Source organism: Chryseobacterium sp. CFS2 (assembly GCF_036543225.1).
Lineage (GTDB): Bacteria > Bacteroidota > Bacteroidia > Flavobacteriales > Weeksellaceae > Chryseobacterium > Chryseobacterium culicis_A.
In genome coordinates this window covers 230,686-288,356 of sequence record NZ_JAZHQU010000005.1, presented here as the reverse complement: position 1 = coordinate 288,356, position 57,671 = coordinate 230,686, and the positions used below count along the sequence as shown (strand labels likewise).

Annotated in this window: 52 protein-coding genes and 1 tRNA gene (1 of these 53 running past the window's edge); 19 read left to right on the top strand and 34 right to left on the bottom strand. The window is 35.8% G+C overall.

Going from position 1 to position 57,671, the window contains the following annotated elements; all coding sequences use genetic code 11:
* The first annotated feature begins 105 nt into the window (after nt 1-105).
* The 9 genes from ODR02_RS14105 to gwsS all read left to right on the top strand — a co-directional run bounded on the left by ODR02_RS14105 (nt 106) and on the right by gwsS (nt 7,497).
* A complete protein-coding gene (locus tag ODR02_RS14105) occupies nt 106-999 on the top strand; it encodes a helix-turn-helix transcriptional regulator (protein ID WP_209785831.1) in 894 nt (297 codons plus the stop codon).
* Between the two features lie 247 nt (nt 1,000-1,246).
* Complete coding sequence (locus ODR02_RS14100; RefSeq protein WP_209785832.1) at nt 1,247-1,441, top strand: grasp-with-spasm system A modified peptide; 195 nt, start codon at nt 1,247-1,249, stop codon at nt 1,439-1,441.
* A gap of 240 nt (nt 1,442-1,681) precedes the next feature.
* Nucleotides 1,682-2,452 carry a hypothetical protein gene (locus tag ODR02_RS14095; RefSeq protein WP_209785833.1) on the top strand — a complete coding sequence of 257 codons (771 nt, stop codon included), beginning with the start codon at nt 1,682-1,684 and terminating at the stop codon, nt 2,450-2,452.
* A complete protein-coding gene (gene gwsG / locus ODR02_RS14090; protein ID WP_209785834.1) occupies nt 2,449-3,351 on the top strand; it encodes a grasp-with-spasm system ATP-grasp peptide maturase in 903 nt (300 codons plus the stop codon). Before ODR02_RS14095 ends, gwsG (ODR02_RS14090) begins: the two co-directional genes overlap by 4 nt.
* Nucleotides 3,352-3,526: 175 nt before the next feature.
* Nucleotides 3,527-4,423, top strand: coding sequence for a hypothetical protein (locus tag ODR02_RS14085; RefSeq protein WP_245169773.1), 897 nt, complete (start codon nt 3,527-3,529; stop codon nt 4,421-4,423).
* A complete protein-coding gene (gwsG, locus tag ODR02_RS14080) occupies nt 4,420-5,325 on the top strand; it encodes a grasp-with-spasm system ATP-grasp peptide maturase (protein ID WP_209785835.1) in 906 nt (301 codons plus the stop codon). Before ODR02_RS14085 ends, gwsG (ODR02_RS14080) begins: the two co-directional genes overlap by 4 nt.
* Entirely contained in the window at nt 5,322-5,501 is a 180-nt protein-coding gene (locus ODR02_RS14075; RefSeq protein WP_209785836.1) for a hypothetical protein, read from the top strand. The genes gwsG (ODR02_RS14080) and ODR02_RS14075 overlap by 4 nt, the downstream gene beginning before the upstream one ends.
* Nucleotides 5,502-5,647: 146 nt before the next feature.
* Nucleotides 5,648-6,385, top strand: a complete 738-nt coding sequence (locus ODR02_RS14070) for a hypothetical protein (protein ID WP_245169774.1) — start codon at nt 5,648-5,650, stop codon at nt 6,383-6,385.
* Nucleotides 6,386-6,429: 44 nt separating this feature from the next.
* Entirely contained in the window at nt 6,430-7,497 is a 1,068-nt protein-coding gene (gene gwsS / locus ODR02_RS14065) for a grasp-with-spasm system SPASM domain peptide maturase (protein ID WP_209785838.1), read from the top strand.
* Nucleotides 7,498-7,584: 87 nt separating this feature from the next.
* Here gwsS and ODR02_RS14060 read toward each other — a convergent pair whose 3' ends face one another.
* From ODR02_RS14060 to ODR02_RS14050, 3 genes are all read right to left on the bottom strand, one after another.
* On the bottom strand, nt 7,585-7,962 hold the full coding sequence (locus tag ODR02_RS14060) for a hypothetical protein (protein ID WP_209785839.1): 378 nt from the start codon (nt 7,960-7,962) through the stop codon (nt 7,585-7,587).
* A gap of 69 nt (nt 7,963-8,031) precedes the next feature.
* Entirely contained in the window at nt 8,032-8,502 is a 471-nt protein-coding gene (locus ODR02_RS14055) for an Lrp/AsnC family transcriptional regulator (RefSeq protein ID WP_034696982.1), read from the bottom strand.
* A gap of 134 nt (nt 8,503-8,636) precedes the next feature.
* Nucleotides 8,637-13,427 carry a translocation/assembly module TamB domain-containing protein gene (locus ODR02_RS14050; RefSeq protein WP_309513353.1) on the bottom strand — a complete coding sequence of 1,597 codons (4,791 nt, stop codon included), beginning with the start codon at nt 13,425-13,427 and terminating at the stop codon, nt 8,637-8,639.
* A 4-nt stretch (nt 13,428-13,431) separates the two neighbouring features.
* Between ODR02_RS14050 and tsaD the strand changes: the two genes are divergently transcribed.
* Genes tsaD through ODR02_RS14035 form a run of 3 tightly spaced genes read left to right on the top strand, consistent with a single transcriptional unit; the run spans nt 13,432 to nt 15,532 of the window.
* The gene (gene tsaD / locus ODR02_RS14045; RefSeq protein ID WP_105684531.1) at nt 13,432-14,448 is read left to right on the top strand and encodes a tRNA (adenosine(37)-N6)-threonylcarbamoyltransferase complex transferase subunit TsaD; all 1,017 of its coding nucleotides are present in this window, start codon (nt 13,432-13,434) and stop codon (nt 14,446-14,448) included.
* Nucleotides 14,445-14,840 (top strand): hypothetical protein, encoded by a 396-nt coding sequence (locus tag ODR02_RS14040; RefSeq protein ID WP_209785841.1) that lies wholly within the window; start codon nt 14,445-14,447, stop codon nt 14,838-14,840. The genes tsaD and ODR02_RS14040 overlap by 4 nt, the downstream gene beginning before the upstream one ends.
* On the top strand, nt 14,837-15,532 hold the full coding sequence (locus ODR02_RS14035; RefSeq protein ID WP_309513352.1) for an RsmE family RNA methyltransferase: 696 nt from the start codon (nt 14,837-14,839) through the stop codon (nt 15,530-15,532). The genes ODR02_RS14040 and ODR02_RS14035 overlap by 4 nt, the downstream gene beginning before the upstream one ends.
* 49 nt (nt 15,533-15,581) lie before the next feature.
* On the opposite strand, the gene ODR02_RS14030 is transcribed toward ODR02_RS14035, so the two are convergent.
* The gene (locus ODR02_RS14030; protein ID WP_105684534.1) at nt 15,582-16,262 is read right to left on the bottom strand and encodes a TrmH family RNA methyltransferase; all 681 of its coding nucleotides are present in this window, start codon (nt 16,260-16,262) and stop codon (nt 15,582-15,584) included.
* A 162-nt stretch (nt 16,263-16,424) separates the two neighbouring features.
* Between ODR02_RS14030 and ODR02_RS14025 the strand changes: the two genes are divergently transcribed.
* The 3 genes from ODR02_RS14025 to ODR02_RS14015 all read left to right on the top strand — a co-directional run bounded on the left by ODR02_RS14025 (nt 16,425) and on the right by ODR02_RS14015 (nt 18,184).
* Nucleotides 16,425-17,441: an asparaginase gene (locus tag ODR02_RS14025; protein ID WP_105684535.1), complete on the top strand. Its 1,017-nt coding sequence runs from the start codon at nt 16,425-16,427 to the stop codon at nt 17,439-17,441.
* A gap of 55 nt (nt 17,442-17,496) precedes the next feature.
* A tRNA-Ser gene (locus ODR02_RS14020) sits at nt 17,497-17,583 on the top strand.
* 187 nt (nt 17,584-17,770) lie between these two features.
* Entirely contained in the window at nt 17,771-18,184 is a 414-nt protein-coding gene (locus tag ODR02_RS14015) for a hypothetical protein (RefSeq protein WP_209785843.1), read from the top strand.
* Between the two features lie 113 nt (nt 18,185-18,297).
* Here ODR02_RS14015 and ODR02_RS14010 read toward each other — a convergent pair whose 3' ends face one another.
* Nucleotides 18,298-19,032 carry a hypothetical protein gene (locus ODR02_RS14010; RefSeq protein WP_209785844.1) on the bottom strand — a complete coding sequence of 245 codons (735 nt, stop codon included), beginning with the start codon at nt 19,030-19,032 and terminating at the stop codon, nt 18,298-18,300.
* 382 nt (nt 19,033-19,414) lie between these two features.
* Nucleotides 19,415-20,149, bottom strand: a complete 735-nt coding sequence (locus tag ODR02_RS14005; RefSeq protein ID WP_209785845.1) for a hypothetical protein — start codon at nt 20,147-20,149, stop codon at nt 19,415-19,417.
* 491 nt (nt 20,150-20,640) lie between these two features.
* Between ODR02_RS14005 and ODR02_RS14000 the strand changes: the two genes are divergently transcribed.
* Nucleotides 20,641-21,432 carry a DUF2490 domain-containing protein gene (locus ODR02_RS14000; protein WP_209785846.1) on the top strand — a complete coding sequence of 264 codons (792 nt, stop codon included), beginning with the start codon at nt 20,641-20,643 and terminating at the stop codon, nt 21,430-21,432.
* Nucleotides 21,433-21,552: 120 nt separating this feature from the next.
* On the opposite strand, the gene ODR02_RS13995 is transcribed toward ODR02_RS14000, so the two are convergent.
* Nucleotides 21,553-22,248, bottom strand: coding sequence for a hypothetical protein (locus ODR02_RS13995; protein ID WP_309513351.1), 696 nt, complete (start codon nt 22,246-22,248; stop codon nt 21,553-21,555).
* A gap of 360 nt (nt 22,249-22,608) precedes the next feature.
* Entirely contained in the window at nt 22,609-24,141 is a 1,533-nt protein-coding gene (locus tag ODR02_RS13990) for a M20/M25/M40 family metallo-hydrolase (protein ID WP_309513350.1), read from the bottom strand.
* 241 nt (nt 24,142-24,382) lie between these two features.
* Here ODR02_RS13990 and ODR02_RS13985 point away from each other — a divergent pair, with 241 nt between their 5' ends.
* Nucleotides 24,383-24,970, top strand: coding sequence for an FMN-dependent NADH-azoreductase (locus ODR02_RS13985; RefSeq protein WP_309513349.1), 588 nt, complete (start codon nt 24,383-24,385; stop codon nt 24,968-24,970).
* A gap of 263 nt (nt 24,971-25,233) precedes the next feature.
* Here ODR02_RS13985 and map read toward each other — a convergent pair whose 3' ends face one another.
* The 19 genes from map to ODR02_RS13890 all read right to left on the bottom strand — a co-directional run bounded on the left by map (nt 25,234) and on the right by ODR02_RS13890 (nt 49,188).
* The gene (gene map, locus ODR02_RS13980) at nt 25,234-25,998 is read right to left on the bottom strand and encodes a type I methionyl aminopeptidase (protein ID WP_309513348.1); all 765 of its coding nucleotides are present in this window, start codon (nt 25,996-25,998) and stop codon (nt 25,234-25,236) included.
* Nucleotides 25,999-26,814: 816 nt separating this feature from the next.
* Complete coding sequence (locus ODR02_RS13975) at nt 26,815-27,261, bottom strand: hypothetical protein (protein ID WP_309513347.1); 447 nt, start codon at nt 27,259-27,261, stop codon at nt 26,815-26,817.
* Nucleotides 27,242-27,511, bottom strand: coding sequence for a hypothetical protein (locus ODR02_RS13970; RefSeq protein ID WP_309513346.1), 270 nt, complete (start codon nt 27,509-27,511; stop codon nt 27,242-27,244). Before ODR02_RS13970 ends, ODR02_RS13975 begins: the two co-directional genes overlap by 20 nt.
* Before the next feature lie 185 nt (nt 27,512-27,696).
* The gene (locus tag ODR02_RS13965) at nt 27,697-28,188 is read right to left on the bottom strand and encodes a hypothetical protein (protein WP_209785853.1); all 492 of its coding nucleotides are present in this window, start codon (nt 28,186-28,188) and stop codon (nt 27,697-27,699) included.
* 6 nt (nt 28,189-28,194) lie between these two features.
* The gene (locus ODR02_RS13960) at nt 28,195-28,602 is read right to left on the bottom strand and encodes a hypothetical protein (protein WP_309513345.1); all 408 of its coding nucleotides are present in this window, start codon (nt 28,600-28,602) and stop codon (nt 28,195-28,197) included.
* A gap of 53 nt (nt 28,603-28,655) precedes the next feature.
* Nucleotides 28,656-29,189, bottom strand: coding sequence for an RHS repeat-associated core domain-containing protein (locus tag ODR02_RS13955; protein WP_309513421.1), 534 nt, complete (start codon nt 29,187-29,189; stop codon nt 28,656-28,658).
* Between the two features lie 419 nt (nt 29,190-29,608).
* A complete protein-coding gene (locus tag ODR02_RS13950) occupies nt 29,609-30,661 on the bottom strand; it encodes an RHS repeat-associated core domain-containing protein (protein ID WP_309513344.1) in 1,053 nt (350 codons plus the stop codon).
* A gap of 70 nt (nt 30,662-30,731) precedes the next feature.
* Complete coding sequence (locus tag ODR02_RS13945; protein ID WP_309513343.1) at nt 30,732-31,223, bottom strand: hypothetical protein; 492 nt, start codon at nt 31,221-31,223, stop codon at nt 30,732-30,734.
* A gap of 1 nt (nt 31,224) precedes the next feature.
* Nucleotides 31,225-32,184 carry an RHS repeat-associated core domain-containing protein gene (locus ODR02_RS13940; protein WP_309513420.1) on the bottom strand — a complete coding sequence of 320 codons (960 nt, stop codon included), beginning with the start codon at nt 32,182-32,184 and terminating at the stop codon, nt 31,225-31,227.
* Between the two features lie 186 nt (nt 32,185-32,370).
* Nucleotides 32,371-32,829: a hypothetical protein gene (locus tag ODR02_RS13935; protein ID WP_209785858.1), complete on the bottom strand. Its 459-nt coding sequence runs from the start codon at nt 32,827-32,829 to the stop codon at nt 32,371-32,373.
* Nucleotides 32,819-33,760, bottom strand: a complete 942-nt coding sequence (locus tag ODR02_RS23595) for an RHS repeat-associated core domain-containing protein (RefSeq protein ID WP_408916038.1) — start codon at nt 33,758-33,760, stop codon at nt 32,819-32,821. The genes ODR02_RS13935 and ODR02_RS23595 overlap by 11 nt, the downstream gene beginning before the upstream one ends.
* 227 nt (nt 33,761-33,987) lie before the next feature.
* Nucleotides 33,988-34,434 carry a DUF6896 domain-containing protein gene (locus ODR02_RS13925; protein ID WP_309513342.1) on the bottom strand — a complete coding sequence of 149 codons (447 nt, stop codon included), beginning with the start codon at nt 34,432-34,434 and terminating at the stop codon, nt 33,988-33,990.
* Complete coding sequence (locus tag ODR02_RS13920; RefSeq protein WP_309513341.1) at nt 34,418-37,858, bottom strand: DUF6443 domain-containing protein; 3,441 nt, start codon at nt 37,856-37,858, stop codon at nt 34,418-34,420. Before ODR02_RS13920 ends, ODR02_RS13925 begins: the two co-directional genes overlap by 17 nt.
* A 5-nt stretch (nt 37,859-37,863) precedes the next feature.
* The gene (locus ODR02_RS13915) at nt 37,864-41,025 is read right to left on the bottom strand and encodes a hypothetical protein (RefSeq protein ID WP_309513340.1); all 3,162 of its coding nucleotides are present in this window, start codon (nt 41,023-41,025) and stop codon (nt 37,864-37,866) included.
* A gap of 7 nt (nt 41,026-41,032) precedes the next feature.
* On the bottom strand, nt 41,033-42,655 hold the full coding sequence (locus ODR02_RS13910) for a T9SS type A sorting domain-containing protein (RefSeq protein WP_331835654.1): 1,623 nt from the start codon (nt 42,653-42,655) through the stop codon (nt 41,033-41,035).
* Nucleotides 42,656-42,926: 271 nt separating this feature from the next.
* Nucleotides 42,927-44,384: a TolC family protein gene (locus ODR02_RS13905; protein ID WP_209785859.1), complete on the bottom strand. Its 1,458-nt coding sequence runs from the start codon at nt 44,382-44,384 to the stop codon at nt 42,927-42,929.
* The gene (locus ODR02_RS13900) at nt 44,356-47,547 is read right to left on the bottom strand and encodes an efflux RND transporter permease subunit (protein ID WP_309513053.1); all 3,192 of its coding nucleotides are present in this window, start codon (nt 47,545-47,547) and stop codon (nt 44,356-44,358) included. Before ODR02_RS13900 ends, ODR02_RS13905 begins: the two co-directional genes overlap by 29 nt.
* Before the next feature lie 21 nt (nt 47,548-47,568).
* On the bottom strand, nt 47,569-48,651 hold the full coding sequence (locus tag ODR02_RS13895) for an efflux RND transporter periplasmic adaptor subunit (protein ID WP_408915858.1): 1,083 nt from the start codon (nt 48,649-48,651) through the stop codon (nt 47,569-47,571).
* A 150-nt stretch (nt 48,652-48,801) separates the two neighbouring features.
* The gene (locus ODR02_RS13890; protein ID WP_309513054.1) at nt 48,802-49,188 is read right to left on the bottom strand and encodes a hypothetical protein; all 387 of its coding nucleotides are present in this window, start codon (nt 49,186-49,188) and stop codon (nt 48,802-48,804) included.
* A gap of 659 nt (nt 49,189-49,847) precedes the next feature.
* On the opposite strand from ODR02_RS13890, the gene ODR02_RS13885 reads away from it, so the two are divergent.
* Both ODR02_RS13885 and ODR02_RS13880 read left to right on the top strand, forming a co-directional pair.
* Nucleotides 49,848-50,240, top strand: coding sequence for a multicopper oxidase domain-containing protein (locus ODR02_RS13885; RefSeq protein ID WP_309513055.1), 393 nt, complete (start codon nt 49,848-49,850; stop codon nt 50,238-50,240).
* 36 nt (nt 50,241-50,276) lie between these two features.
* Nucleotides 50,277-50,711 (top strand): META domain-containing protein, encoded by a 435-nt coding sequence (locus ODR02_RS13880; RefSeq protein WP_209785862.1) that lies wholly within the window; start codon nt 50,277-50,279, stop codon nt 50,709-50,711.
* Between the two features lie 63 nt (nt 50,712-50,774).
* On the opposite strand, the gene ODR02_RS13875 is transcribed toward ODR02_RS13880, so the two are convergent.
* From ODR02_RS13875 to glmS, 7 genes are all read right to left on the bottom strand, one after another.
* Nucleotides 50,775-51,038 (bottom strand): SemiSWEET transporter, encoded by a 264-nt coding sequence (locus tag ODR02_RS13875; protein ID WP_209785863.1) that lies wholly within the window; start codon nt 51,036-51,038, stop codon nt 50,775-50,777.
* A 36-nt stretch (nt 51,039-51,074) separates the two neighbouring features.
* A complete protein-coding gene (locus ODR02_RS13870; protein WP_309513056.1) occupies nt 51,075-52,109 on the bottom strand; it encodes an NAD(P)/FAD-dependent oxidoreductase in 1,035 nt (344 codons plus the stop codon).
* Between the two features lie 54 nt (nt 52,110-52,163).
* Nucleotides 52,164-53,102 carry a type IX secretion system ring protein PorN/GldN gene (porN, locus tag ODR02_RS13865; RefSeq protein WP_105684727.1) on the bottom strand — a complete coding sequence of 313 codons (939 nt, stop codon included), beginning with the start codon at nt 53,100-53,102 and terminating at the stop codon, nt 52,164-52,166.
* 20 nt (nt 53,103-53,122) lie between these two features.
* Nucleotides 53,123-54,715, bottom strand: coding sequence for a type IX secretion system motor protein PorM/GldM (porM, locus tag ODR02_RS13860; RefSeq protein ID WP_209785866.1), 1,593 nt, complete (start codon nt 54,713-54,715; stop codon nt 53,123-53,125).
* Between the two features lie 52 nt (nt 54,716-54,767).
* A complete protein-coding gene (gene porL / locus ODR02_RS13855; protein WP_105684725.1) occupies nt 54,768-55,466 on the bottom strand; it encodes a type IX secretion system motor protein PorL/GldL in 699 nt (232 codons plus the stop codon).
* A gap of 60 nt (nt 55,467-55,526) precedes the next feature.
* Complete coding sequence (gene porK, locus ODR02_RS13850; RefSeq protein ID WP_105684724.1) at nt 55,527-56,948, bottom strand: type IX secretion system lipoprotein PorK/GldK; 1,422 nt, start codon at nt 56,946-56,948, stop codon at nt 55,527-55,529.
* 108 nt (nt 56,949-57,056) lie between these two features.
* Nucleotides 57,057-57,671: the 3' end of a glutamine--fructose-6-phosphate transaminase (isomerizing) gene (glmS, locus tag ODR02_RS13845; protein ID WP_209785867.1), read on the bottom strand. 1,239 nt of this gene lie beyond the right edge of the window; the window shows 615 of its 1,854 coding nt (coding positions 1,240-1,854); its start codon lies off the right edge, out of view; its stop codon occupies nt 57,057-57,059.

Genomic DNA, 57,671 nt, shown 5'->3' with positions numbered 1-57,671 from the left:
GGCCGTTGATATATTATGTCAGGCGTTTACTGATATTCTTATCCCCAACTCTATAAACTTTGGTGTGAAGAATGTTGTATTAATTTTTAAAACAAATTTAAAATTATGTTTGTTTTTGGGGTTCATCTAAGCACAATTATCTATGTTTTAATACTTCTGATTCTTATAGTTATAGCTGCAACTAATTTACTTATTAAGTTAAATCAGAAAGATAAAGCATATTATATTAGATTTCTTCTGTTGTTAATAGCAGGTCTAATTTACAATATTGTTGAAGAATTATTTCCGGATAAAAATTCTCCACTTGATTTAATTACACAGTATATTATTTCTTATACATCAGGATTGGCATCTGCGATTTATTTTGTCTTTTATTTAATAAGAGAATATGAAGTTACATTGGTCAGAAGAGTCGATTTATTTATGCTAGGAGCAATTATTTTTTTCATTTTTATTTGTTCTTTTATTATTCCACTTACTCTCACTAAATCAATAAATATTTCTAGATATATCTTCTTATCGATCGTTTTAATCATATTATTAGTAAACATTATATCAATTCTAAAAAATCAATATTTAAAGTTTAAATCAAATAAGGAAATTTTTTCAAAAGTCCATTCAATTAATGGTGCTGTTGGATTTATAAGTATTGTATTATTTGTATTTACAATTCTTGCTTCATCTGGAAATCAATTTATAGTTCAAACTTTTTATACTTTGGGATTCTTTATTGTTTCCATAGATTATTTTCTATACCCTATTCGTAAGAAGGAAATTAAAAAGAGTATACCATTTGAAAAACTTTCAGTAAGAGAAGCTGAAGTTTTAATGATACTTTTAGAGAACCCGAATTTGAAATATCCAGAAATAAGTCAAAGATTGAATATCTCTGAAAAAACATTATCGACTCATTTATCAAATATTTATAAGAAAACTGAAATCAAAGGTAAAAAAGAAATACAGGAAATGAGTAAAGTATATAAGTATTCATCAACCTGAATATTTTTTTTAAAAATCTAATAATCAGCATATTAACAACCCTTATTTTGTACCCTTAGTAATTTAAGTAAAAGTTTAAGGGTAAAAAATGAAAGTTTTAATAGTTGTTCACTCTATGTTTACAGAAGAAAACACAAGTGATGTTTTTTGTTGATGCGCACAACAAAAAATAAAAGCTGATCAGCAAAAACCCATGTCAGGGATTATATGACAAAATTAAATTTCAAAATTTCAAAAAATTACAAACATGAAAAAATTAAATGGAATGAAGAGAGACTTCTCTTCTTTGGAAAACAAGAAACTAAATGATTTATCAAAAATCAACGGAGGTCTAATGATGGCTGAAACAACCATGCAATGGACACATGAAACTGGAAGCGGTTCTGATACAGGTGTATACAGAGACAATAAATTAGTAGCTGTTATCACAGAGCCTGCCTAAGCATTAAATTTAAACTATTAGGAGCTAAAGAGAGAATTTCTCTTTAGTTCTTTTGATTTTATACGAAATTAGAGTATCAATTAAAAATTTTTCAAAATGTATAATTGTACAAAAAAATACTTTAAAATTAGTAGCGTTTTCCTTGTTGCCAGTTACCTTATTTTAACTTCGTGTCGAAATAATAAGCTTGATTACATTGCATATTACAACCGTGTAAATTCAATTGATAGTATCTACAGAATGAAAAATGATACTCTTACTGCTATAAAAAAATTTAAAAGAGTATTCCGAAATTTTGAGCCACGAAATGATGAAAGAATGGAAGAATACGAAAACTATATTAAGTTTTCAGATAAATACAATAAAAATTTTGGAGGAAAAAAAAGCCTATATAAACTTATACCCTTAGTTGCTCCCTATTGGAAGTTCAAACGAGAAGATACAGATTTTTTTAAACTATATAAAAAATATGGTATTGATAGTATTACAGTAGAGCAGAAGGTCCTTGAATGGAAAAATTCGTTAAACAAGCAACTTATTGATTCTTTTAGGATCGCATTTATCAGAGATCAGGCGAAGGATTCAATGACGGGTCAACAATCACTAAATAATTTTAGAAAAAATGCTGCATTGCTAAAGTGGACATTAGCAAACTATGGCTACCCATCAATGCAAAAAATAGGACTTGAAACAGAGGATGGCGTTTTTATGCCAATGTTGATTTACTTAAATCATATGGCGCAAATAGAAGACTATACATATTTCAAAACCAAACTATTAGACTATGTGAAATCTGGTGATCTACCCCCAAGAGATTATGTAGAAATGATAGAAAGACATGTTCAGGTTAATCATTTAAAACCTGTATATGGTGTAAAAAGTACTGATGAAGAAATTATAAAAGATTCTGTGAATATTAATTACAATAGAAAACTTATCGGGCTGCAAAGTCTCAAAGCTAGGAGAAAAATAACAAAAGAATTTTTAAAGAATAATTCAAAGAAAAAATGATATTAATAATTTCTGATAATAATGATATTTCAACTACAGAAGTTATCAAATGGCTTTTGGTAATGGAGAAAAAATTTATCCGAGTACATGAGGACGAAATATTTGAAATCAAAATTCGGAATAAATCTTTTTTTTTAGAAAGTGCCCGTAGCCTTTTTTTTCTTGATGATATTCATAGTGTCTGGTATAGAAGGGGAGGTTTGAATTTTAAACGTCTTCGATATAAAAATAAGGCTATAAATATCAACATGAATGAAACACAACACTGGCTAGAAGATTATGTGAAGAAAAAACTTGAATCTGTAAAGCATATCAATAAAGAAAGCAATAGTTTGGTAAATAAACTTTTGGTATTAGAAGAAGCTGAAAAAGTAGGGTTAGATGTTCCGCCATACTTTATATCTGAAAATACTGATGATGTTATTTTGGGAAAAACAATAGTAAAAACCATAGCAGGAAACCCTATGTTAGAATTTTTCTATAAAAATTCAAATGGGATGATGTTTACTTCAGTAGTTGAAGAATATGAAAAAGAAAACTTCTTTCCTACTTTCTTTCAGGAAAAAATTGAAAAGGATTTTGAGGTAAGGACTTTCTATTTAAATGGGAAATGTTGGTCCATAGGTATTTTTTCACAAAATGACGAGCAGACAAAAGTTGATTTTAGAAATTACAACTATAAAAAGCGTAATAGAAATATAAGATATAATCTTCCACTCGAGATCGAAGAAAAAGTTCATCAGCTGATGGAGCTTCTTGATCTGAATTGTGGTTCTTTGGATTTTATGAAAAGTGGAGATAAGTTTTATTTTTTAGAGGTAAATCCAATAGGGCAATTTGGATATTTATCAAATATATGTAATTACTCATTAGAAAAAGAAATAGCAGAATACTTATGAGAAATAGATTTGGAGAAAAGCATAAACTCCCATTAACATTTAAAAATATTACGAAATTTGGTAGTAAAGCTAATGCAAAACTTACCAGTAATACTGTATATTTTCTGGAATCTAAAAAATACAACTCTGATTTTTACATTCGTGAAAAACCCTTTAAACCACTTACAAGGCTACTATGAGATATTTTAATATAAAAACACAAAACAAAGACATTAATTTAACGTATATAGTTTTCCCTATTCTTTGTCTATTTATTTCTGCCTGCAAAAATCGAAACTATATTTTATATTACAATAAGGTAAATGAAATTGACAGTATTTACCGCACAACACATCAACCGGAAGAAACTATAAAACAGTACCGAAAATTATTCCGAAAATACCACCCAAAAAATCAGGAAAGAATTAAAGAATATGAGACCTATATCAAGCTGGCAGATCAGCATCATAAGAATTTCGGAGGAAAGAAAGGTCTATATAAGCTTGTCCCTTTAATTGCTCCTTATGAAGGATCATATGGAAGTTATTTCGGGTTGTTTCAAAGGTATGGTATAGATAGCACCGAGGTAAAACAGAGAATTGCAGATTGGAAAAAAGGTTTAAATAAGATACTCGTAGACTCCTTCAGTATTGCTTTCACGCGTGATCAGGCTGAAGGTAGAAGAAACTTTCAACTCATGAAAAAAAATGACAGGATAAATGCACAGTTGTTAAAATGGACCTTTGAAAACTATGGTTACCCTTCGGTACAAAAAATCGGTCTCATTGGAAATGATGGTGTATTTATGCCCATGCATCCCTTATTCAGTCATATGGCAGGTGAAAAAGAATATCCCTATTTCAAAGCAAAAATGCTGGAATATATAAAATCCGGAGACTGTATCCCAAAAGACTACGCTAATATGGTAGACCGGCACAATCTGCAAATCAGCAAGGAGGGAATCTTATATGGTATGTACCTAACCTATGATGCTATTGTGGATACTATAAAAGCCAATCAGGAAAGAAAAAAAATAGGCATACCCAGTATTCAACATTCTTCTAAAATCACAAAAGATTACTTTAAAAAATGATCCTTATTATTTCCAATAACAACGAAAGAACCACTAATAAAATTATAAAATGGCTCCTTCAAATGAACAAGAAATTTATCCGTATACATGAGGACGAAATTTTTGAAATTAAAACGGAGAACAAGAAAATATTCTTAAAAAGCGACAGAAATACTTTTTTTCTGGACGAAATCAATAGTGTATGGTACAGAAGAGGTGGATTAAACATTAAACGCCTCAGCTATACAAACCCTTCCGTAAACGCTCATATGAATGAAGTGCAGCATTGGCTGGAAGATTATGTAAGGGCAACACTTGAGTCCAAAAAGCATATTAATAAAGAAAGCAACAGTGATGTTAATAAACTTCTAGTGCTCGAAAAGGCTAAAAAAGTTGGGCTGGAAATTCCTGAATATTTTCTGGCAGATAATACGGATTTGGTCTCTTTAGATAAAACCATTGTGAAAACCATTGGTGGAAATCCCATCTTAGATAATATTGATGAAGATTTAAATGGTATAATGTATACTTCAACAATACAAAAAAGAGAAAAAGGAAAGTTCTTCACTACATTCTTTCAGAATAAGATTGATAAGGAATTTGAAATCAGAGTATTTTACCTTAATGGAAAGTGCTATTCAATGGCGATTTTTTCTCAAAATGACGAGCTGACCAAGACAGATTTCAGAAAATATAATTTAGAAAAACCTAACAGAAATATCCCTTACACACTTAGCATTGACATTGAGGAAAAAATTCATCTTCTGATGCAGACATTAGATCTTAATAGTGGTTCACTGGATTTCATCAAAGGAAAAGATGGTACTTTTTATTTCTTAGAGGTTAACACTATCGGACAGTTTTTAGGATTATCTCATGTATGCAACTATTCGATCGACAAAGAAATTGCCAATTACTTATGAAAATTAAAGTTAAAGAAAAAAACAAGCTTCCGCTTACCTTCAAGCATATTGAGCCTTTCAATGATCAGAAACTTAAAAAGCCTAATGATGTAATCTACATTTTAGAATGTGAAAAATATCAGACCAATTTCTATATCAGAGAAAGACCCATCAAATCACTGAATCGGTTATTATGAAACATTTTAATATAAAACCCCAAAAACCAGATATTAATTTTAAGTATATAACTTATTTGATTCTTTGTCTATTTCTTTATGCCTGTAAAAACCGAAATTACCTCTTATACTATAACAAGGTAAACGAGATTGACAGTATTTACCGAATGGCTAATAAACCTGAAAAAGCCATAAAAAAATTCAAAAAACTATTTCAGAAGTATGAACCAAAAAACCAAGAGCTTACTGAAGAATACAAAACTTATATTAAACTTGCTGATCAGTACCATAAAAACTTTGGCGGGAAAAAGAGCCTATACAAGCTTATTACACTAATAGCTCCCTATGGTAATGAATATAAAAAACTTTATCCTCTCTGCAAGAAATATGGAATAGACAGTCTGGAAATCAACCAAAAAGTAGCCGACTGGAAAAAAAAACTGAATAAAAGGCTTGTGGACTCCTTTACTATAGCGATGATCCGTGACCAGGAAGGGCGGCCTAAGAATATCCCCCTTGTATATAAGAACATTGAAAAAAATGCAGATCTTTTTTTCTGGACATTTGGACATTACGGATTTCCTGATGGACAAAAAATAGGTAGATTAGGAAACAATGACGTTTTCATTGCTATGCCCACATTATTAAGCCATATGATTGGTTCAAAAAAATACCCTGAATTCAGAAAAAAATTATTCGAATATGTAAAATCAGGTCATTGTTCTCCACAGGAATATGCCTTAATGTCTGATACCTATGATTACTATAGAAATACTGCTGTACGATACAGTTTACGGAACAATAATCAGGATTCTGTCCGGATTAACCGCAACCGTAAAAGTATTGGCCTACCCAGTATTAAACATTCATCTAAAATCAGAAAAGATAAAATTAAGAAAAATTGACAACCCACATGTATCAAAATAATGAAAAAAACTTTACCTAACTTATGAATTATTTCAACTTATTCTCAACCATCCTCATCACCAAAGGCGCCACCAGAATTCTTATTTCAGATCTCCAAAGGAATATATCAGAATTGTATCCACTGGAGCTGCATGAGGTTATTATGGAACTGAAAAAATATTCCATTGAAGATTTGTTGAAGAATTATGATGAGGAGTCCAGAGAAATCGTTCAGGAATATCTCAGCCTTTTGTTAGAAAAAGAGTATGGATTTATAACAGAAAATGATTGGGACAGGAATTTCCCTCCTCTCTCCTATGAATATCATGAACCTAGTACAATAACCAATCTTTTCCTGGAGATGGAAGATATTAAGATCCTAAAAAAAATAAAATCATCGGTAGAAAACCTGGGAATTAGACATTTGGTTATTTATAGTCCGAAACCTTTAACCTCAAAGGATTTTATAGAAATTGATAAAACTTTTACCACCTCAGTCTTATCAGGAATAGAAATTTTTTCTCCGTTTCATCAGAAAATTAACCTATCTTTTATACAGGCTCTCCAAAAAAATACAGTCAGAATATACAGTCTCATTTTCTACAATTGTTCGAAACCTCCTTTCAAAGCTAAAGATGAATACAGATTCTCGCTGCATTTTCTGAAAGATGATCTGCAACTCTCTGCCTGTGGAAAAGTGGAACTGAAGTACTTCAATACCAATATTCCTAAAGTTATTGAAGCGATTAACCATAATTCCTGCCTGTATAAAAAGATGGGTATTGATCGAAACGGCAATATCAAAAACTGTCCTCTTATGAAAGAAAGCTTTGGAAACATCAATACACAGAGTCTTGAAGAGGCAGTCAATCAACATGATTTCAAAAAATACTGGAACCTCACTAAAGACAGTATTGAAATCTGTAAAGACTGTGAGTTCCGTTATGTCTGCACAGACTGCCGGGCTTATACCGAAAATGCTCTAAAAAACAAAAAAGGCATCAATGTATCAAAACCTCTCAAATGTGGCTATAATCCCTATACAGGAGAATGGGAGGATTGGAACAGTAATCCTTTAAAGCAAGAAATTTTCCATTCATTGGGATCGTAGATAATGTTTTTTCCTCTTGTTAATCAAAAACCGCTTTTAAATTTGATTTAAAAGCGGTTTGTTATCTTGTTGTATTTGATTTAATCCTTATTTAAAAAACTTCCATTTCGGGATAATGGCAAGCATTCCGAATCCTGTAAACAGGAAAAGATTGGTTACATCTGTATACAGGAATGTAGACAGGTAATAATTGTGCATAAAGAAATGCAGCACCAGTAAAGCGGGGAACATAAAAATTCCTGCTTTTCTGTAGAAGAACATCAGCACCAGCCCGATTACCATCAGTACATCAATAGAAAATATCACATAAAAGTACCACCTCGGAATCTCCAGATATTCGTGCTGCAGATATTCATCCACATCTATTCCAAGTCCCATTACGGTAAACAACATCAAGGCAGCAAATGCCAGTATGAATCCCCATCCTTTCTTCGGGTCTTCGTCAAAATAGCTGTATTCTTCCATACCTACAAAAATAAAGAACTTATGAGAGATTTCATAAGTTCTTTTATAATTATTCGTTTAAAATTTGACTTACACAGAGATTGCGTTGATCAGTCTGTTTTTGTCACTTAAGAATTCCTCCATAGAGATCATACTTTCAGTTCTCATTACATCCTGAATGTCATCGATCTGGTAAATAATTCTTTTAGCATCATCCGTATTCTTAGCTCTTACTTTACAGAAAATATTATATTTCCCGGAAATAACGCTAGCTTCGATTACGTTAGGTAAAGTTGACAATTCTTTCAATACTTCCTGAGTACGGTTTGATTTTGTCAAAAGGATACCTATGAAAGCTGTAAAGTGATAATCCAGCTTACCATAATCGATGTTAAGAGATGATCCCAAAATAATACCTGCATCTTCCATCTTTTTCACTCTTACGTGAATTGTTCCAGCAGAAACATCCATCTGCTTTGCAATTTCAGTAAAAGGCATTCTTGTGTTTTCTACTAAGAAATCAAGAATCTTCTTGTCTATTTCGTCCAGTTGATAGTTCATATTAGTTAAATTACAATTTCTTTAAAAAATCTATGTATTTTTTGCAAATTTACGAAAAATAATTTAACTAAAAAATATATATCAAATATTAACAATAATTAACACAGATGATAAAAATCATTAAAATATTCTAATTATTTAGCATTTGATTTTATAGAATCTGTTTTTATTTCACCTTTTGCGTCTGAAGTTTTTTTGTCTTTTTTCTTCTTTTTAAACAAAGAATTGAAGCTTTTACTCCACACTACCCCTCCTCCATAGGCTTGATTAGCAGAACCGTTTGTACTCACCATTCCGATGTTTGTAGGCTTGGAATAAGCGCGTATAACTAAAGAACCATCATTTTTCTTAGACAAATCATATTCTACAGACCCTTCGGTGGATAGATAATTGTTTTGGGCACCATCTGTTTTTGATAAAGGAATACCTAGCCCGGTCTTGATATTAACTCTTGGGGAAAGGGCTACACTTACTCCTGCATTGGCCCTGTCTCCAAAATTGGAGTTCTGGTCTCCTTTTACATAATTAAGGTCGATCTGGAATTCATTACTCATGGTATTAAGAACAGATCCCAGCTGTTTCAGAAGCATATTATATCCCGAAGATTCCGCAACATTTCCTACGTTCACATCAAATCCACCAGAGTTCGAGACGTTGAAGGTACTCAATAGGAGTACAGATCCGAACTGAAGAACTTTTTCTCCTTCCTGGCTCATTTTCGCAGCTAAGGTCTCTCTTACCTGACTGGATACATCCATTGCCGTCACATTAAGATCAATCTGAGGATCTACCAACGACTGGGTAATATGGGCCTGCAGCAAGATACTGATAGGCTGTAGTTTCCCCATACTAAGATATTCTCCGGCATTGGAAACCATTCTTATATAATTGGCATTAATATCTAATGCAGGCTTCATAGCATCCCCATCCCATCTGATGCTGCTGTTTCTTTCAATCTGGAATGTTTTGTTAAGGATGGCTTTAGAAACAAATGTTCCGTTATCCACTTTATAGGTGCCGCTCATGGCAATATTCCCCTGTCTGTTCATGTGAAACCTCAAAGGATCAGCTGATCCTTTTACGGTAATATTACCTACATCATCTCCTACCAATACATTCACAGTAGTTCCTTTATCTACAGCCAGATTGAAATCAATATTCATGTTGGCCCCAGTTTTTTTCTTCTCTTCCAGTGTAATCAGACCGTCTTTCCCTTCTTTCAGGAACCTCAGCATTTTAAATTCTTCAACATTGGAAGTAGAACTGGAGTTAAAGGTAAAGGTACTTCCATTAAGAGCCTTCATATTAGGAGTCGTTATACTCAATCCTGAAACAGGTCCGTCTACGTACAGATCTCCCTGTCCATACACTCTTCCCCAGAACAGGTCAAAATCTTTTTGTGTGGTATTCAGCATCAATAGGTTATCCGCTCTCATTACGAGAGATACCCCCATTGAAGAAAGGGTTTCAAACTGGATTGCACCGGAAATATTCCCTTTAGAATTGGTTCTTCCGTCGTGTACTTCAATATTATTGAGAATCGCAAGTCCTTTGGTCAGCTGAATTACTGTATCATCAAATGAATAATCTACCCCGGTAAACAGAAGTTTCAATCCAAAATCTTTTAATGCAATATCTCCACTATAATCAAGGTTGCTCAGCTTTCCGTTAATTTTAAGATCTCCTGTCGCTTTCCCACGTAAATTTCCGAAAATAGTCTGCACAAACTGCTGCGTAAATGAAAGATCAAAATCACGCATTTCTGCTGTAAGATCAATGATCGGAGAAGAAGTATTATTATTAACGGTTCCTGTAAGATTAAGACTGTTATTTCCCAGTACTCCTGCAGAATGAACTTTTACATCAATATCATACACATTCAGTGAGAACCCATTGGTAGCAGAGATAGAGATATCTCCCATATCATTGCCATTCATCTTGATATCATCAATATTAAGATCTACCAGTGGCTGAAGGGTACTTTTATCCATTTTGATCTTAACACTTCCGTTGGCAAGACCTTTAATATCCATTGTATTTCCTCCGGACTGCATATCCAGAAGCTTTTCTACAGCAAAATCATTGATATCAGCGTCTACGTAAAAATCTTTTGCGGATTTAAACTGTGCTTCTTTAATAAACAAAGCACTCTTATCAGAATACACTCTTAAATTCCGGATATCAAAGTCTCCGGTTTTCTTCCTGTAAGTAATGGAATGATTCAGTTCAGGACTTGTATCTATAGCCCAGGTAACTTCATTGAATTTCACTTCCGTAGGTTCAAACCTAAATACATAATCACCTGCAGCATCGGTAGACTGATCTACGTTAATGGCATATTCTTTAAGCTTTTCATTCAATTCATCATCAGGACTTCCATGTTTGAATACAGTTACTAAATGAAGGGTATTCCCATTCTCATTATTTCCTTTAAGCTCAAAATCTTTGATCACATTTTTATTATAGAGGACTCTGTTGATTTTAGCGTACAATTGCTGATTAAGATCTGCCGTGTTAATTCTCACCTTAACACTATCCACCATAGCACTGTCTCTGTTGATATTCTTCCTGTCATTCACTTTGTAATCAGGACTGGAAGCAGCCAGTGCATTATCGGCATCTGTAATTTCTTCCTCCTTCGTCATCATATATTTTAAAGAAGCCGCATCAAGATTCAGGATCAGGTTATTTGAGTTTCCGTCATATTCGCCTTCCACAAGAGCTCCCTGTGGCAATCTCAATTCAGGTAGGAAATAATTAACCAATCCTTGCTGGACATCAAATTTCAGCGCAAAATTCTGTCCACGGTATAATTTTCTTGGCGGTGGCCCCACTAATATTTTCCCTAGTCCGTTTTCTACCATTCCGGCAAGATCTGCAAGACTATATTTTCCTGAAATTTTACCTGTAGCAGCTCCCGGAGCATCTACATCAATCACACGGCTGCCTGCTTCTACAAATGTTTTTAGCTTGGCATTCGGAATATTATATTTTTGGGTAGCTGTAGCAAAATAAAGATTATTAGCATTCACATCCAGCGTAAGGTCATTAATGGATGACATGGCCATCTTTCCATCCACCTGTCCACTGACCACCTGAGTACCAGGTTTATTGGTGAAATAATTCATATTCAGGTACGTGACATCTGCATTCACGTCCATTGCTATTCTTGGAGTACTGAAATCTATTAATCCTTTGATGGTAGCTTTCGCCTGTTCATCATTAACAGTAATCAGTCCGTTATATTTTTTATGATCCAATAATCCGTCCAGATACAGATTATTGATCGTTTTATCCATAATTTCAATACTTGCAATCTGGGATTTCGTTGTCAGACGCATGGTATTCACATCAAAGCTTTGCCCGTTAAGATCAAATTTACCGGAAATTAAACCTACCGTTTTATTCTTTGTGATCACAGAAGTATTAAGATCTTTCACATCAAGATACCCGGAATATTTTGGCATGGCAGTACTGTACCCCGTTAAGGTAAGTTTGGAAATTTTCGCCTGCCCAATTCCGGTCATTAAGTTTCCACTGTCTACATAGATCTGATCAGGATTTACTTTTGCCGTTCCATTGTATTTCAGTTTTCCAAAATCATCGGCAAAATTTTTCATCTTTTTGGAGATAAAAGAAGGCATCATTGCTTTTAAATCCTTGTAAGTAAAATCCGTGGAAAGTTCTTTCGTTTCAATAGCAAAATGTCCTTTCAGCAGGTTATCAACCTTCATTGTTTTGGTAGCAATATTGACATCAGGATTTCTGATCAGGAAGTTTTCCAGATGAAATTTGTTTAAAGGTCCTGTCATTATCCCCGAAAGATTGAACGGTTTGATATTATCCCAATTGGTTACAAAATAACTGATATCATAACCACTTAACTGACTTCCCTGTTTGATATTCATATCCCATCGTACCCTGTCAGCAAAATCTGCCCAGGATCCGTCGTGAAGGTTGAATTTAATATCTCCCTGAAGTAAAGTATGATCTGTATTAAGGGTAAGATCTTTTAATGATAAAAACTGCTTCGTTAAAGACAGTTCGGTTGAAAATGTATCTACGATATGGGCTTTTCCCCATCTTGAAGTTACAAAAGACATATTATTAATCAATGCCGAAACATTCGGGCCATTGACTTTTACATTCGGGGCTTTTAAGTTGAATTTTGTAGCAGTAAGCCATTTTCCCTGTTCACCGGGAGAATTTTCATTAACAATAGAAACTTTGGAATCAATAATCTGGATTCTGGAATTCAGCTGAAAAGGAGGTTTTTTCGGATCTCTTTTCTTTCCGTTATCAAAAAGGTCTACGAATCTTACAAAATTGGAAATACTGTCGCCTTTATAAGTAATTACCTTCACATCGGCATTAACAAGAGCAAGAGAATTGAAACTTAAAGAATTGCTGCTTCCTGAAATGGCATTTACTGCCAGAGATATCCAGTCGGAATCTGCACGAAACTCACGGGCTGTGATAAAATTAAAACCTTTGTAATCTTTTACCTTTAACCCTTTTATGGTTACATCTCCGAAATAGTTTACATCTACACTTTCAGTAGAAAAATCGGATTTAAAATCATTATTAACCAGTTTCAATGCTTGATCAGCTGCCCATTTCTTTGTCACAGGAAGATTGATCGCAATCAGTACTCCTCCAACGAGAACAATGCCCAGCCAAAAGAGAATCAAGAGCAGTTTTGCCCACCAGGTATAGCTGGTAACATCTTTCACAGCCTGCTTCCCAAACTCTTCAGCGGTTTCCACAGGATGATGCAGGGCATCTGAAGCCAGCTCAGATGCTTCCTTCACTGTCTCCCGAACTTTTCCCTCTACATTTTCGACAGTTTTCTGTACCTGATCACCTAGGTTTTCAGCTACTGATTTTTTATTCTCATTCTCGTTATTATTCTCTAACTTTGCCATTATTATGAGCGACTCTATAATTTTAGGTATTGAATCGTCCTGCGACGACACCTCAGCAGCTATCATCAAGGGAAATTCTATTCTTTCAAACATTGCCGCGAATCAGGCCATCCACAAAGAATATGGTGGTGTTGTTCCTGAATTGGCTTCACGGGCCCATCAGCAAAATATTATCCCCGTTGTTGAAAAATCTTTTTCCAAAGCAAATATACAACAAAATGCTATCTCAGCTATAGGATTTACACGCGGACCCGGACTTTTAGGATCTCTTCTTGTAGGAACATCATTTGCTAAGTCTTTGGCTATGAGCTTAAACGTTCCATTAATTGAAGTAAATCACCTTCAAGCCCACATTTTGGCCCATTTCATCGAAGATGCAAATCCTGTGCCGCCTGCCTTTCCTTTCTTATGTCTTACTGTAAGTGGCGGACATACCATGATTGTATTGGTGAAAGACTATTTCGACATGGAAATCATTGGAAAAACCATTGATGATGCCGCAGGAGAAGCTTTTGATAAAATAGGAAAAATCTTTGACCTTGATTACCCGGCAGGGCCTATCATCGACAGACTTGCCAAGGAGGGAAATCCTGATGCTTTTAAATTCAACAAACCAAAGCTGGAGAATTACGATTATTCTTTCAGCGGAATTAAAACTTCTGTGTTATACTTCATCCAGAAGGAAGTCAGAAAAAATCCGGATTTCATCAAAGAAAATCTGAATGACCTTTGTGCTTCCGTACAGAAATCTATTATTGAAATCTTAATGAATAAGCTTGAAAAAGCGGCCAAAGATCTTAAGGTGAATGAAGTGGCCATTGCAGGTGGTGTTTCTGCCAATTCTGCTCTGAGAAAAACAATGGAAGACAATAAAGAAAGACTGGGCTGGAATATCTACATTCCCAAATTTGAATATACAACAGACAATGCTGCTATGATTGCCATGGTAGCGAAGTTGAAATTTGAACGTGGAGAATTTACAGATTTAAGGACTTCTGCAACGGCAAAATACGATTTATGAAAATACTCTTAGAAGAAAAAGTACTGGGAACACATTCTAAAAAGAATTCGAAATATTACTGGATACTGGAAACAATTACAGGAAAAAATGACAACCCGGAGAATTCTTTAGATGATTTCCCATCAAGTTCTGAGACGGGATATATTCAGGACATAAAAGATGAAGTTTTAAAATTAATCAATTCTGAACATCTTTTCAGTTTCCCATACACTCCAAAGGAAGGAGATTATTTATCAATCAAAAACAATTTGAGAAAACAGGAATACCTGAATTTGATTTTCATTAATAATACCTGGATTGAAGAAATATACATGTGTTCTTACCGGGAATGTGATACAGATATTTATACAACCATCAAAACAGGAGTTGCCTTTATAAGTCAGGATATATGAAATTATTTTACGGAGAAATAACGGATCAAAAAGTTGTCATCAATGATGATGAACAGCAGCATATCGTGAAAGTTCTGCGAATGAGGGATGGCGAAGATATTCATGTGACAGACGGAAAAGGAAAGCTGGCATCCGGAAAACTGATTATAGAAGGGAAGAAAGCTGGTATTGAAGTTTCTGAGATCAAAGAAAACCTGCCGCAATTCAATCCTAAACTTCATATTGCGATTGCGCCTACTAAAAATATTGACCGAATTGAATTCTTTGTGGAAAAAGCCGTGGAGATGGGGACTTCAGAAATAAGCATTATCATCACAGAGAAAACAGAACGTAAAAACATCAATATTGATAAAATCAGAAAACAGGCTATTGCCGCATCAAAGCAAAGTTTGAGATTCCATTTTCCGGTGATTAATGACGCGGTAAAACTTACTGACTTTCTGAAAAACACTGATCCGGAACATACTTTTGTAGCCCACTGCCATGAAAATCTGGAAAGAATAGATCTTAAAAATATTCCTCAGCTGGAACAGCTTACCTTTCTCATAGGTCCGGAAGGCGATTTTTCTGAAAAGGAGATTGCATTTCTGGCAGAAAACAAAGTAAAGGCAGTATCCCTTGGAAACCAAAGACTCAGAACAGAAACTGCCGGAGTTTTTGTCGCTGCATGGAATTATTATAATATGATATAAATAACAAAAAGAGAAGCTTAAAAACTTCTCTTTTTTTATTTCCGATTCATTACTTCCAGTCAATATTATTCTCTCTCAGATATTTTTCAAAAATCTGCTGCCCGCTTCTCATAGAATTTACAGCCCAAAGGATTTTCATCCTTAAAAGCTTTTCTTCATTTAATTTATAATCAATATCAGATTTTATCAGCTTTTGTTTCAGTTCATACATACAAATTGAAGCCGCTACAGAAACATTAAAGCTTCTTGTAAATCCATACATCGGAATAGCCAGTGTTTCATCCGCAAAATCTAAAATTTCCTGGGAAACACCTTCCATCTCCGTTCCAAAAACCAAAGCAATGGGTTCTGTAATTTCATATTCAGGAAGCATTTTAGCATTGTTTTCCAACGAAACCACTACAATTTTATATCCTCTGTCTTTAATATTCTGAAAGGATTCCATATTTCTGGGAAGTTTTTCAACCTCAACCCATGTATCCGCCCCTTTGGTTACGCGAAGATTCGGTTCAAAACTATATTCTTCCTGCAAAGCCACCACTTTATGAAAGCCACAAGCCTCTACAGAGCGTACAATAGCAGCTGCATTTCTAAACTGATAGACATCTTCCACTACCGGAAGCACAAAGTCTGAACTCTCCTGAGAGAAATGTTCAATTTTCGCCAATCTTTCTTCGGTTAAAAACTGTTTTAAATATTCATAAGTCTGTGCTAAATCACTCATCTGCATTTCGTTATTTATTTCAATAGCCTGATGAAATTCCCATGATAATCCTCTTATTTTCATAAAATTTTACCCTAAGCGTTTCATTCATTTTCAAATCTTTGCAAATTAACGTAATTTTGACCTATGAACCCTCATCGGGCTCCAATTCTTAATTAAAATTAGTACATGAAGCGAAAAGTCCTGCTCATCTATACCGGTGGAACCATCGGAATGGAAAAAGATTATGAAACCGGAAGTCTCCGTGCCTTTGATTTTGGAAATATATTTGAAAAGATGCCTGAAATGAGACTCATGGAATGTGAAGTCTTTGTTCATCCTTTTGCCAAACCACTGGATTCTTCGGATATGGGACCTGAAGAATGGAGAGTAATCGCCAATTATATTCACAAAAATTATGATGATTATGACGGTTTCCTGATTCTTCACGGAACAGACACCATGTCTTACACCGCATCAGCATTAAGCTTCATGCTAAAAGGATTAAGAAAACCGGTCATCATGACGGGTTCTCAGCTTCCCATTGGTGACCTGAGAACGGATGCCAAGGAAAATCTTCTGACAAGCCTTTATTACGCAAGCCTTTATGAAAATGATGAAGCAGTGATTCAGGAGGTTGCCATTTATTTTGAATACAAATTATTAAGAGGAAACAGAACATTGAAATATTCTGCAGAGTATTTTGATGCCTATTCAAGTCCGAATTACCCAATCCTTGGACAGTCCGGAGTTCATTTAAATATTCTTAAAGACAACTTATTCCGTTGTGACCCGAAAGTAGAATTTCATGTGGATGAACATATTTCTGAAGATATTTTATTCTGGAGAATTTTTCCGGGAATGCATCTGAGCCACTTCAGAGAAATCCCTAAAATGAAGGTTCTTATTCTTCAGGTTTTCGGCTCAGGAACTATTTTCAGCAGTGCAAAAACCCAGGAAACGCTTCAGGAAATCAGAGATAACGGAACGGAAATTGTGGTGGTAAGCCAGTGTATTTCAGGAGGCATCTCATTTGGAAAATATGAAAACAGTAATATCTTCTCCAGAATCGGAGCCATCAGCGGAAGGGATATGACGGCAGAAACAGCCATTACCAAAGCCATGCATCTTATTGATAACCCAAGCTACACCGGAAGCTTTGCCGATAATTTCACCAGAAGCCTTTGTGGAGAAATTACAGATTAATTTGTAAGAATAATTTGGATATTCCAGAAAATACACTATTTTTGCAATCTCAAAAAGAAAGGTGTCCGAGTGGTTGAAGGAGCTACCCTGGAAAGGTAGTATACGGGTAACTGTATCGAGGGTTCGAATCCCTTCCTTTCTGCAAGAAATTAAAGCCTGTGCTAATGATTAGCACAGGCTTTTTTGTAATTCATATTCTATGATTATTTACCTATATTCACGATAGGTATTTCTACCCAGTCTGATAATTGGTCATTTATACGTTACCTTATGTGCTTTGCCCTTCGTTACTTTGAAGTATAATCTAATCACCTAAAAACCAAACTAATATGACATCAACAAGTGTAAATGCAAATTCTTCCGGTCAGGTAATACTTGGAAACGGAGCACAGTTCTGGGTATATCTTTCCCCACAAAATGACACCTCTAAAATGATCTCTACATGGCGAGTAACTTTTTCCCAGGGAAACTGGAGCGATACCATTTCCAGTGAAAATCCTACCCAACAGATCCAGACTCCTCATCTTTCCGGAATCTTTGAAATCAAGGTAGAATTATTAAGCGGATCTACCGGTACATGGCGTCAGATTCCTCCTCAACAAGGGAGTCATAATGAAATAGGCTGCAATTCCAACTGTGCTTCTATGGTAGGAATTGTTGCAGACAGTATAAATCCTCCTATCGGAGCTATTAATGCCCATTTCTGGACAACATGGGATGCTATGTGTAAAACAGGAGTATAACCTCAAGAGCCTTAACAAATTTATACCATTCTATTACTGCAGTATTTGCGGCTGGCAGATGAAACCCATTATTTGCCAGCCGCAAAAGATACTGTAGTATTTATTAATAAAATCTAGTTTTTCTCATATACATAAATATGTACATTTCCTGGTAAAAAAAACAGGTCACTCGTTCCATTCGGGCCTACATGAGCTAATCTTTTGGCATATATTCCTACATTAAAATTCCCGACAGGTACATTTCTAAAGACAAAAGATCTGAAATTACCTTGTCTGGCATTAGAAAAATTACTTCCATCTAATGCTAGAACTCCAGAATCAATAACACCAAATTCTCCCGATGGAATTACGATATTGGCCAAAAAGGAATAGGATATTGAAGATGTAGAGGAAAACACAGTACAATAACTATCTATATCAATATATACTACCACAATATTATTGGGGTTACTTACCGTTATTCCACTTTTAACACCCAGTACAAGAGAAGCGCCATTTTCATTACTTACATTCATTAGAACTTGATTCGTTACAAGTTCATTAAATGACCTCAATGTACTGCTGGGTCCTACTATATCTCCCAGATTTTTCCAGACCGCCGGGTTTCCGGTACCCTGTGACACTAAAATCTGATTACTGAGTCCGGATGATCCGGCTGTACTTGCAGTCCCTCCAAGGTTAATTTCCCTAGTCACCTGAAGTGATCCGTTAACATGCAGCGTCTTTTGAGGGGTTGGTGTGCTAATCCCAACATTACCAGCCTGCGAAAAGGCCGACCCGGAACAAAGCGTCAAACCTATCAACAGTAAATGTCTGATATTTCTGTAAGTAAATTTTTTTTCTTTCATCGTAAATCTTGTTAGAAGGTTAATATTCGATATTACCTTACAAAATTAATCATGACCCTTAGTTTTATTATAAAATTACATACATCTGATATACAGCATAATAAAATTTACATACACCTCATGTACATCATTTTAAAAAACATCAACTTAAAAACATCAAATGAAGCAAACAATACCACAATATCATCCATTATATGGCTTTATCACAACCCAAAAGACTATATACCATTTTTTATTTCATCATATCCTGAGTTTATTTTTTTCTAATATGGGAGTGAGTGACATTCATAAAGTATGGGAAGATTTTCAGTTAAGAAACACCACCAGGAGATACATTTACTATTTTTCAAAATACATCTATATCTTTCAATATTTTAGAATATTAGTTAGACTCATACAAATAAACATGTATATTTCCAGGTATAAACTCTAAATTCTTACTTGCATTTGGTCCTGCAGAATTTTGTCTATTACCAAAAAGATTAACATTGTAAGTCCCTACCGGCAGATTTTTGTATACAAATGATTTAAAATTAGGATTTCTACTATCAGCAAAAAGCGTTCCACTTAATATTAAAAGCTGGGAACTTTGCACGGATATTTCCGTAGCACCTTGTGTTATACTCGTTTTAAGAAAATAAGCTATAGCAGATTGATCGTAAAGCTGATAAGAGTAGGCATCTACATCCAAGTAAACAACAACAGTATTAACTGGTTTAGAGATGGTCACCCCAGCCACTGTTCCTAAAAGGACACTTACATTAACTTGACTTGAAGTCAAATAATTGTAAGTGGTTACAGCATCCTTAAATAATTTCAACGTATAAGTGTTAGATGGTATTAAATCACTCACATTCTTCCATATGACTGGATTTCCTGCTCCTTGAGATACCAAAACCTGATTAGTGAGTCCGGGTGATCCGGCTGTGCTAGCTGTACCTCCCAGATTAAATTCATTGGTCACCTGAAGTGATCCGTTAACATGCAGCGTCTTTTGAGGGGTTGGTGTATTAATTCCAACATTACCAGCCTGCGAAAAGGCAAATCCGGAACAAAACGTTAAACCTATCGACAATAAATGTCTGATACTTTTGTAAGTAAATTTTTTTTCTTTCATGGTAAATCTTGTTAGAAGGTTAATATTCTATATTACCTTACAAAATTAATCATGACCCTTAGTTTCATTATAAAACTACATACATCTGATATACAGCATAATAAAATTTGCATACATCTCATATACATCATTTTTAAAAAAATCAACTTAAAAATACCAAGTAAAGCAAACAATACCACAATTCATCCGTTATACGATTTTATCTCAACTTCAATAGCCATATAACATTCTTTCTTTCAACTTATTCTGATTGTATTTTTTTCTAATATGGGCTTTCCTTTACTTCATTCCCAAATCTATCCTAAATCAAGTGTTTATTTTGTCTTGTTTTTAAACAGTATTACAAGATTTTGAATAAACATCCTATGAATAAAGCCTCTAATTTTGTGACCACGAAGTATTCTCTCTGCGTATCAACGGTATTCATTTCCATCTTATGGTTTCGCAGTCATTTGAAATTAACAGGAAAACAGTTATCCACACTATTGAGCATGAAGAAATTTTTTGCAGGATTATTTTTATTGGGATGTATAGGAACATCGGTTAAAGCACAGATCAGTCCACCTGGACTGGGAGATGCCAACAATGCATTCTGGGGAGCTTTTGGAGTGAAGCAACAGCTTGATTCTCTGGGCAAGAAGCAGGCTTTGAGCTATGTTGCCATCGGGAGAAAAAGCAATCCGGATGATCATCATTTATTTTCAAAACAAGCGATCATTGTGTTGAATCATGAAGCCTACCATTCCTTTGCTCCCCACCAGCAGTATAGTTATGCTTTGAGCTACCGCAGGCAGCCCCAGTATGAAAGTACAGCCCCTTATGATAAAGAAAATACGGAACAGGAATTCAGAGTTTACGGAAGATATGCCTACACTTTTGATCTTGGAAAAAAATGGAAGCTAAAGAATACAGTACGACAGGAATTCAGAAAGTTTTATGACGCAGGCTTTCATAAAGTAGAAGAAGATTTTCAGTTGAGAACCCGTATTAAGAGTCAGCTTACCTATAATTTATCTCCTAAAAACAATCAGAAGCTGGCTTTGAGTGCAGAAGCATTGTTTTCCATAAGCCATCTCAATGAGCCGGATGCTGAGTGGAGCTCATTTGGATATCGTGAAATGCGTATTGCCGCTTATTATATGTTTACGATTCCTAATTCTCCTTTTACCGTAGATATAGGATATATGGATGATCTGATCAGGGACAGCAGAAGTATTCATCACGGAGGTGTTCACTATCTGGCAGCAGACCTGATCTGGAATATTCCTTACAGAAAAAGATAACAAAAAGAGTCATCCCACCTCTTCAGATACAAAATCCCAGTCATCACTGACTGGGATTTTTGATTGAAAAACATAAGTTTTTCCGCAATATAATTAAGTATGAATGTTTGGTGTAAAGTTTTAGTTGCACAACGTCAAAAACTGGCGGCTCATCTGTACGCTGAATTTTGCTTCTGCTCTTGAGCGTGCATAAATCGTATTTTTAAAAGCATGTACTGTTTTCAGTTTCCGGTCTATGAATTCTGCAATTTGCACCACAGAAAAAAGAAAATCTCTGTATACCGCCATATTCACGGTCTGACCATAATAGGGAAGATATGCCTTTAAAAAAGGAATTGCTTTCTGATGGCGGTTGTAGCTGATACAATACCCCACTCCTTCCATTGAGGTAATAATCGTATAGTTATTAATATAATCCTGAATATTTTTGCTGCCATCCAGTGCCTGAGCATTTTTTGAACAAAACTTATTGATCTTATCCAGAATATGCTGGGCATACTCCATCATGGAAATATTTTTAAATTCAAAGACCTGGTTTATTCCGTTGGACGGTGGAGTTCCGTTTTCACAATCAATGCAGAAAGAAATCCCTATTTTTTCATGGTAGGGGAAAAAGCAGTCTTTCACTTCAATGGAAGCATCCGGCTTCAGCCTGTTATCTCCAAAACTGTAATAGACATACGGACTGTAAAGATCTGCTAGGGCGTTCAGATAATCTGTTTCGCTGGTATTATGATATTCTTCAAACCATTTTTCAAGGGTATCATAATAGTTGCTTTCAAAGTCGTTAAAGTTTAAGTAAAATGGCAATTCCATAGCTCTGTAATTTTGATATGACAAAGCTATATTCGTAAAGCGACAAAACTTGACGCAATATATTTTTTTGTGAAAAAGATTGGGAGGTGGTTAAGTCAATGGTCAATTTTTACTTCGCAAAGTCAATCGTCAATCATTATTAACGCTAAGCTTCGCAAGGTTTGTTAGCAACGTTTTATATTTTGTTCGCAAAGGCACTTCGTTCAGCCAGGACCTCAGTTTACACATTGCTGAGTGAAACGCCTCTGCGATCGAAAGAAATTAAACATCATAAAAAACTTTGTGAACGCTGCGTTTAATAATATGCTAACTTATATTAAAATTTACAATCGAAGCAAATTCATCAGTCACTATTGACATTTATTTGTCATAATTCTTCATCAGATACTCAAAGTAGTGGATCATTTTCAGATAATTTTCAATGCTAAGGTACTCATTGGTACTGTGAATACTTTGCTGTTCAGCGCTGTTGATTTTAATGGGCATAAATCTGTAGACATTCTTGCTTACAATCTCATATTTGGCAGCATCCGTCCCTGCCATGGTAAGATAAGGGGTAACAATCGCTCCGGGATGAATTTCTTTAACTCCCGCTTCTATCATTTTAAAAGCTTTTGTATTGGTGGAAGAAATAGCCGAAGCTTCTCTTGTATTGTCAATTTCTTCTACCTCAACATCAAAGCCTTCAGTCGCTTTAGCAATATGGTCACGGACATCTTTTATGGAATTTCCGGGAAGCAGTCTGAAGTTCACCACAAATTCCACTTCAGGAGAAAGTACGTTGGTACCGTCACTTCCTTTCATCATGGTTAATGCAGTAGTTGTTCTTACCAAAGCATTGGTTGTATTGTTTTTGGTGAGCTGTGAAATCAATACAGGTTTTAACAGCCATTGATTAGCGAGTGCCATTCTTGTGGTAAAAGGCATTTCACCGCCAATATTATTAAAGAATTCTTTGATTAAGGGCGTGATAACAGGTTTCATCTGATGATCTTCCAGACGCTGCATGATAACCGCTGCTTTTCCAATGGCACTTTCCATAGGAGGCATTGAGGAATGCCCGCCCAGTCCTTTTACTTTTATTTTTGCCGAAAGAAATCCTTTTTCTGCACAGCCTACCACAGCCACATCAGTATCTATTCCTGCGACATTTCCTTTTCTCATAATCAGTCCGCCCTCGTCGTAAACAGCATCGAATTTCAGTCCTTTCTTCTTAAAATAATCTGCAATCTGTATCGCTCCTTTTTGTCCGCCTACTTCTTCATCAAAACCAAAAGCCAGGTAAATATCACGTTGTGGAATCTGTTTATTTTTAATCATAGAATTCATGGATTCCATTAAGGAGAACAGCATTCCTTTCATATCTATGGCACCTCTTCCATAGATTCTTCCGTTGGCAACAGCACCTGAGAAAGGTGCAAAATCCCAATCTTCCGCAACCTTTGAAACAGGCTCCAACGGTTTGTCATTGGGACGGAATATATTTTCTTCATTATTTTTAATGTCTGCATCTCCGGGAGGCACCACATCCATATGGGAAAGGAATAAAATAGGTTCCAACGCAGGATTGCTTCCTGTAAGCCTGAATATCAATCCATATTGGTTGACTTCAACATTTTCCGTATTCTGATATACTAATGGGTAAGAGGCTTTTAAATAGGTTTTGAACTGATCAAACGGTGCATAATCAAATTCTCCCAAACTGCCTGTAGAAACGGTTGGAACTTTTATTCCTCCGGAAAGCCTCATGACTGCAGAATCATTTTTTAGAGGTTTCCATCCATCACCTGTTCCGAGATTATTTTTCTTAAACGGGTAAGTATAGGTTTTGATCAATACAACAGCAGCCAAAACAACAATGATTCCCAAAAGGATTAAAAGAAATTTTTTCATAGCAGATAGTTTGTGAAGTGATTTTATTCTATAAATATAGCAAAGTATTTGGTCTTTAACAATTTTACCCAAGATACCTCCCTTCTGTGTGAAACTAAAAAGACCGTCTCTGAAGAAACGGTCCTGATCATGTCATCAAACATTTATTCATCAATCCAGAATTATTAAAAAAACTCCTCTTCAACAATTTTTTTGTCCCCTTAAAGAAGGGATGATCGTCATGAAGACAAAATAGTTTATTATGAAAAATATTCTGCACATTATTTCCAGCGCAAGAGGAGATTTATCTTACAGCAACAGGTTGAGTTCAGCCCTTCTGGAAAAGCTTTTACAAAGGAACAAAATCAATAAAGTTGTTGTACGGGACTTGGTGAAGGATCAGCCACCGTTTGCTGATGAAGTGTCTATCCATGAGTTTTATAAACATCCAGAATTATATGATGAACACAGTAAACAGCTCCTTTCGTATGCCAATACAATTGTGGACGAAATCCGTGAAGCCGACATCATTGTCATTGGGACACCTATGTTTAATCTTGGAATTTCAACTCCCTTGAAAGCATGGCTGGATCAGCTGATCCGGGCCGGAGTTACTTATGTTTTTGATGAGCAGTGGACTCGTGTGGGACAGTTTAAAGACAAAAAAGTGTATCTAGCAATTGCTTCCGGCGGAAGAAGTGTTGAAGGGGCTCCGGATTATATTTCTGATTATCTCAAAGATGTCTTCAGAAGTTATACGGGAATTACGGATGTTGAAACGTACCGCATGGAAGGAACTATGGAGCATGGTTTTATAGCGAATTATGAAAGTGTTCTGAAAGATTTTTGATAACCGACTGTCTTAATTATTGTAAACGCAAAGTTTTTAATTATTAAATCCTGATAATAAGGGAGCGAAGAAGGAATCAACAAGTTGATCAGATGAAGCTTGGGGTTGAATGGTGCTTATGGTTTTGTTTTTAACGCAAGGGCGCAAAGATTTTTATTCTGATGTATCTTGTAAGGCGCAAGAAAATCAAAGATTTTCAGCAAGGAAATTAAGATAAAATCTTGGCGCCTTTGCAATTTATCAACGATGCAATGAGCAACCTTTTAATTCAGTATCTCGTTCATTTGGGTTAAGATGATGGGTTTTCCATCGGTGACTACAATGGTATGCTCGTGCTGAGCCATATAGCCGCCCTTGTTCCCTACCATGGTCCATCCATCCTTTAATTCTACCGCAAGATGGGAAGAGGTTGCGATAAATGTTTCAATAGCAACGACAGAGTTTTTCTTAAAACGTCTCGTGTCATAACGGTTCCTGTAGTTCAGCAATTCGTCAGGCTGCTCATGTAAGCTTCGTCCTACTCCATGGCCGCCAAGATTCTTAATCACTTTTAGCCCTCGTTTCTTGGCTTCCGTCTCCATTAAATGCCCTATATCTGCTATTTTCACACCGCCTTTGATATTATCGATGGCTTTTCTCAGAATATCTTTAGAGGCCTCTACCAGCTTCTGATGTCCGTGAATATCTTTTCCAATCACAAAAGAACCTCCGTTATCAGCCCAATATCCATCCAGTTCTGCAGAAACGTCAATATTAATCAGGTCACCTTCCTGCAAAACCCTCTGATCCGTAGGTATACCATGGCAGAATTCATGATCCACACTGATACACGTCCAACCCGGGAATCCATACGTAATATAAGGCGCTGATTTTGCTCCGAAACCCTCCAGTATTCCCGCTCCATACTCATCAAGATCTTTTGTAGTCATGCCGGGTTCAGCATACTCTATCATCTTTTTCAAAGTATAGGCAACGGCTTCACTTACTTTTTGCATTCCGATCAACTGATCTTCGTTGGTGATTGACATAGTTTTGTTTGTTATTGAGAACTACAAAGTTAGGAAATTGTAGGAGGATTATACCTATCAGCAAATCTTATTATCATTGATGATTGAAAAAATACGATATCCAGACCCTTTCCTATGATCTGATACCCCTTCACCAACCCCCTCTACCCCCTTAGGTAAGGGGGTCTACCCTGTTCGACAAGGGGGTAAAGGGTGTTCAATAAGGGGCTGGAGACCGGTATGGAACAGGCTATAGCCCCTTGATGAAGTGGGTGTAGAGGGTTGTGGAAGTGACTGGAGGGACTTCTGAAGGGGTTGGAGACCGTTTATAAAGTAGTTCCCGACACTTGATGAAGGGGCTCGAGATACTTACCATAGTGCCTAAAGGCAGTTTTGAAGGGGCTGGAGACGGTTTATAAAGTAGTTCGTGGTACTTTAGCCACTAGAATTATAGTGGTTTTTATTCTAGGTAAGGAGAAGATCCAGATCTCAATATATTATTTTTGAAGTCTCCCAGAAAATATAAATAATATCCAAAATAGACAACCAAAAACAATATCAAATAGGAGGTTAAATGAATTTGTTTTATGAGGGGTTAGATTACTAAAAAGAAAATCAATTATTATTATAACTCCACAAAACTGTAATAAATATATAATTGCTCTTATAATATTTCTACTCTTCATTATGATTCTATTTTTCTCAGCATATTCATAGTGATCCTGTACTGGTAAATATAGCGGTTTTGCAGGATAAAAGAACAAAAACCACCGCCATTGCAGTGGTTTTGTTTTATTTGTGGACACGAGCGAGACGCTCGTGCCAACGTGGGAATATTTATCTACAAATAGGAATTTGTCCATACAATGTACTATTTTGTAACTCTACAACATAATCTTCATTTGAATGACAATATTTTTTCTTAAACTTCTTTTTATCTAAATTATAAATTCTAACAATTAAATACGGCGTGTCTAATATTAATCCGCCCATAATATTTATATTATAATTGTAGTCTTTATCAATATAATTTGAGTATTTAAATTTTAAAATAAATTCGTCACCTTCAATAAACTTTTCATCCAATTGAATTTCTTTACCTACAGTATATGTAAAATTTCTTACACTATTATTTTGTTTTTTATTAATAAAACTTATAGGTAATCTGTCAATAATAATATTATCATCAATGACAATTATTAAATTCATTTTACTTTGAGAAAAACATAATAATGAGCAAAACATTAATAAAAAAAACATTACTCTATTTCTTAATTCCGCCATTTTCATAATTTGATAAAATGCTATTTATTGCTTTAATACTTAAATCCATTGTTTTTTTACCCGTATTATCATAAAATACAGCTCCTTGTTTATTATTAGGATCTACCATAGAACCATCTGAATTTAAGTTCAATTGGTTACGTTCCAAATTACCAACAATAATATTAGTTTCATAATTTGCGAATGCTTTTATATCATCAGCTGAAGGCTCTGTTGCTGTAATAGTATAAGATTTTCCTCCTTCTAGCAAAATTCAATTAAACATTAAGGCTCTACAGATTGGTACAAAGCTGGTTACCATCCAAAGTTTAAAAGTAGGAAAACTTATAGTATAAACAAACCCTTGCAAGAGTGCAAGGGTTGTTATTTATTTAACTTTGGGCACGAGCGAGACGCTCGCGACAGCGGGGGCAATCGTGCGGGAGAGCTAGTCTTTTAAAATCCAGAAGTCCATAAAAGTTGATTTAATTCCACTTCATCTATAATAAAATTTTCTGAATGATCTCTAAATCCAGGTTGCTCTTTTAATTGTTCGACAATATTTTGAACCATGGCTAAATTTGAAAAAACACCTATAATTCTTTCATCATCCGTGAAAGTATCTACAGTATATACATGGCTAACATTAAAGATAGATTTTAAATTTTGCACTATATAAGTATCTTCAGTAATTAAATCTTCTTCAGGTAAATAATCTCTTCCTATTTCGCCTGCTACATTATGAAATCCTGTATTCCAATGTACTTTATTTAATTCATTTTTTTTAATTGTAAAACCATCAGGATAATCTTTGAATCCAGAAAATTTTGACGCAATATTTTTTATTCTTTCTAATTCTTTTAAATCATCAAAAAAACCTAAAAGTTTACAATTCGTATGTGATTCGTCTGTATAAATATGTTCAAGAGTGTATATAAAATTTTTCATTTAAATTTATTTTTTCTTTGGTAATTCGAATCCTCTATCTCCCCATTTCTTTATTTTATTAAATTCAGAACCAGGTCCTTTACTTGCTTTACCTTTATTCCATTCTCCTTTACCATACTGACCATCTAATACTCTCTCCGCAAAAGTTTTCCCATCTTCATCCACATAGGGGGCCTCTCCTTGCTCTTTTGCCCATGATGGAACATCTTTAGCGGCTTCTTTTCCTGTTTTACCACTAGCAGGTACTTTTTTCTCCTTTGGAACATCTACGCCATTAACATCCTTATCTTCTTCTGCACTATCTTCGGTATTCATACTTCTGTAACCAGCACCGGGATCTGCAATGGTAGTATATCCTGTACTAGGCGGTGCAAATTGGTTATATGTCCACCAAACTCCAGCTCCTATTAACATTGCACCAGCTACAATATCTGCTAGACCTGGTACTGGAGAATCAGCCTGCGAAACTAGTAAAGCAGCATAGCCAAACTACCGGGACCAGAATCACCGCTTTTAGCTTTTCCAGTAAAAGTAACTTCTTCAATTTGTATTTCTTTTACAGCGGTGTTCGTTTCAGGTTCATAAACATACATATTTTTTGGATCATTAATGTATGATTGAAATTGCGGTGTATTTGGACAAGTAGGACACGTTGCTAATTCTCCTTCCATACCTGTAGGATCGTTAAAACTAATTGGATTATTCCAAACATAACTGTAGGCTTCGTGAGTGTATTGACTTCTTGGGTCTATTGTTCCAAACCGTCCAATATCCGGCATGTAAAATCTCGCGCCATAATCATACATACCCGTTTCCTGCAACTCTTTCCCATTGTACTTATAGCTGTAATATCCTCCAAAAATAGAAGTACGAAGCATTCCTTCAATATGGTTTAACCCAAATGGATAGTAGTTATTGGTGTCCGTAACTTCAAGAGCGCCTTCGCTGTTTTTTGCAAAGCTTACTCTGGCATTGCCAAGGTGATCTCTGTACTGGTAAATATAGCGGTTTTACAGGATAAAATAAAACCACCGCAATTGCAGTGGTTTTGTTTTTATTTGTGGACACGAGCGAGACGCTTGCGCCAGCGGGGGGGGGTATTTTATCCAATGTATACGAGATTCTCAATTATAATTTCATTTTAAATAAACTCCCTTCAGAAAGAAGAAGTAGAATAACAATAACAACAGAGGAATACATAATAAAGAATAAAGGAGCTTTCCTTTATTTAAACTATTCTTTATTATTACAATGATTGATATTAATATACCTATTATATTCAAAGGAAATAAAATAAAAAAATTTATCTTATTACTTAATGAAGAATATGGATTAAGCCATTTCAATAAATCAATGAATATAAATGCGGAAAAATTTAATAAGAAAATAATAAAAGATATGATTGCTAAATTTTTGATATTTATTTTTTCCATCCTACTCTGTTATAATTATATCCGTTAGTAACTGCTCTTTGATCGGATTTAGAATCCGGTCCTTGACGTGAAATATATCTACTTCTTATATCTGCTCCATTCTTTAAAACATCCAAAGGTGCTCCAATCATTTGAAACCCTTTCCCAGTCATAAAATTACCTGCATCATAAACATTATATAATGTATTATTGCCTTCAAACTTTACAAAACCTCCTGTTCCATCAGTAGTAAATCCATTTGGAGGACTTGGGGCAGGATAGTTTCCTCCGTCTGCCACAACAGATGTCATATCATCTGCAAAATCAAAAGAACCTCCTGAGCCTCCTAATGAACCCATATACAGCATCCAAGGTGCCATAATATATGATTGTTCTCCAAATGCCTGAAGATATTGAGAGGTATCTTTTATATCTCCAATTCCCAACTGATTAAAATTGTCAGCCATCTGTTGTGCTGAATATGGTGTAAATAATCTAATTTCCGCATCTTGCAATTCGTAATCACTCATTGTTCTTGCGTATTTAGCAACATCATCTAATTGTGCTTGATCAAAATCAGAATCATTAGTATTTAATTCATTTCCGGATTCATCAACAACAATATGAGGACCTTCTTGTATTTCTACTTGAGTTACATAACCTTTTGCATTAACGTGAATAATGTCCTCATTTTGTCTTCCATCCGGATCAATAAAACGTAAAGGATTATTAAAAGCATAGTTGTATGGGTTCCATCTTCTTGATTTCTCCGCCAATGGATCGACAACTCCCCATCTACCGATATCCGGCATATAAAATCGTGCTCCATAATCATACATACCCGTCTCCTGCAACTCCTTTCCGTTGTATTTATAACTATAATACCCTCCAAAATTAGAAGTACTAAGCATTCCTTCAATATGGTTTAAACCAAATGGATAGTAGTTATTGGTATCAGTTATTTCAAGAGCGCCTTCGCTGTTTTTTGCAAAGCTTACTCTGGCATTGCCAAGGTGATCTTTGTACTGGTAAATATAGCGGTTTTGCAGGATAAAAAACAAAAACCACCGCAATTGCAGTGGTTTTGTTTTTATTTGTGGACACGAGCGAGACGCTCGCGCCAGCGGGGGATTATTTGCTACTATTTTTTAATTCCTTCCATCCAATATTATAATAATTAATATCTTGAATCAGTCTTTTAAAAAAGATTGATTCATAATTACTATTTTTCATACATATATAATCAAGTGGAAATCTCCTTTCTATAAAGGATTCATTATTTCTAACTTGATACATGAGCATAACTCCATCAGTTACTATACATTTATCTATTCCATCATCGTCTTTAACCGGATCTTGTAACCAATTATTATTTTCATAATTTATTTTTTTTTCGGACACTATTTTTCCTTTATTTAAATTATAAACAATTATACTATTATTTGTATAACTCCACATATATGAGGATTCAAAATTCAGTGAACCTAATGTAAAAATATTTCCATTTTTATTGTATAATGAATTGTAGAGTTGTTTGTTTTTTGAAATAACATCATTAGATTTACGTCCTGTTTGGCATGAAAAAAAAGATGTAATACACATTAAAAAAAATATATACTTCATATTATCTAATATTTAAATTATTCATTATTGATTGAACGAAATTAAGAGTTGCTTTAATACCTGCATTTTTCCAATCATCATAATTTACATTAACAATATTGCTTTCACTGTTATAATAAGTAACATCATTTGTACGAGTTCCAACTACAAATGCATTACCATTATATCCTCTTTCTTCTAAGAGACTTTGAACACCATAATCAGCATCTGAAGGAGTCGAATGACCTAATTGATTGGGAGAAATAATATTCACAAGAACATCTGGGTGATCATGCCAGTACATTTCTAAAGTTGATGCATCTTTAGGTAATCCGCCTTTAAATACACTCATAGAAGCTTCAGTAACAACTTGGTTTTTGTCATTATAATATTGTTTTGCAGGTCCTCCCTCATTACTTCTTATAGTGCTATCATCACCTTTAAACGCATAGCCTCCATTTTCGTGACCTGATTTTTTAGTATCGGCAACAGATTCTATAACTGACTTTAACCTTCCGCCAGTAGGGATATGTGCAACGTTTTTATTTTCAGATAAATTTCCATCATATGCTTGACCTCTTTTAGTAGCACTCTCTACTCCTCTTTTAACATTACCAGTTACTATGTATGCTTTTCCTGTATTTTTACCATCATCACCAATCAAACTCAATCTATTATTCCAAAAATTCCTACCATAAATAGGATCAATAATTTGTCTTCCATCTGGATCAATAAATCTTGCTGGATTATTCATTGCATAATTGTATGTTGACCATCTCCTATATTTCTCCGCCAGCGGATCAACAACGCCCCATCTTCCAATATCCGCCATATACATCCTCGCACCATAATCATACATACCCGTTTCCTGCAACTCTTTCCCATTGTACTTATAACTATAATATCCTCCAAAATTAGAAGTACTAAGCATTCCTTCAATATGGTTTAAACCAAATGGATAGTAGTTGTTGGTGTCTGTAATCTCAAGAGCGCCTTCGCTGTTTTTTGCAAAGCTTACTCTGGCATTGCCAAGGTGATCTCTGTACTGGTAAATATAGCGGTTTTACAGGATAAAAGAATAAAACCACCGCAATTGCAGTGGTTTTGTTTTTATTTGGCCAGCTCAAAGTCGGGAGACTTTGTGCAGCAGGAGTTACATTTCATATTATTATTCAAGTTTTGAAAAATCTGGACTTGTAATTACGACATAATATTCTTTATTATTTTTATTTCCTCCTGAATATCTCTTTTTGTAAATTTTACTACTTTTATTAAATATATTGATAATAATATATTTCTGATTTAGAAATTCTTTGGGTAAAGAAAATATATACTTTTGCGCTAGTGGAAGTTTAGGTAAAATCGTTTCAAAATTAACATCAAAATTTGATGATTTATCATTTATAAGTTTATTATAATTTTCATCAGATAGATTAATCGTACCAACAATATAATTCGCATCAAGTAAGCCCACAGAAGAAGAACTAAGTCTTAGATCATTTACTATCAAACAAGGTTTTTCATCAATCATAATTAAAAAATTAATTTTTTTAATTTGAGAAAAAAAATAACTTGAAAAGAATATAAACAATAGTAAAGTATATTTTTTAAAAAATTTATTTTGCATTTCTATTAAGGATGTTTGTAATTACTTGTTTAGTTAATGTCATTATAGGTTTAGATATATTACTTCCTCTATAAACCGCAGCTCCTACATCTCTGTAATCTTTATACGTACCATCAGAATTTTTTATCACATTAGTTCCGTCGTATTTTTGCAGTCTACCTACAATAATATTTGTTCCCTTACCTGAAAAAGTTTTATCATCAACTCCTTTTGTAGGAGTTAAAGCGTCAAAAGGATAAATCAATCCATTACTTCCAACAAAAATACCTGCAGGATGAAGATGTATTGTTGTATGAGTAGTAGCCGTAGTTGGTACTAAGGCAGGAGCTGTTCCAACATCATTTGCATCGATCGTAGGTAATGGCCCGGTTTCCCCTCTTAATATTACGTTGTCTTCCGAAATTGAAGAACTTTCTTCTCTAAACCCACCATTTGCATCTCCTCTAGCCAAAACGTTTAAAGATTCTTGTAATGCACCATCATCAGGAACAATCATATCTCCATTTAATTCATTTAATTGATTTAAAGCAATATTTCCTCCTTTTTTTTCCGCCGCCTTTATTGCTGATTTATCCTTTTTATTAGTAATCATTAAAACTCCTGGATCAGTTGTTCCATCTGTTCCAATCTTTTTTCCTTTTTCATCTACATAATCAATAGGATCTCTTCCATCTGGATCAATAAACCTAATTGGATTATTAAACGCATAATTGTAAGGACTATGACGAGTCATTTTCTCCGCCAACGGATCTACGACGCCCCATCTACCAATATCCGGCATATAGAATCTCGCTCCATAATCATACATTCCTGTTTCCTGAAGCTCCTTCCCATTGTACTTGTAACTATAATACCCTCCAAAATTAGAAGTACTAAGCATTCCTTCAATATGGTTTAATCCAAATGGATAGTAGTTGTTGGTATCGGTTATTTCAAGAGCGCCTTCGCTGTTTTTGGCAAAGCTTACTCTGGCATTGCCAAGGTGATCTCTGTACTGGTAAATATAGCGGTTTTACAGGATAAAAGAATAAAACCACCGCAATTGCAGTGGTTTTGTTTTTATTTGTGGACACGAGCGAGACGCTCGCGCCAGCGGGGCAGTGGTTGTGATTGTTATTATTTTATCACACGAAAGGATTCCGTGTAGCAGTAATCGAATTATAAACTTTGCAAAGCCGTGAAATTTGTTTGGTAAATATTCCAATTAATTCCATCTGTAATTAACCAGCTCACAATATTTGCAGTAATCAAATCGGATAAATCTTTCTTTAACATACTATCATCTATAATTGTTTGCATGTGATTAGTTTCAATAAAGTTTTTAAATTTCCAAAAAGAAAATTTGATATCATATTCATTTAAAGGAGCTTTATCATATTCACAAATGATTCCATTTTTCTCTATTGTAAAACCTGAGCCATGACATATATAGTTATATGTAGCAACGGTTCCCTTTTCATACTTTCGTTCAACCAGATAACTCCAAATATTTATATCTTTTGGAATATCGTATTCTTTTTTTAACACACTCTCAAAATTTACTATGAAAATTAAATACTCTTCTAATAATTTCTTCGTATTTATATCTTTATTTGAATAATCCACTATCAATTTGTTTTACTTTATCTTTAAACATTTGCATTGCTTTTTGTCCTGTGACTTCAATAACTTCTAAAGTCTTATTTTCTTGTATTGCAGCCTGTATCCTATGATGCCCATCTAGTATATATCTTTCACCATCTTTTAAATAAACAACAATTTTTTCACCATAAATGCTGATATCTCCCTCTTTCATTAGTTTAGCTAGTTTTTGTACTTTCTCTGTACTTTGAGCAGCTATTTCCGTTGATTTAAAAGCCTCTAAAGCTTCTTTACTTGCCAATAAATATTTTAATTCTCCTGCACCACTAATATATTCTAATGGTCCAGCTCCTCCTATAGGCTTTACCATTGAGATTTTACCATCCCTAGCCACAAGATAAGTTAATCCCCCGCTTTCCCATTCTCTATCATAAAAATGAGACCAGAATGTATTAATAGGAGGAAGAACTTGAGGTTGAGCATCGTGTTTTCTCTTTTCTTCTTTAAAAAAAGTAGCAATAGGATTTATAACATGTTTTTGTATCCAATTAGATTTTTTTCCAGTTAAAGTTATTTCTGCAATTTCTGTTACTTTTTGCCCATTTCCTTTTTTACTAGGAGGATCTTCCTCTGTTAGCCCAACAGGATCAACAAAATTAACTGGATTATTAAAGCTATATCTAAAAGGTGAAAGCTCTTGATATTTCTCCGCCAGCGGATCAACAACGCCCCATCTTCCAATATCAGCCATATACATTCTCGCTCCATAATCATACATTCCTGTCTCCTGCAATTCCTTTCCGTTGTATTTATAACTATAATACCCTCCAAAATTAGAAGTACTAAGCATTCCTTCAATATGGTTTAAACCAAATGGATAGTAGTTGTTGGTGTCTGTAATCTCAAGAGCGCCTTCGCTGTTTTTTGCAAAGCTTACTCTGGCATTGCCAAGGTGATCTCTGTACTGGTAAATATAGCGGTTTTCTGTGAAACTGTAAAATCCTTCAGCGGTGGGTACAAAATCAAGCTTCCATTCCGGAGTTATAACAATACCGGAAAGGGTATTGATATTTTTATAGGCCTGTTCTTCAAAAGCTGTTTCCGTTCGGCATTCCAGGCATATTCCCCCACCTTCACGATAGGTATACTGGAAGCCATCCAGATAATCGGTCATCGTAATGCTTGTCTGTCCGCGTGGCGGAGCACTGGAATAGGTTTTGCGAAGTTTTACCCCATCTGCACGGTAGAGATAATCCAGCCCACTGTTCATAAAAAGCCCTGAAGGATTAGCCTGGGTAATGGCAAAGGAATCCGGTAAATTCAAATAGTTGTACTGTATCGTCTGAATTCCTTTATCCTTCATATTAATCATATTCCCGTTCAGGTCATAATCAATGGTATTATTTCCTCCTTCATAGCCTGTATCATTTAATGAGCTTTCAATAATCTGGTTCAGGCGGTTTCCTGTATATTTATAGGCAAGATCATCTACCAGCGTAGAGGTTGCCCCAAAAACAGGGATCGCATTTCTTTTTAGAAATGTAATATTTCCGTTGACATCATAGGTCAAACGTTCATCAAAATTCTTGTTGTGCGGATTGGTTGTCTCCGGTTCTGCATATTCGGCATCAGTTAATCTATTCAGTTTATCGTAGGTATAATTGTACCTTTTCAGAATATCCTGTGAAGAATTTTTCCAATCTATTTCTGCAATATTTCCATTGTATTTCCCTGTAGAAACTGTAGAATACACAGGATTATTGTATTTTATCTCATACCCAAAAAGTTTCCCATTAAGATTCGCAGGATTATTGATCCTGGTCATCCAGCCCCGAATATTGTATTGATAATCTATGGTTTGTAATGGGGATGCAGCAGCTGTTCCTCCTACTTTCTTGGATTCCAGCTGGGAAATTTCATTGTATTTATTCTGAGCCAGATATTCAACAGGATTACTGCCCACCTGATGGGTATGGGTAAGAAGCCTGTTCTGAGGATCATAGGTGAATTTTTCTACAATAGCCTTTTCAGGATCCGAACCCAATCTTCTATGGTAGGTATTACTCTGAAGGACAACTCCTGTAAAGTCAAGTTTATTGTTAACGACCGTATAACCACCCAAATGGTTATTGCTTCTTGAACCGACATTTCTTCCTTTGGTATCATACCAGATAAAGTTACGCGTCCATTGGTCATCTTCTATATTTTTGATATAGGAAGCAGTAAGAAGTCCCTTGGTCGTTCTTTCCTGAGCCGGATTGTCCGTAAGAAGAGGCTGGGCAAATACATTGGTAACCGCTGAAGAGCCTGGTGGATAGGTATCATAATAATTAACACTTAATATCTGGCTAACATTGGAAGGAGTGGAAAGCTTCGTATAGTATACCGCCATACCGTTTAAGGTAAATCCCACCGCAGCCGTTCTGGTTTCATATAAAACAGTATTGACATTGGCACTGTTTTGTATTGAAGTCCTGTTGGCTGTATTATTTGTGATTCCGGTGTACAAGGTTCTTCCAAACTGATCATATTTGGTAAAGAGCCATTGCCCTTTTCCTTTAAGAACTGTATCCTGGGTCAGAATAAGCTGATCTGCTTTATTGTACACCATATATTCCCAGCCTTTTCCGGGTAGTTTCTTTTCTACCAGACGATTTCTGCTGTCATATTTATACTGGTAGCATAAATCGTTAAGCACCGTATTGGGATCTGATTCTATAGCCGCTTTGGGAGGGATGACAAAAGCCAACTGGTTATAGTCATTATAAACATAATAGGTATCGGCATTTTCTGTGGCATTGATAACTTTTCTGACCAGCAAAACCTGTCCCTGAGCGTTTTTAAATTCAATAGTTGGGTTGCCGTCTTCATCGGTAACTGTATTTTTATACAACTCTCCTGTTCCATAGGAGCCTGGTGCGAGTAATTTGGATTCAAAATTGGTATAGTTAAAAGTAGCTGTATATTTTTTAACGTCTCCAGTGACATTAACCTGATATCCAAATTGTACTGGTTTGTTAGCCCACGCATTTCCCACCTGTTTTTGTCCTAAAACACGGTTTAACGGAGAGCTTTCCAGAATTTTCTCTGAATAGATTTTCTCTGTACTATACGGGGTACTGCTTACATTGGCTAAGGGATTGGCAACAATGCCACCACTGAGCGTTCCTCCCTGAGGCACGGGCAGATAGTCCAACACCTGTCTCCCGAAACCATCATATACAATAGGGGTTACAACATCTTTTCCTAATGGAGAGGCTTTGACATTGACAATTTGTTTGGGTCTTCCCAATCCGTCAAAATACTGAACAGTTTCTGAGCTTTTAACATTCGCAAGCGTTGGATCTGATAAATACGTCTTTGAGTACACATAATTTTCGGTACTGGTAAGCTGCGCCTGGGCAGTTCCCATTACGAGTATTCCTATGGGGATTAATATTTTTTTCATCGGTTTTAGTTTTTATAGTTGTATTTCATCTCCTTCAACACTTTTCCGTCTGCATTCATCACTTTTTCAAGTCGGCCTGCTGAATCATAGATATAGTTTTCTCTGATTCCTGAAGAAGGAGTAATGCTTCTTACGCCAATCAATGGATCGTAGGTATACGTGGTCACCTGATAAGCAGATAATGAAGCGTTCATTCTGAAGGTATTCAATGCAGATAGAAATGCAGTTTCATCATTATTGGGAGCTGCTGAAGCATCGGTATTGGAAGCCGCAACAATAGCATCAATTAAGGACTGCTGGATATCTGTTAATTTCGCTCCGTCTATTTTCGCAATAGGCTTAGTTTGATTGTAACCCCAGACAATTACTGTTGAGATCCCATTTTTTGCAGTATATTGTTGTAAATTTCCTTTGGAATCATATTGATCGTAAGTAACCTCTGTAGAAGGATTATTCTGAAAATCATATGACAATACTGAGGTCGGAAGCAAGTTCGATGGATTTTCATATTTCGTTTCCGTTTTAGAAAGGCTTTGGGTGGCAGCTCCAATAGTTTGAGTGGTTTCCGTTTCTAAAGGAATTCCTATCATATTAGCATTGATCAGCTTTTGGTTGTTTTTTTCATGGGCATAGCGGTAAGCCGTTTTTTGTGTTGAATGATCAGAAAAATCCACATTTACAATTGCCGGATTGGTATGCCTATAACTATTGTCATAAGTATAACTGGTAATTTGACTAGTGTTATTATTATCAAAATAATCAGTAGTTGTCATCGTTTTCTTTTTTACCCAGGCAGATGATATTTCAAAACGGTCAACCGTAAAAGTATAATTACGTCCTATACAAACCCCGTTGGCATTATGAATTGCACAGGCAACAGATTTCACACCGATATAATAAGGTCTTATGGTAAGACTAGGGAATCCTGTACTATAATCATTCGAAAGATTATTGAAATGATTGTCAAATTCGTAGGTGTATGAATCCCTTTTAACGAGTCTATGTTGAGAGTCATAATATTTTCTATCAGTTAATACCCCACGCGCAAACTGATTATTGGCATAGGTAAAGATTGGATTTCTTGCATTTTTAGGATTGGTATGGGACAGATTCATATATTCATCTATTATCTCATAGCTTTCCGCATTGTTGTTTACATTTTTATTCCGGGTAATGACCTTATCATAAATCGTAGGCTTCCCGTTGATCGTACTAATATTAAAGTTTCCCGAATTACTGATGACCATTTGTTCACAGGTATATCCCATATCCTGATCCTCTGCGATCTCCTGGATATAAGAATATTCAATATCATCTGCCATATATCTTCCTGTAGATCTATTGTTTTCATCCCTGTAAATAAATTCTGTTTCATTCGTCAGCATCCCTGCCTCATTTTTCGTTATTTTCTGAATTCGTATTCCCCCAACAGATTTATTGTACTGCTTGGTTTCTGAAACTTTTTCGTACCATTGGGCATTCAGGGTGGCATAGTGGCTGCTGCTGACATTTCCTACCTTTCTGATTCTGATTTTATAGGAAGGTTTTATGTTTTCCATAAATTCATATTCTTTATTGATCAGAAATGTTCTTAGAACGGTATTGTTATTATCCAGAAGTTCCCCTACAAAATGTGGTCCCTCAGGTAAAGAGCCTTCCGGACCTTCATTTGGATTGGCTGTACTTTGAAAGGTAATTTTGAAGTCAACGGTATTTCCATTGGTATTAACATTAAATATTCCGCCCAGCATTTCAAGATTTGAAATAAGAAAGTCTTTTTTTCCTATTTGAGTTTCAGCCCCTTCAAAATAAAAATCATCCAGTTCGTATTGCAGTCCCATTTTACCGCCTGTAGGATATTGTATTTCTTTTAAACTTCCGGAAACAGCATAGTTAATATCAGGATTTTTATCATCTCCAAAACCGTAAATTTTATCGCCATATGCAACAAAAGGGATTCCATGATTGGTTAATTTACCATTATAAAAACCTACAAAATCCGTCTGATCTGATAATCTGTTAGGGAGTGGATTATTTTCATAATACTGAAGTTTATATTTTGAATTATCTTTCAGATTTACCACTTCTTTTAACTTCAGTCTTTTCATCAGATATGGAATTTCAGAATCATATCCAGGAGCTGATGGAGAGTCCGTACTTGTAAAATACTCTTTTACCAGATTATACTCTGATACCAGTGCCTGCTGGGGATTTCTAACTTCTATTTTATTTAAAGAAAGTCCATTATTGATATCCTCACGATTACCATACACGAACTTTACTTCATTGCCTTCAAATTGAATACTCTGTAATACACTTTCAGAAAGTACATTCGTTTTGGTTACAAATTCTTCATAGGTTGTACCATTCTGGTATACACATGCTCTTGGAATTTTAAGTCCTTTGTAAAAGTTATTCAAATAACTATAGTTACTTGCCTGATAATTAAACTTTATTTCTTTCCCTGTTGGCAAAAGGATTCGGGTAATAATAAAATCAGTATTACTAAAATCATTAGGGGCAGGAGCACTTCCCCCCACAGTTTGGGTTTGATTTCCTGCTTTGAAATAATACTTGATGCCCTGATCATCAGTGAAAACAAAGGAATCTTCTATTTTTACAGTACTGTAGGGAATCTGAATAATTTTCCCTGAACTGTCATAATAAAACTCTCCTGAAGCACTTCCCAAAGAGAAGGAATAAATATCAGGCTGAGTATCAAGTGTTGAGAATTCCTCTTTGATACTTTTTGCCAGATCATAATCGTTAAGATTGCTTTGAACAGGATTGAAACTATCCGGGTTGATATACTGAATTTTACCTTTATCTTCACGCCCTAAAACCTGTTTAGAAAGCGACATTCCGCCCACAGATAAAGACCAGCCAAGACCTACCTTAGAAGCGGTTTCTTTTACCTTGACTCCTGAGGCGTGATATTTCAAAGAAATCGGAAGACTAAAATCTCCCACTTGTATGGTATATATTGGAATATCAATACCAATAGTTCCGGTATGCGTAGATGTCGGAATATCCGTATGCTTTGATAGCTGGCTGGCATCAGGTGATTTTATAGTCAGATTGTATTTACTCTCCTTTGGATCTACAGATTGGGAATAGCCCAAAGCACACCCGCAGATAATCAGAGAAGCTGCAATTATTTTTTTCATCGTGTTATTATTTTTTAATCAGTTTAGCATTCGCCGTTTTGTTGGTATCTGTTTTTATCGTCACCAGATACGCTCCCTGAACCAAAGCCTGGGTATTGATTTTCGTTACTCTGTTCTTGGTTTTTATACTTTGTAATTGTCTTCCACTCATGTCATATAAAAGAATATCAGCTTCCTTGAAATCAAAACCAATTTCTACGTAGGCATAATCTGATACAGGGTTTGGATAGATTTTGATATCATATTTTTCAATGAGCTGATCCACCTGTCTATCACCCAGTTTTACGATCTTCCAGTTTTCTTTCCCCAATTCTTCTGCACTGGTTCCGGCCAAAATAATAGAGCCATCTCGGTTCAGTTTTAAGTCGGAAAGCCTTTCTTCTTTTTGTCTGGATTCTCCTTTCACGTGTTTTCTCCACTGCTCATTTCCATTCTGATCCAGATAGAGCATCCAGAAGGTTTCGTCATCAGTCTGTATTCTTCCTTCAGCCTGGGTATAACCTCCCAGCAGGATTCCTTTGGAAGATTTGTCATCTGCAGAATGAAGAACACTCATACCCATTAAGATATCCCGGTTCTTGAAATTGTAGGATTTCTGCCACTGTTCATCCCCTCTTTCATTTATGGAAATCAGCCAAAGGTCTGTTCCTTCTTCCAGTCCTACGGTTTTATTGCCTGATCTTTCTGATCTGGACTCTCCACCAATGATAAAGCCAGTTGAAGCCAGCGCCAGGGTTCTGATGTGGTCATCACCTTTGCCTCCAAAGTTCTTTTCCCATTCTACTTTTCCATTTTTGTCTAACTTAACAATCCAGTAATCGCCTTCACCGAAGTTGTCGCTTTGCTTTGAGGTTGCAGATAGTAGGTTATGGGTTGCAGTTCTGTCAGACGGAATATTAGTGTTAGTCGTTGATTGCTGATTATTTGTTTTAACAGATGTGCTTCTTGAATAAATTCCAAGCAATGCGCCGCCGTCTTTCGTGGGAATCATCTTTTCGACTTCATCTAAGCCTTTTCCACCTAAGATTAATTGGGATAATTCTTTTCCGTTTTTATCCAATTTTGTGATCCAGACATCTTTGGAGCCGTAGCCTTTTGATGAGCTCTGTACATTCCCGGCTACAAAGAATCCTAGGTCTGTAGTTTGAATGACTGCTCTGGCCTCTTCATCGGAAGAACTACCTAAGGTTTTCTGCCATAATTCGTCACCAAATTCATTGATTCTAATTAACCAGATATCGGAGCCTCCTTTGGAATCTTCTTTTTTATCAAGCCCTTTTCCTGAGTATGATGTTCCGGCTAGTAAAAATCCGCCATCCTGAGTGGTAACGGTTGCGGATAAATAATCATGATTGGATCCTGAAAAATATTTCTCCCAGACTTCCTGTCCCTGCTGGTTGAGTTTTACCAGATGGAAATCGTAACCGTTGTTTTGCTTACTGCCTAAAGCCTGCTGCTTATCGCTTTGAATAGAACTTCCGGTGATCAGATATTGCTGATCGATGGTGGTGGTGACCTGGCTTAGGAAATCCTGGGTAGAGGATTTGATGTCTTTCTGCCATACCACTTCCTGAGCGGATATGCCCAGGATTGTGCATAAGGTGAATGCACTGAGATAAAGTTTTCTCATTCCCGTGTTGTTTTTGAGTTAGTAATTAGTTTCTTAAAACTTCGCGAATTTAATACTTTTTAAGACACAAAAATTACTTTAATGTGGTATCCTGTAAATCATACTATTTATTATTTACTTTTCTTTATTTATAGTAAATTCAGCCTTATTCTGATGTAAAATTATTTATATGGAGCGACAAAACGTGTCGTATTAAAAATAAAAAGGGCCAATCCTAAAAGAATTGACCCTCCAAAAAACATTAACTGTTTATTGATAGAATTATGATGTTTTATTTCCAGCCTCCACCTAAACTTTTATAGATATCGACTACGGTGCTGAGCTGTTTCTGTTTTGCTTCGATGAGCTCCATTTTAGCATCCAGAGCATCTCTCTGGTTTAAAAGAACTTCAAGATAATCCGCTCTTGAATTACGGAACAATTGATTGGCAATATCAATAGACTGATCCAGCGCTTTGGTTTCCTGCGATTTCAGTTGATAATACTGATCTATATTTTTAACTTTTGACATCAGGTTCGCAACATCCAGATAGGCATTCAAAATGGTTTTATCATATTCGTATAGTGCCTGAACCTGTTTTGCATCTGCGGTCTGGAAGTTTGCTTTTATCGCACTTTTATTAATCAGCGGCCCTGCCAGTTCACCGGCCAGATTATAAGCAATGGATTCCGGCAATTTAACAAGGTAAGAAGGTTTGAACGCCTCAAGACCTAATGTTGCAGAAATTTCAAGGGAAGGATAAAATTCTTTTCTTGCCGCTTCTACATCCAGCTTTGAAGCCTTTAATTCCAATTCTGCACGCTTGATATCAGGTCGGTTAGCCAATAACTGAGACGGAATTCCCGTATATACAGTCGGTGGAATGGTAGACATAAAGTTTTCCTTAGTTCTCACAATCGGCTGTGGATATCTTCCCAATAAAGCATTAATTTCATTTTCCTTTTCAGTGATCTGCTGGCGGATTGTATATTCTGCAGCTTTGGATTTCGCCAATTCTGCTTCAAACTTTTTCACGGCAAGTTCCGTTGCAGCAGCAGCTTCTTTCTGAATTTTGGAAATCTCCAGTGCTCTTTGCTGAAGCTTTATATATTGTTGTATAATGTCTAATTGATTATCAAGAGCCAACAATTCATAATAATTGTCTGCAACTTCTTCAATAAGATTAGATAAAACAAAGTTCTTCCCTTCCACTGTAGAAAGATAATGTGCCACTGCAGATTCCTTTTCTGTTCTGAGTTTTTTCCAGATATCAATCTCCCAGCTTGCGTTTAATCCTGCTTCAAAGTTTCCAAGCGGATCCGGCATTTCTTTTCCAGGTTCTATTTCAGTAGTAGCATCCCCTGCTCCTTCACTGGTATAACGTCCGGCTTTTTTCAGCCCAGCTCCTATTCCGGCAGAAACAGTTGGAGTAAGTCTTCCTTTTTTAGCTAAGACCCCACTTTTCGCGATTTCAATCTCCTGAAGCGTGATCAGCAGTTCCTGATTATTTTTTAAAGCTGTTTCAATCAGGGTTACCAGATTGGGATCTGTAAAGAACTGTCTCCAGGGAGTTGTTCCGCTGTTGTTATTGGCATCCTGCTGCTCTTCCTGATTAAAGTTCTGAGGAATATTTTCTTTTACCTCATCTTTTATGACAGTCGCCATTGGCGCCTTACAGCTTGCGAGTACAAGCGATAAGGCAATGGCTGTAAATATATTTTTAGTCTTCGAATTTTCCATCATGTTCATAAGGTTCAGTTTGTTCTGTTAAAGGATTTTCTTCTTCATATCTCGCCAGTCTCGACTTATCTGCAATTGTTCCGAAGATATAATACAGTCCCGGGATAATCATTAATCCGAAAATGGTTCCGATTAACATCCCTCCTGCGGCTGCAGTACCAATAGTTCTGTTACCGACAGCTCCCGGCCCTGTTGCGATGACCAATGGGATCAATCCGGCAACAAATGCAAATGATGTCATCAGGATCGGACGGAAACGGATGGCAGCTCCTTCAATAGCAGCTTTTGCCACAGGAATTCCTTCTTCAGCCTTTTTCTGCACGGCAAATTCAACAATTAACACGGCGTTTTTACCTAAAAGTCCAATAAGCATGACCATGGCCACCTGAGCATAGATATTATTTTCCAGCCCTAAAAGTTTTAAACATAAAAAGGCTCCGAAAATACCTACCGGAAGGGATAAAATTACCGGCAGCGGAAGGATAAAGCTTTCATACTGTGCAGAAAGGATCAGATAAACAAATCCTAAACATACCAGGAAGATAAATACGGCTTCATTTCCACGGCTTACTTCATCTTTTGAAATCCCCGCCCAGTCGATACCAAAACCTCTTGGAAGTGTTTTGTCTGCTACTTCCTGAATGGCCTTAATCGCCTGTCCACTACTATATCCCGGCGCAGGAGTTCCACTCACCTCTGCTGAGTTATACATATTGTGTCTTGTGATCTCTGATAATCCGTATACTTTTTCCAATCTCATGAAATCCGAGTAAGGAACCATCTGATCTTTATCGTTTTTAACATAGAGTTTCAACAGATCTGTTGGCAAAGCACGGTATTGAGGACCGGCCTGAACAATTACTTTATAAGGTCTGTCGAAACGGATGAAACTCGTCTCATAGTTGGATCCGATCAATGTAGATAAGTTATCCATTGCTTTTTCAATGGTTACCCCTTTTTGCTCTGCAAGATCGTTGTCTATTTTAAGCATGTACTGTGGGAAACTCGCAGAATAGAATGTAAATGCAGATCCAAGTTCCGGACGTTTTTTAAGCTCCTTCACAAAATCATTACTTACCTGCTCCATTTTATGATAATCTCCACTTCCTGCTTTATCCAGCAAACGAAGTTCAAAACCTCCTGCAGCTCCATATCCGGGAACGGAAGGCGGCTGGAAGAATTCAATATTGGCTCCGGGAATATTTTTGGCTTTTTCTTCGAGTTTTTCAATGATTTCAGCAGCAGATTCCTTACGTTCTTCCCAGCTTTTAAGGTTGATCAGACAGGTTCCGGAGTTGGATCCCGTACCTTCAGTCAAGATCTCATATCCTGCAAGGGAGGAAACGGACTGCACGCCATCAATATCTTCAGATTCTCTTAAAAGCTCTTTGGCAATCTGATTGGTTCTTTCCAAAGTAGATCCCGGAGGTGTCTGAATAATTGCGTAAATCATTCCCTGATCTTCCGCAGGAATAAATCCTGAAGGCAAAGAGTTACTCAGGAAGAATGTACAGGCACAAAATGCTAATAACAATGGTAATGTTATTGTCTTTTTTGTCACTGTTTTATTCAGCATCTTCTCATATTTCCCTGCTCCTTTTGTAAACAGGTTATTGAATTTATCAAGGAAGATAGTAATCGGAGTTTTCTTTTTAGCTTTTCCGTGATTATTTTTCAAGATCAGCGCACATAATGCCGGTGTCAAAGTAAGGGCAACAATTCCCGATAGGATAATGGATGAAGCCATTGTAATGGAGAACTGGCGGTAAAATACCCCAACCGGACCAGACATAAATGCAATCGGAATAAATACGGATGCCATTACCAATGTAATTGCGATAATTGCTCCACTGATCTCATGCATTGCTTCTTCTGTGGCTTTCAAAGGGGAAAGATGCTTCTCTTCCATCTTGGCGTGAACGGCTTCAATCACTACAATCGCGTCATCTACTACTACCCCGATTGCCATTACCAAAGCAAAGAGGGAAATCATATTCAGGGTAATTCCAAATGCGGACATGACGGCAAATGTTCCTACCAATGAAACCGGAACTGCCAGTGCAGGAATCAATGTAGAACGCCAGTCACCCAAGAACAGGAATACCACAATTGCTACCAGAATAAAGGCTTCTAACAAGGTATGGATTACTTTTTCCATGGATGCATCCAGGAATCTTGAAACGTCATAGCTGATATCGTAGTGCATTCCTTTCGGGAAGTTATTTTTCTCCAGATCCTTCATTAATGCTTTCACGTTTTTGATAACGTCACTTGCATTGGAACCATAGGATTGTTTTACGGTGATCGCCGCAGAAGGTTTTCCGTTCAATGTGGAATAAATATCATACATGGAACTTCCAAATTCTATATCGGCAACGTCTTTCAGCCTTACAGATTCTCCATTCGGTTTTGCCTTTAGAATAATGTTTCCGTAATCTTTTTCATTATTAAAACGTCCAGGATATTTTAATACATATTCGAAGGACTGAGAGCGCTTTCCGGAACTTTCTCCCGTTTTCCCAGGGGAAGCTTCCAAACTCTGCTCATTCAGAGATTCCATTACTTCATCAGCTGAAATATTATAAGCGGTTAATCTATCCGGTTTAAGCCAGATACGCATGGCATATTCACGGGTTCCCAGGATATCCGCAAAACCAACACCACTTACCCTTCTCAACTCAGACATCACATTGATATCTGCATAGTTGAAGAGGAATTTCTGGTCAGCTTTAGGATCATCACTGTACAGGTTAATATACATCAACATGTTAGGCTCTTCACGAGTGATCTTCACCCCTTCACGTACTACAAGAGGAGGTAACTTATTTACTACTGAAGATACACGGTTCTGAACGTTAACTGCGGCTACATTGGGATCTGTCCCCAGGTCAAATACAATCTGGATGGAAGCTTCCCCGTCATTCCCTGCATCTGAGGTCATATATTTCATTCCGGGAACACCATTTAATCCTCTTTCCAAGGGGATCACTACGGATTTAATCAACAATTCGTTGTTCGCTCCGGGATATTCTGCGGTGATATTTACTTTAGGGGGAGAAATGGATGGGAACTGGGTCACCGGAAGTTTCACCAATGACAATATTCCCATAAATACAATAATCAATGAGATTACTATAGACAGAACTGGTCTGCGAATGAATTTTTTAAACATACTGCTTCACTTTAGAGACCATTACTCTGCTTTTAATTTCAATGATTGAAGAACTTTCTTAGGATCCTGGAATTTTGTTTTCACCTTTTGGTCATCCTTCACTTTCTGAACTCCTTCCAGAAGAATCTGATCTCCTTTTGAAATTCCTGAACCTACTACATAAAGATCCTGAAGTTCATAAGCTACTTTGATATTTCTGGATTTTGCTACTCCGTTTTTATCAATAACAAATACATATTTCTGATCCTGTATTTCATAAGTGGCTTTCTGCGGAATAATCAAAGCATTATGAACAGGCATTGACATCTGTACTTTACCCGTTTCTCCGTTTCTCAGAAGTTTATCAGGATTTGGGAATTTTGCACGGAAGGCAATATTTCCTGTTTCATTATCAAATTCTCCTTCAATCGTCTGGATTTCTCCTTTCTGGGTATACGTTTCTCCATTTGCCGTAATCAGAGCGACCTGATTGCTGCCTCTGTCAGCCGCATGGGTCTGATAGCTCAAATATTCAGGTTCTGAAACATTGAAATAAGTGTAAATACTTGTATTGTCTGATAATGAAGTCAACAGATCTCCTTCATCTACAAGACTTCCCAGTTTTAAAGGAATTCTGTTAATAACACCAGAGAATGGTGCTTTAATATCTGTAAATGAAAGGTGGATCTGAGCCAGTTTCATTTCTGCATTGGCGGCATCCAGCTTGGCTTTTGCCATTGCTTTTTCGTTCTTGGAAACAATATTATTTCCTGCCAATGTACTTGCATTTTTCAGCTCGATAGAGGCCTGTTCTACCTCTGCTTTTGCTTTTAATAATTCTGCCTGATACAGTTTAGGCATAATTCGGAACAAGGTCTGTCCTGCCTGTACGTATTGTCCTTCGTCCACAAAGATTTTTTCCAGGAAACCTTTTTCCTGAGCTCTCACTTCAATGTTTTTTACGGATTGAATCTGGGCTACGTATTCTTTGTTGATTACAGTATCCATTACTACAGGGGATGTCACCGGATATACGGTAACTTCTTCTTTTTCTTCTTTTTTCTTATTGCAGCCAACAGCCAACAGAAGGGCACTCAGCGCAATTCCCGAAGCAACTCTTTTTATCATAATTCTAGAGTTTATATAAATCGTTAATGTTTTAAATAGAAATAAACGGTAATAAAAGGGGTACGATGTGCTGATTACCAACATATACACAACGTAAAGTATTTCCACCCGGAAAATCAGGCAGAAAAAGAACAGATCGATAAAATTTTAAATTCTAATGGAGCGGATCAGAATAAACCTTTTTGTGGCTAATCCAAGAACAAAGCCATGAATATCCTGTCTAAAGCGTTTGTAGCTTTTTAATCCAAAAATATAGACAAGGCTGAAAACTCCGGCAAAGACAGCAATAGCCTGCCATACATCAGACAGCTGAAAGTCATTTTCGGCAAGTTCTAAAGTGGAATTGTCTACATTATCGGCCATCTGCTGAACGGAGAGTTTTTCAAAAGTCTGGTTCAGGCGGTTGGCTCTTTTCGGCATATGATGAGAAACATGACCGTTGTAGTCGTTTCTTAGCGTTTTAACGTCAAGTCTGCTTTCTACTACAAAGAGCAGAAAAAGACCGGTTAAAAAGTATACTATAAAGTTTCTCATTTTGAAGTGGCAAATGTACACCCAGATTATGATATTATCATAGTAGATTAACAAAATTTAACTATCCTTTAAAATACCTGAATAAAAAAGTTTGAAAAATAGTAAACTTTTATCCTATTCAAGCACAATACAAGCAATTTTGATATTCTATCTGAGCAGTTTTAAATTTTCAAAAATCAAGCCATATTTTTCAATTTAAGGAAATTTTAATGATACTATTGTTGCTTTTTTGAACATCATGAAGTGCACAATTGTTCTGTTTTGAAGATTTTATTTGAAAAACTGAAAGTTAAAATAGTCCAACCTAAACTTTATCATGAATTAGAATTATTAACATTAACTTATTGTTACTCTCTTCTTTTTGAATTATTTTTGCCGAAAATTCAAACAACAAATGAGAAATGAGAAAAACACAGAGTATACTTCTGAAAATACGTTCGTTAAAAAACCTGAATTAACAACGACTCCCATCAATTTTCTACCATAATTATTACTTTCTGTTTCGTGAATAATGTTTCAAAAAACAGTGAGTTAAATTGGCTAAAATCTTAACTTTCTGTTAGTTTATGAAAAATTAACATATATTTATTAAAAATATTCGTAAATTTATAAGGCATTAACATCGTAGTTCATGAAACACTTTAAAATCACTTATCACTATGAAAAAATTATTATTACCAGTCCTTTTTGGATTGACCATTATTTCCCTAACAGCGTGTAAACATCCCGGAAAAGAAACTGAAACCATCACTGCTGTTGTTCCCGAAAATACAGATGATATCTCAAAAGAGGTGTATGTGGACAGCTATGGAGAAAAGATAGAAGTAACCATCAACAACACCAAAAATACGGCAACAATCCATTTAAACGGCAAAACTTTTGACCTTAAAAAAAGTGATGCTTTACCTGAATATACGGCCTCCAATGAAGAGTATCAATACTCTGATATTAAAGGCAATATCACTTTCCTGAAAAAGAATGTAGATATGGTTCTGTTCCACCTTAAACAGGCAAAAAAAGAGTCTGGTCCTGCAAAAATGGCATCGTATTAGCATGGGATTAGCATTCATCTTAAAAAAATAAACATTATGAAAAGCTTATATTATTATTTATCGGCACTTGTTATCGCAACGTTTTTAGTGGTTTCTTGTAAAACACAGAATGCACAAAAGCCAACGAGTGATATTACAGGAAAAACCTGGAAACTTACGGAGCTTAACGGGAAGCCGATTGAACTGAAAAACCCTAAAAACAATCCTTATTTCAAACTTGAAATGGATGGAATGAGATACCAGGGACATGCCGGATGTAATGGTTTAGGAGGAACATTTGAGATCAAACCTGAAATGATGAGAATTAAGTTCAATCAGGGAATGTCTACCATGATGGCTTGTGAAGATCTTGATATTGAAAATCAGTTTACCAAAGCAATCCTTGCCGCAGATAATTATTCTGTAAATGGAAATACTCTTACTTTAAATAAAGCAAGAATGGCTCCTTTAGCAAAATTTGTTCTTCAGTAATTGATATCACTTACATAAAAATAAAAAGACGCTTTATTCGTATGGCGTCTTTTTTTATGTGCTTTATCTACTTTTTTTATTGTAGATTATATAGCATACCAGAAGGCTTATATTCACAATCACAGCAAAAGCATTTGATAAGATAATAGGCAGTTCGTCTTTTTCAAAACCATACCATACCCACAATGACAGCCCTGAAATGAGGACTAAAAGCATGAGCAGAGAAATATCTTCTACATTCTTTTCCCGGATTACTTTTACAAGCTGTGGAATCATGGAAACAGAAGTAAGAACTCCGGCAACGATGCCTAATATATTTTCATTCATAAATTTTGCAGCTTTTAATATCTATACTAAGATACATTATTGAAACCTGTTCAGGGATACTTCTTCATGCAATGGAATATCTTCTTCAATAAAACGGAACAAATCCCTGGAAAAATAGCATCCGTTAAGGATTCCACGGGCCCCAAGTCCATTAAAAACATACAGATTACGGAATGTTTCATGTCTTCCGATGATGGGTCTTCTGTCTTTTACTGTTGGGCGGAATCCAAAATGCACTTCTTCCACTTCAAAATCATAAGGATAAAATTCGGAAAGACCTTTCACCAGTTGTTCCACTGCGGATTCATCAATGTGATGATGCATCTGTTCCCTGTCATAAGTTCCTCCATAAAAATACAGACCATTTCCGGTTGGAAATAAAAAATGTTTCTTCTTAATCGTTATGTTTTCAGAAAGAGGTTGAGAAAGTTTCACTTTGATATGGTGTCCCTTATTGGGAATCACCGCTATTTCTGAGAAGTAGGGATTATCTTTCACTCCCATTCCTTCACAAAAGATAATATTTTTGAAACTCAAATCTTTATAAGTGGATTCTGAAGGATGCAATTGGGTATAATCAAATTTTTCTTTTACCCAGTGATCATTTTTCTCAAAATAACTGAATAAACCACTGAAAAATCCATTAACATTGAGTCTGGCAGACTGATTCACCTTTCCGGTAAGAAAATCATTTTTTACCACATTTAAACGATCAAATTTTTTGTCAAGAAAATGCGATAATTCTTCAATTCCTGATTTTTTCAGCCATAAATTCTGTTCATTTTCATCATGAAAGATTCTATGAATAGGAGCATCAATCAGATAGTTTTCTCCAGTATATGATTCTATTTGTTTCAAATTATCTTTAAGAAAATCTATTTGTTCCTGTGCTTTCCAGAATGTGGTAAACTTTTTTAGGACCACAGGATTGATAATCCCGGCCGACACCTGTGAAGCACTTTTTCTTCCTTCAGAAAAGATCACAAAGGACTTGTTATTCTTAATTAGCTGATGAGCCAGGAAAAGCCCTGCATATCCATCTCCTACGATAATATAATCTACATTTCTCATAATAAAAAAACCTGAGTAAAAATACTCAGGTTTTCTATAAATATCAAGTGAAATTTAGTAATTCCACATATCATTTTCCATGTCAAGAATCTGTGCCTTGATTCTATCGCTTTCTTCCAACTGCTCATCAGCATTTTTAGGGATATAGTCCTTGATAGTACCGTCTCCTAAACCGTTTGAAGATTTATAAATGATAGAAGAGAATCTTCTTGCATTGATAACATCATCGAAAGATAGATCAGCAGAAGAATTCTTTCTGTTGAAGACAAAATTATTTGCTAAAATATCTCTTGCACTTGGATAATAGATCCAGAACAGGTCAATAAGCTCATCATTACTTGCGATAGGCTTACCATCTGGACCGATAACTCCCTGTACTGCAGGATCTGGTCCCATTGCAGCAATACCAAGAGGTCTGTATTTCATCTGTCCGTCTCTTTTATCAATAAACCACATACCCATGATCTTAAGAACTTTTACCTTGTCAGTAGTTGTCTTAAAAACGTCAGTATATTGTTTCTTTTCAGCCTCAGTTAATTGTCTACCTGAGTTTAAGATATCAATAGCAGCATCATTGATGATTACTTTTTCTAATCTTTTCTGAATTCCTTCCGGAGAAAGTTTTACTGTAAAGTTTTCATCATCATATACCTGCTCAATCTTTCCGCTTAAGGCAGCGTCCAATAATAACTGGTATAAAGATCTTGTAGGAGTAGCAAGAAGACCATCCGGATTGTCATAGTAGAAAGGCTGGTTGATCTTATCATTCATATCAATGATCTCCCATACAAACATACTCTTCAGGATATCTTTATCTTCTACAAAACCATATTCAAGAGGCTTTACTGTTTTATCTACAATAGTATCACCAACTTTTTGTTTGTTTTCTGCTCTCATCTGTCTGAACTCTTCCGGAGAAGATGCGTTCAGAATAGTCTGGGAAAAAGCAAATCCCGAAACTAATACTAAAAGGGTGCTAATATATTTTTTCATAATAAATTACAATTTTAGTCCTATGGAATGTTAATGATTATAGGAGTAATGTTTTTAATAACCTGACCATCTAAACCTTGAGCAGTAACTTTAATATCAAAGACAGAAACCACGTCTCCGGATCTAAGATTTTTCACTAATCCAGCGGCATCATTTAATGAATTTCCGTGAACCAGTAACGCTGCTCTACCTGGTACTCTCACCATAAACTGAGTTACAGTAAATGAAACCGGGAAGTCAAAGTCAGGAATTGCTGCCTGTACCGTTTGGTTCTGGATAGAAGTTGCAGGCATAGATACTATACTCTGTCCTCTGATCTGACCTTGTGGTGGTGGAACATTCTTAATTCTATATTCAAATACCTGAGATACAGATTTTCCATAAGGATCTATTCCTGATAATGTCAACTTAACTGTATTCCCTGAAGTTGGTTTTACGATCCATTTTCCTGGGCCTGTATTTCTTACAGATGCACCTGGAGCAGATAATGAAAGTTTAGAATTGTCAGCACCTAAGATTGATCCTGAAACAGGGTTCTCAAGTCCTCTATACATTACATTCATCTTATCTGCAGAAAGTAATAATCCTTTTTCAAGTTTTACTTCTCTTGGTCCTGCGATTACATTATAAGTATGCGTCCATGGGAAAGATTGTGGCTTACCTGAAGCATCTGTTAATGTAATGGTACCTCCTAATTTATGCTCTCCAATTCCAGAACCTGAAATTGCGATTGTTCCTTTACCATTTTCCACTTTACCTACACCAGAGATGCTGATCTTATTACTGTTAGAATAAGTACCCAACATTACTTTTACTTCTGCCTGTTTTCCTGCCTGGATATCTACCGGACCTGAAACAATAGGTTCGTAGCTTGAGAATTTAATACTCGCATCTACTTTTTCCTGAAGTAATAGTGCCAATGCATCAGACTGAACGTTTCTGGCATCATTTTGGATAATTTCCAGATTAGATATTGCAGCGATTAATGGCTGGTGATAAAATTTATTCTGGAACCAAGTCTTTTCATTTGGAGATGTTCCTTTAGGGTACTCCGCAATAAGAGACTTATTTGCTCTGGCAACTAGATCTTTTAACTGCTCATTATTTCCAAAAGTAGCGTTAATGTAATTTCTTACATCATCAATTTTAGCTTTCAGATCTAATGCATTCTTCGAAGGAGTATTTTCATCACCTTCTTTAAAGAAATATTCAGTAGTTGCTTCATTATTGTTCAATGCAGCAAAATTTTCGCTTACATCAATTTCTTTTCCTGTTTGAGGATCTTTATCATGAAACTCAGATTGTTTTTTTAACAAATCTTTGATATCCTGAGAGGATTTTACCAACAGATCAATTTTGGATTTCAATACTTTGTACTGTCCCCAAGGCTGTGCGTAAGTATCCGGAACTTGTTGAGCCTTAGCTTCCAATGTTCTTTCAAAGATCTTCTCGTTTTTTCTTTCTGTTAAAGTTCTGGTTTCATTTAATGCTTTAGTAGAATCATAATATGATCTGATAATTTCTGCATCAATATTTAGGGCCATCATCGCGATGAACACCAAATACATCAGGTTGATCATCTTCTGACGAGGGGTCTGTTTTCCTTGTGCCATTCTCTTTTCTTTGTTTTTTGATTAAGTAGTTAAATTTAGAAATGGTTAGGAATTAAGACTTCATAGCAGTTAGCATACCACCATAAACTCTATTTAAGTTATTAAGATTAGATGTTAAACCTTGTAGCTCTTGATTGAATTTTTCAGATTGCTCTGCGGACTTCTGCATATCTGCTACATACTTGTTAGCAAATTCAGATTGTCTTTTACCGCTTTCAAGTTGCATTACATAAAGAGCATTCATGCTTTCCATGTGCTGAGCAGCCTTATTTAATTGGTCGTTATATTTATGTGTAGAAGCAGATACGTCAACCGTTTGATTGATCTGATCAACAGAGTTTGAAAATTTATCAATTCCTGTTCTTAGTCTTTCAAATAATTGAACATCTAGCCTAGCATCTTCAAGCATTTTATCCAATTTGGTTGAAAGAGAGTTTTCTAATTCTGCAAATTGAGCTGCTGCGTTATTATTTCTAGAAGATACATTAGAGTGTAGTGGATTTGGATTAGCATGTTTATCTAATAACTCAGGATAAACATTTTCCCAAGCATAAGACTCTTCTGATTTCGGAGGGTCAAATGCAAAAATGATAAAGATAATCGCCTCAGTAATAAGTCCTACGGTAAGAGCGATGTTACCGTTAATAGGTCCCAAGGTAATGTGAGTAATTTTAAGCCAAGCTCCAAGAATTACAATTGCAGCACCGAATGAATAAAAGAAATTCATCCAAGCATCTTTAGTCTTAAACATATTGAGTTAGTTTTTTTAATGTTAAATAAAATTGTTATTGAAAAATAATTATCTGATTAGTTATCTGTTAACTCTTCTTGGCTTAACTGCTGCTTCAGGAATGTCCTGTACAGTTCTGAATCCGATATAGCTTCTTGCGGAATCTTTTCTTTCCCAATCTCTAGCACCTGTCATTAGTGCATATCCTATATCTTTCCAAGATCCACCTCTTACAGACTTCTTAGTATCCTTTTTATCTTTAGTAGAAGGATTTAATGTAGAAGAGAATCCGTATGAAGAATTGTTGTACGCAGATAATGTCCACTCAGAAACGTTTCCAGCCATATCAAATAACCCAAACCCATTTTTCTTAAATTTCTTAACTGGAGCTGTATATGTATAAGTACCTTTTTTCTCGTCTTCCATGTAGTTACCTCTTTTAGGCTTAAAGTTAGCCAGGTAACAACCTCTGTCGTCCATTAAATATGGACCACCCCAAGGGTAAGTAGCATTTTGCATACCACCTCTTGCAGCATATTCCCATTCAGTTTCTGTTGGAAGACGGAACTCTAATGGTCTTTGTTTTTTTCTTTTTAAACTTTCGTTGTAATCAGTTTTCAATTTAGATCTAAAGTTACAATAAGCCCTTGCCTGATCCCAGGTTACCCCAACAACAGGATAGTCTTTATAAGCCTTGTGCCAGAAATACTGTTCAAACAATGGCTCATTGTAAGCAAAGTGGAAATCTTTTACCCAAACTGTAGTATCAGGATAGATCGCGATACTTTCGCTTTTCAGGTAATTAGCTCCTCTTTCGTTATCTGCAACAGCAGCGTCCATATCTCCCCAACGGTATGTATATTTCAGCTTACTTACATCTAAAATTCTTTCGTTTCCGATTCTTGAAGAAGAAGGTAGATACATAGATTCTAAAACCTCTGCGTATTCTACATCCGGATATTTTGATGTGCTCCAGTGTAAAGGAATTTTCCAATCTAATCTTTTGCTGGCATCATAGCTTCCGTCTTCTCGGCCACCCTGGCCTTCCATATATTCTTGATAAGGTGTTAAATTTTCTTCTTTTTTAGCAAGATATGCATAATCACCTATTGCTGCTCCTTTACGTCCGCCTTCATCACCACCTTCTCCGGCAGCTTCAGCTAGTAAAGTTCTCGCAATAGAGTCTCTTACATAATTGATAAATACTCTGTACTCCGAGTTGGTAGTTTCTGCTTCATCCATGAAGAAAGAAGAAACAGTAACAGTCTTCAATGATGCTTTTTCAGGAGTATTTGTTGGATCCTGGTCTGCTAAACCAGCAACAAATGAACCTGCAGGAATTGCGACCATTCCGTATGGTCTTTCCGCAACAAATGATTTAGTTTTTTCTCTTGGTATCAATTCTCCTTTTGTTCCTGGCTTCCCTACAGAAGAGCTGCCACCACCTGAACAAGATACCGATGCTACCGACGCAGACAATAATAAAAGAAATATCCTTTTCATGTTAATTTTTATAATTAAGCCGTAAATATATAATTTTTTTAAGAAACTTTTAAGATTTTTTTTGAAATAACGGAATAAATCTAAATTTATTTTATTTACAACATCTTTTTATTCCACGGTAACAGATTTTGCAAGGTTTCTCGGTTGATCTACGTTGGCTCCTCTATATACTGCAATGTAATAAGCAAGCAGTTGCAGAGGTACGGAAGCAACGATTGGAGAGAAACATTCTGAAGTTTCAGGGATTTCAATAACATAATCAGCCATTTCACTCACCTGACGGTCTCCTTTATTAACTACAGCGATAATTTTTCCTTTTCTCGCTTTAATTTCCTGAACGTTACTTACAATTTTATCATAGTGTCCTTTTTTAGGTGCTATGATTACAATTGGCATGTTTTCATCGATCAGGGCAATTGGACCGTGCTTCATTTCTGCAGCCGGGTATCCTTCTGCATGGATATAAGAAATTTCTTTTAATTTTAAGGCTCCTTCTAAGGCAGCAGGATAATTGTATCCTCTTCCTAAATAAAGGAAATTAGTAGCTTTCACAAAATCTTTTGCAATATTCTGAGTAAGCTCATGAGTGGTATTTAACACTTCTTCAATTTTCTTAGGAAGAGCATCAAGCTCAGAGATTAAGCTCATAAATTCAGCGTTTCCTAAGTTTCCGTTGTGTTTTCCTAGTTTAAATGCAATTAAAGTAAGAATTGTAAGCTGCGC

Bases quoted from the DNA above. Each gene is read 5' to 3' on its own strand.
- gwsG (WP_209785835.1), top strand. From the start codon at position 4,420: ATGATCCTTATTATTTCCAATAACAACGAAAGAACCACTAATAAAATT.
- ODR02_RS14005 (WP_209785845.1), bottom strand. From the start codon at position 20,149: ATGAAAGAAAAAAAATTTACTTACAAAAGTATCAGACATTTATTGTCG.
- ODR02_RS14070 (WP_245169774.1), top strand. From the start codon at position 5,648: ATGGCTAATAAACCTGAAAAAGCCATAAAAAAATTCAAAAAACTATTT.
- gwsS (WP_209785838.1), top strand. From the start codon at position 6,430: ATGAATTATTTCAACTTATTCTCAACCATCCTCATCACCAAAGGCGCC.
- ODR02_RS13960 (WP_309513345.1), bottom strand. From the start codon at position 28,602: ATGTTAATAGGAGCTGGAGTTTGGTGGACATATAACCAATTTGCACCG.
- ODR02_RS14010 (WP_209785844.1), bottom strand. From the start codon at position 19,032: ATGAAAGAAAAAAAATTTACTTACAGAAATATCAGACATTTACTGTTG.
- ODR02_RS13995 (WP_309513351.1), bottom strand. From the start codon at position 22,248: ATGGAATTGCCATTTTACTTAAACTTTAACGACTTTGAAAGCAACTAT.
- ODR02_RS14035 (WP_309513352.1), top strand. From the start codon at position 14,837: ATGAAATTATTTTACGGAGAAATAACGGATCAAAAAGTTGTCATCAAT.
- ODR02_RS13965 (WP_209785853.1), bottom strand. From the start codon at position 28,188: ATGAAAAATTTTATATACACTCTTGAACATATTTATACAGACGAATCA.
- ODR02_RS13920 (WP_309513341.1), bottom strand. From the start codon at position 37,858: ATGAAAAAAATATTAATCCCCATAGGAATACTCGTAATGGGAACTGCC.
- ODR02_RS14100 (WP_209785832.1), top strand. From the start codon at position 1,247: ATGAAAAAATTAAATGGAATGAAGAGAGACTTCTCTTCTTTGGAAAAC.
- porN (WP_105684727.1), bottom strand. From the start codon at position 53,102: ATGAAAAAATATATTAGCACCCTTTTAGTATTAGTTTCGGGATTTGCT.
- ODR02_RS14030 (WP_105684534.1), bottom strand. From the start codon at position 16,262: ATGCAGATGAGTGATTTAGCACAGACTTATGAATATTTAAAACAGTTT.
- ODR02_RS13915 (WP_309513340.1), bottom strand. From the start codon at position 41,025: ATGAAAAAAATAATTGCAGCTTCTCTGATTATCTGCGGGTGTGCTTTG.
- ODR02_RS13890 (WP_309513054.1), bottom strand. From the start codon at position 49,188: ATGAGAAACTTTATAGTATACTTTTTAACCGGTCTTTTTCTGCTCTTT.
- ODR02_RS14000 (WP_209785846.1), top strand. From the start codon at position 20,641: ATGAAGAAATTTTTTGCAGGATTATTTTTATTGGGATGTATAGGAACA.
- ODR02_RS14015 (WP_209785843.1), top strand. From the start codon at position 17,771: ATGACATCAACAAGTGTAAATGCAAATTCTTCCGGTCAGGTAATACTT.
- ODR02_RS13870 (WP_309513056.1), bottom strand. From the start codon at position 52,109: ATGAGAAATGTAGATTATATTATCGTAGGAGATGGATATGCAGGGCTT.
- ODR02_RS13975 (WP_309513347.1), bottom strand. From the start codon at position 27,261: ATGGCGGAATTAAGAAATAGAGTAATGTTTTTTTTATTAATGTTTTGC.
- ODR02_RS13935 (WP_209785858.1), bottom strand. From the start codon at position 32,829: ATGCAAAATAAATTTTTTAAAAAATATACTTTACTATTGTTTATATTC.
- ODR02_RS13945 (WP_309513343.1), bottom strand. From the start codon at position 31,223: ATGAAGTATATATTTTTTTTAATGTGTATTACATCTTTTTTTTCATGC.
- ODR02_RS13900 (WP_309513053.1), bottom strand. From the start codon at position 47,547: ATGTTTAAAAAATTCATTCGCAGACCAGTTCTGTCTATAGTAATCTCA.
- gwsG (WP_209785834.1), top strand. From the start codon at position 2,449: ATGATATTAATAATTTCTGATAATAATGATATTTCAACTACAGAAGTT.
- porK (WP_105684724.1), bottom strand. From the start codon at position 56,948: ATGAAAAGGATATTTCTTTTATTATTGTCTGCGTCGGTAGCATCGGTA.
- ODR02_RS14095 (WP_209785833.1), top strand. From the start codon at position 1,682: ATGAAAAATGATACTCTTACTGCTATAAAAAAATTTAAAAGAGTATTC.
- ODR02_RS14025 (WP_105684535.1), top strand. From the start codon at position 16,425: ATGAAGCGAAAAGTCCTGCTCATCTATACCGGTGGAACCATCGGAATG.
- ODR02_RS13880 (WP_209785862.1), top strand. From the start codon at position 50,277: ATGAAAAGCTTATATTATTATTTATCGGCACTTGTTATCGCAACGTTT.
- tsaD (WP_105684531.1), top strand. From the start codon at position 13,432: ATGAGCGACTCTATAATTTTAGGTATTGAATCGTCCTGCGACGACACC.
- ODR02_RS14085 (WP_245169773.1), top strand. From the start codon at position 3,527: ATGAGATATTTTAATATAAAAACACAAAACAAAGACATTAATTTAACG.
- ODR02_RS14050 (WP_309513353.1), bottom strand. From the start codon at position 13,427: ATGGCAAAGTTAGAGAATAATAACGAGAATGAGAATAAAAAATCAGTA.
- ODR02_RS13905 (WP_209785859.1), bottom strand. From the start codon at position 44,384: ATGAACATGATGGAAAATTCGAAGACTAAAAATATATTTACAGCCATT.
- ODR02_RS13985 (WP_309513349.1), top strand. From the start codon at position 24,383: ATGAAAAATATTCTGCACATTATTTCCAGCGCAAGAGGAGATTTATCT.
- ODR02_RS14075 (WP_209785836.1), top strand. From the start codon at position 5,322: ATGAAAATTAAAGTTAAAGAAAAAAACAAGCTTCCGCTTACCTTCAAG.
- map (WP_309513348.1), bottom strand. From the start codon at position 25,998: ATGTCAATCACCAACGAAGATCAGTTGATCGGAATGCAAAAAGTAAGT.
- ODR02_RS13885 (WP_309513055.1), top strand. From the start codon at position 49,848: ATGAAAAAATTATTATTACCAGTCCTTTTTGGATTGACCATTATTTCC.
- ODR02_RS13875 (WP_209785863.1), bottom strand. From the start codon at position 51,038: ATGAATGAAAATATATTAGGCATCGTTGCCGGAGTTCTTACTTCTGTT.
- porL (WP_105684725.1), bottom strand. From the start codon at position 55,466: ATGTTTAAGACTAAAGATGCTTGGATGAATTTCTTTTATTCATTCGGT.
- ODR02_RS14055 (WP_034696982.1), bottom strand. From the start codon at position 8,502: ATGAACTATCAACTGGACGAAATAGACAAGAAGATTCTTGATTTCTTA.
- ODR02_RS14105 (WP_209785831.1), top strand. From the start codon at position 106: ATGTTTGTTTTTGGGGTTCATCTAAGCACAATTATCTATGTTTTAATA.
- porM (WP_209785866.1), bottom strand. From the start codon at position 54,715: ATGGCACAAGGAAAACAGACCCCTCGTCAGAAGATGATCAACCTGATG.
- ODR02_RS14040 (WP_209785841.1), top strand. From the start codon at position 14,445: ATGAAAATACTCTTAGAAGAAAAAGTACTGGGAACACATTCTAAAAAG.
- ODR02_RS13910 (WP_331835654.1), bottom strand. From the start codon at position 42,655: ATGAGAAAACTTTATCTCAGTGCATTCACCTTATGCACAATCCTGGGC.
- ODR02_RS13990 (WP_309513350.1), bottom strand. From the start codon at position 24,141: ATGAAAAAATTTCTTTTAATCCTTTTGGGAATCATTGTTGTTTTGGCT.
- ODR02_RS14060 (WP_209785839.1), bottom strand. From the start codon at position 7,962: ATGGAAGAATACAGCTATTTTGACGAAGACCCGAAGAAAGGATGGGGA.